We start from the raw sequence: 57,505 nt of genomic DNA, 5'->3' as shown, positions 1-57,505 counted from the left end.
TCGACTCCCGCACCGGCTACCTCGCGGACGTCGCGGCGATCCGGGACGTGATCGGCGACCGGATGCTCGTCCTCGACGCGATCCAGGGCTTCGGCGTCGTCGACGCGCCCTACGAGCTGGCGGACGTGGTCGTCACCGGCGGCCAGAAGTGGCTCCGCGCCGGCTGGGGGACGGGCTTCCTCGCGCTCAGCGAGCGGGCGCTGTCGCGGCTGACCCCGGTGCTCTCCGGCTGGACGGGATCGGAGCAGGCGGAGCCGTGGGACGAGGTGGCTCCGCCGCGCGGCGACGCCCGCGCCTTCAGCATCAGCAACCCGGACCCGATCGCCCAGGCCCGGCTCGCGTCGGCGCTGGAGGAGGTCGCCGCGGTCGGGCAGTCGACGATCGCCGCGCTCGTGGCGGAGCGGGTCAGCGCGATCGTCGACCTCGCGGACGAGTTCGGGCTGGCGGTCGTGGGCTCCCGCGGCGAGCACGAGCGCGCCGGCATCGTGGTCGTCGAGCCGGAGCCGGAGGAACTGGCCCCGCTGGCGGCCTCCCTCGCCGCGCACGGCGTCACCGCGCGCCTGCGTCCGAGCACCGTCCGCTTCAGCGCGCACGCCGGCACCACCGACGCGACCCTCGCGCTGCTCCGCGCCGCCCTGATCTCGTCGGCCACGAGCATCGACTACTAGGCCGGATTCCGCGCGTTCACACACTGGTTACACATTCGTAGCGGTGAGAAGCACACGGATGTCATTCGCCGGGTTAGGTTCGAGTCATCAGGTACAGCGCCTGGTCGAGACGGCCACAGAAGTACGGCTCGACATCGCGCAGACGCCGAAGGGACTCTGCGCGGTGCACGACACGCACCGATGAGGCCGGCTCGAGGACATGAGCCGGGGGCTCCGGCCCCCGGAGTGTGGAGAGTCGTCGTGACAGTTCCCCAGGGCATGGATCCGCAGACCGGGACGCAGGGCGGCGTCCACCGCCGTGTCCAGCACGGCTCCTCGGATCCGGCCGATCAGCTCCTCCGCACCTACGTCCTGGACACCTCGGTGCTGCTGTCGGATCCCTCCTCGATGTTCCGGTTCGCGGAGCACGCCGTCGTGCTGCCGATCGTCGTCATCAGCGAGCTCGAGGGCAAGCGCAACGACCCCGAGATCGGCTACTTCGCCCGGCAGGCCCTGCGCCGCCTCGACGAGCTGCGCGTGCAGCACGAGCGCCTCGACTTCCCCATCGCCGTCGGCCGGGGCGGCACGCTCCGCGTCGAGCTCAACCACTCGAACATGTCGGTGCTGCCGAGCGGGCTCCAGATGGGCGACAACGACGCGAGGATCCTCGCCGTCGCGCTCAACCTGCAGAGCGAGGGCGCCGCGGTCACCGTCGTGTCCAAGGACATGCCGATGCGCGTGAAGGCCGCCTCCATCGGCCTCGCGGCCGAGGAGTACCTGGCCGAGCAGGCCCCCGAGTCCGGTTGGACCGGCATGGACGACGTGACGCTCGGCGGCGACGCGATGAGCGAGCTCTACGACCGCGAGCGGCTCTTCACGGACGTCGTGGCCGACATCCCGGTCAACACCGGACTCGTCGTCCACTCCGACCGCGGCTCCGCTCTCGCGAGGGTCACCGGCAAGCGGCAGATCACGCTGGTCCGCGGCGACAAGGACGTGTTCGGCCTGCACGGGCGGTCGGCGGAGCAGCGGCTCGCGATCGACCTGCTGCTCGACCCGGAGGTCGGCATCGTCTCGCTCGGCGGCCGGGCCGGCACCGGCAAGTCGGCGCTGGCGCTCTGCGCGGGCCTGGAGGCGGTGCTGGAGAAGCGCCAGCACAAGAAGATCATGGTCTTCCGGCCGCTCTACGCGGTGGGCGGCCAGGACCTCGGCTTCCTGCCCGGCGACGCCGCCGAGAAGATGAACCCCTGGGCTCAGGCGGTCTTCGACACGCTCGGGGCGCTGGTGTCGCAGAACGTGCTCGACGAGGTGATCGAGCGCGGGATGCTCGAGGTGCTGCCGCTCACGCACATCCGCGGGCGCTCGCTGCACGACGCGTTCGTGATCGTCGACGAGGCGCAGTCGCTGGAGCGGAACGTCCTGCTCACGGTGCTCTCGCGCGTCGGGCAGAACTCCCGGGTGGTGCTGACCCACGACGTGGCGCAGCGCGACAACCTCCGGGTCGGCCGGCACGACGGGGTCGCCTCCGTGATCGAGACGCTGAAGGGGCACCCGCTGTTCGCGCACGTCACGCTGACCCGCTCCGAGCGCTCGGCGATCGCCGCTCTGGTCACCGAGATGCTGGAGTCGAACGAGCTCGCCTGACGGGCTCGCCGTGTGTCCGACCCGTGGGATCCGAGGATCCCCGGGCCGGGCGCGTCCCTGCAGGGCACCGGGGCGTAGCGTGGACGGGTGAGCATCCTCGACGACGCGCTCCTCGAGCGCTTCCGCACCCGCGCGGCCGACTACGACGAGCGCAACGCGTTCTGCGCGGACGACCTGGAGGAGCTGCGCTCGATCGGCTACCTGGCGCTGCTCGTCCCCGAGGAGCTCGGCGGTGCCGGCCTCGGCCTGGAGCAGGCGGCCGCCGAGCAGACGCGCCTCGCGACGGCCGCGCCCGCGACCGCGCTCGCCGTCAACATGCACCTGGTCTGGACCGGGATCGCGCGACTCCTGCTCGAGCGGGGCGACGACTCCCTCCGCTCGGTCCTCGTCGACGCCGCGGCGGGTCACGTCTTCGCCTTCGGCAACAGCGAGGCGGGCAACGACCTGGTGCTCTCGGACTCGCTGACGCGGGCGGAGCCGCTCGGGGACGGCGGCTACCGCTTCACCGGCACGAAGGTCTTCACCTCCCTCGCGCCCGCTTGGACGCGGCTCGGTGTGTTCGGCCGCGACGACAGCGGGTCGGAGCCGCGGCTCGTGCACGGCTTCGTGCACCGTGAGCGCCCGGACTCGCCGGTCGCCGGGCTCGAGGTCCGCGACGACTGGGACACGCTCGGCATGCGGGCGACCCAGAGCCGCACGACGGTGCTCGACGGCGTCGTCGTCCCGGCCGAGCGGATGATCCGCTCGCTGCCCGTCGGACCGACCGCCGACCCCTTCGTCTTCGCCGTCTTCGCGGCCTTCGAGCTGCTGATCTCCTCGGTCTACCTCGGTGTCGCGCAGCGCGCGCTCGAGCTCGCCGTCGCCTCCGTCCGCCGACGGGCCTCCCTCCGGGCGGGAGGGCGGCCACTGGCGGAGGACCCCGAGGTGCGGCACCGGGTGGCTGAGACCGGGATGCTGCTCGACGGGCTCGAGGCGCCCCTGCGCTCGGCGGCGGCCGACGTGGACGCGCTCGTCGACCGCGGCGCGCGCTGGTTCCCCTCGCTGGTCGGGGTGAAGATCCGCACCACGGAAGGAGCGCTCCGCGTGGTCGAGAGCGCCGTCCGGATCGCGGGCGGCTCGGCGTACCAGCGCCGGTCGGAGCTCGGTCGCCTCTACCGAGACGTGCTCGCCGGGCAGTTCCACCCCTCCGACGACGCGTCGGCTCACGGCGCCTGGGCGTCGCTCCTGCTGGGACCGCTGCCTCCGCGCGACTGAGGCCGGGGAGGGACCCGCCGCCGCCCGAGCACACCTGCGGGCCGCCCTGTGGAGAACTCCGACGCCCCGAGGGCGGTGCCCCCTAGTCTCGGCGGATGCTCCGCGGATCTCTACTCGACCGGGCCGCCCTGCTCCTCGGCGCCCTGGTGCTCCTCCTGATCGGGGCCCCGCACCTGGGTCGGGCGCCCGGCCTCGTCCCGGTGGCGCTCGCGAGCGTGCCGTTGGTGCTGGCGGATGTGCGCGGGCACCGGCTCCCGAACGCGGTCACGCTCCCGCTGCTGTTGGTCGGAGCCGTCCTCGCGCCCACGGCGGGGACGCTTCTCGCCGTCCTCGCGACGGTGCTGTGCCTGGGCGTGCTGCATGCGGCGGGCGGGCTGGGCCTCGGCGACGTGAAGCTCCAGGCGGCCCTCGCACCGCCGCTCGCGGCTCTCGGACCCGAGCAGGTCGTCGCCGCGCCCACTGTCGGCTTCGCGGTGGCGGGGCTGTGGGTGCTCGTGCTGCGCGTCCGCGGACGGGTCGCGTTCGGACCGTTCCTGCTCACGGGGTTCTGGCTGGTGCTCTGACGGCCCGCCTCCGCGCCGAGCGCAGGGACGGGCCGTCGGAGGGCCGGGCTCAGCCGGGGTGGGTCATCGACATGACGTCGAGGGCGCTGTCGAGCTGCTCCTCCGTCACCTCGCCGCGCTCGACGAAGCCGAGGTCCACGACCGACTCTCGGACGGTGATCCCCTTGGCGACCGAGTTCTTCGCGACCTTGGCGGCGGCCTCGTAGCCGATCACCTTGTTGAGCGGGGTGACGATCGAGGGGGAGGACTCGGCGAGGGCGCGGGCGTGCTCGACGTCGGCCTCGAGGCCGTCGACGGTCTTGTCGGCGAGCAGCACGGCGGAGTTCGCGAGCAGGCGGATCGACTCCAGCAGCGCCGTCCCCATGACGGGGATCGCGACGTTGAGCTCGAAGGCGCCCGAGGCGCCCGCCCAGGCGATGGTGGCGTCGTTGCCGATCACGCGCGCGCAGACCATGAGGACGGCCTCCGGGATCACCGGGTTCACCTTGCCGGGCATGATCGAGGATCCGGGCTGGAGGTCGGGGATCCGCAGCTCTCCGAGGCCGGTGTTGGGGCCGGAGCCCATCCAGCGGAGGTCGTTGTTGATCTTGGTCAGGCTCACCGCGAGCACGCGCAGCGCTCCGGAGGCCTCGACCAGCGAGTCCCGCGCGCCCTGGGCCTCGAAGTGGTTGCGGGCCTCGGTGACGGGCAGGCCCGTCTCCTCCGCGAGGCGCGCGATGACCTTCTGCGGGAAGCCGGCGGGGGTGTTGATCCCGGTGCCGACCGCGGTGCCGCCGAGCGGGACCTCGGCGACGCGGGGGAGCGCCGACTGCACGCGCTCGATGCCGAGGCGGATCTGCGCGGCGTAGCCGCCGAACTCCTGGCCGAGCGTGACCGGGGTGGCGTCCATCAGGTGGGTGCGGCCGGCCTTGACGACCTCGGCCCACTGCTCCGCCTTGACCTCGAGCGACTCGGCGAGCTGCTCGAGCGAGGGGATCAGCGACTCGATGAGCGCGCCGGTGACGGCGACGTGGACCGAGGTGGGGAACACGTCGTTGGAGGACTGCGAGGCGTTGACGTGGTCGTTCGGGTGCACGGTGCGGCCGAGGGCCGTGGTCGCCAGCGAGCCCAGCACCTCGTTCATGTTCATGTTCGAGGACGTGCCCGAGCCGGTCTGGTACACGTCGATCGGGAAGTGCGCGTCGTAGCCGCCCCCGACGACGAGGTCGGCCGCGTCGGCGATCGCCGTGGCGATGTCGGCGTCGAGCACGCCCAGCTCGGCGTTGGCCAGCGCCGCCGCCTTCTTGATGCGGGCGAGGGCCGCGATCTGGGCAGGCTCGAGGCCCGCACCGGAGATCGGGAAGTTCTCGACCGCCCGCTGGGTCTGCGCGGCGTAGAGGGCGTCGCGGGGGACCCGCACCTCGCCCATCGTGTCGTGCTCGATGCGGAAGTCGCCGGAGTCGTCGGTCGGGGAGTGATCCACCACGCTGTGTTCGTCCTTGTCTGATCGGTTGGTGCTGTGCTGTCCGGAGCCGCTCACGCGGGATCCGATCCCACCGCGCTCGGAGCGGCGGCGGAGGAGGCCGAGCCGGAGTCGCGCTCCAGCTCGGAGACGTAGGGGCTGAGCTCGGGCGGATCGATGCCGAGCACGACATCGGACATCACGGTGCCGTCCGAGAGCCGGTAGTTGGCGCCCACGAGGGCGAGCCGCCCGGTCGCGACAGCGTCGGCGATCAGCGGGGAGCGCTGGAGCAGCTCGGCGACCGTGTCGCGCAGGTGCTCGCGGCCGACGGCCAGCGCGTCGGTCGCCGACGGGTCGACGAGCACGCGGCCGTCCGGCTGAGCACCCACGAGGCGGCGCACCGCGGGGATGATCGGCTCGATCAGGTGCTCGATGTGCGGGGGGAGCCGCTCGGCGCCGGGCGCCTGCGACTGGATCGCCGCCCGGACCGCTCCGCACTCGTCGTGGCCGAGCACGAGCAGCACCTTCACGCCGAGGACGGCGACGCCGTACTCCAGCGAGCCGATGATGGAGTCCGCGATCACCTGGCCGGCGTTGCGGACGACGAAGAGGTCGCCGAGCCCCAGGTCGAAGATGATCTCGGCCGCGAGGCGGGAGTCGCTGCAGCCGAAGAGCGCAGCGAGCGGGGCCTGCGCGGCGGCGAGCTCGGCGCGGCGCTCGACGTCCTGGCGGGGGTGGCGGGGCTCGCCGGCGACGAAGCGCTGGTTGCCGCGGAGCATCTCCTTCCAGACCCACGCCGGCGGGCGGGACTCGCGGGGGACGGTGCTGCTGGTTCCGAGGCTCATCGGGACTCCTCCTGGCCGATCTGCGGGGTGATGGCGTCCACGACCAGGCGGATCTCGTCCGTCGGGGCCGTGCCGTAGACGAGGTAGGTGCTGGAGCCCTCCGTCGTCTCGAGTGCGTAGGGCGTGTTGCCGGTGTCTTCGCCGGAGTCGCGGTGGTCGTAGACGGTCCAGTCGCGGCCGTCGATCGTCTCGACGCCGGTCGCCGCCCGGCGGTCGAGCTGCGTCGCGACCCAGGCCGCGTCCGCGTCGAGCCCCTGGCTCAGGCCGATGTAGCCCGCCTTCGGGGTGATCAGGCCGACGTACCAGTAGTCGGTGCCGTTCTCGCGGCGGAGCTCGGCCGCGTTGGCCTTCCAGCCCTCGGGCAGGGAGGGCACGGCGAGCGTCTGCTCCTCGCCCAGCTGGACCTGTGCGGCGACGCGGGGGACGTCGACCGAGGAGAGCTCCACGGTGTCGCCGCGGGGGACGAGCAGGACGATGAGCGCTACGGCGCCGACGGTCGCGAGCAGCGAGAAGACGAGGTTGTTGACCGTCTTGCGCTGACGGTAGAGCCGGGAGTTCTCGGCCTTGCGTGCGGCCGTCTCGGCCGCCGTCTCCGGGCGCCCGAGCTCGGCGACGACCCGCGCGGGCTTCGCGCGGCTCATCCGGCGGCCGCCCCTCCGGAGCGGGCCGCGTCCAGCCGGGCGCGTGCTCCGATCAGCCACTCCTCGCAGCGGGCGGCGAGGGCCTCGCCGCGCTCCCACAGGGCGAGCGAGCGCTCGAGGGTGGAGCTGCCCTGCTCGAGCTCGGACACGACGCGGACGAGCTCGTCGCGCGCCTGCTCGTAGGAGAATCCCGAGACGTCGGAGTCGGTCGCCGGGGCGTCGGGGGAGTCGGGCATGGGTCTGATCCTATCGATCGGGGCTGAGGGGGACGGGTTGCGCGGCGGGCTCAGGACCGGCCGGCGGGATCGCCGGTAGGCCCCTCGGAGCGGGCGCCGACGGCCCCCTCCGCGAGCGTGAGGACGAGTGCGCCGCCGGCCGGCGCGTCACCGGGCGCCCGGACGACGTGCCCGGCCGCGTTCTGGACGATCGCGTAGCCGCGGTCGAGGGTGTGCTGGGGGGAGAGGGCGCGCAGGTGGCCGTGCAGGCGCTCGACCTCGAGGTGCGCGCGCTCGAGGCGGCGGTCCACCAGCTCGGCGCCGCGCGCGACCCAGCGGGTCAGCTCCTCGGAGTGCCGGTCGACCAGCACGTGCGGCTGGGCGAGCACCGGCCGCGAGCGCAGCTGCGAGAGCCGGTCGATCTCGTGCGAGACGAGCCCGCTCACGCGGCCGGTCATCCGCAGCCGGGCCTGCTGCACGCGCAGCAGCTCGTCGGAGACGTCGGGAACGACCCTCTTCGCGGCGTCGGTGGGAGTGGAGGCGCGCAGGTCGGCGACGTCGTCGAGCAGCGGGCGGTCGGCCTCGTGGCCGATCGCGCTGACGACCGGAGTGGAGCAGGCGGCGACGGCGCGCACGAGCGCCTCGTCGCTGAAGCCGAGCAGGTTCTGGAAGTCGCCGCCTCCGCGGGCGATCACGATCACGTCGATGCTGTCGTCGGCCTCGAGGGTCCGCAGGGCCGAGAGCACCTCCGGGACCGTCCGGTCGCCCTGCACGGCCGAGTGGACCACCCGGAAGCGCACCGCCGGCCAGCGCAGCTGCGCGTTCCGCAGCACGTCCTTCTCGGCGTCCGAGTCCTTGCCGGTGATGAGGCCCACGCCGTGCGGGAGGAACGGCAGCGGCTTCTTGCGGGAGGCGTCGAACAGCCCCTCCGACGCCAGCTGCCGGCGGAGCCGCTCGAGCTTCTCGAGCAGATCGCCCAGGCCGACGTGGCGCATCTCGAAGACCTGCATCGAGAGCGTGCCGCCCTTGACCCAGTAGTTGGGCTTCACCAGCGCGATGACCCGATCGCCCTGCTTGAGGTCGGCCGGGAGGCGGCTCCGCACCGACGACCAGACGGTGAAGCCGACCGTCGCGTCTCCGGACAGGTCCTTCAGCTTCCCGTAGACGTTGCCGCCGGACGCGCCCCACTGGGTGATCTCGCCCTCGACCCACGCGGTCCCGAGGCGCTCGATCCAGCCCTTGATCTTGCTGGCGAGCAGGCCGACCGGCCAGGGTGCGTCGGCGGTGGGTGGGGCGTCGGTCATCGCTGCCTCTGCTCGGAGGGACGGGGGGGAGCGGGAGTGCCCTCCCGCGACGACAACGGTACGGGACGGGTCCGACACCGGGACGGCCCGGGCACAGGATGCACCACGTAGAATCAGGGGGTGAGCCAAGTCCCGATCAGCCTGCCCATGCCGCGCATGCCCCGCGCCACAGGGCGTCTGCGCGACGTCCCCGTCGAGGGCCGCAAGCGCGTCCTCCTCGCCGCGCCCCGCGGCTACTGCGCCGGAGTCGACCGCGCGGTCGTCGCCGTCGAGAAGGCCATCGAGCACTACGGTGCCCCGGTCTACGTGCGCAAGCAGATCGTGCACAACGTGCACGTCGTCTCCACGCTCGAGAGCCAGGGCGCCATCTTCGTCGACGAGGTCGACGAGGTGCCCGAGGGATCGCACATCGTCTTCAGCGCGCACGGCGTCTCACCGGCGGTCGTCCAGGGCGCGGCAGACCGCAATCTCCAGGCGATCGACGCGACCTGCCCCCTGGTGACGAAGGTGCACCGCGAGGCCGTCCGCTTCGCGCGCGACGACTTCGAGATCCTCCTCATCGGCCACGAGGGCCACGAAGAGGTCGAGGGCACCGCGGGCGAGGCTCCCGATCACGTCACCCTCGTCGGCAGCCCCGACGACGTGCCGAACATCGTCGTGAAGGACCCGGACAAGGTCGTCTGGCTCTCGCAGACGACGCTCTCGGTCGACGAGACGATGGAGACGGTGCGCCGTCTCCGCGAGCGCTTCCCCAACCTGCAGGACCCGCCGAGCGACGACATCTGCTACGCCACGCAGAACCGCCAGGTCGCGATCAAGAAGGTCGCCGCGGGCGCCGAGCTGGTCATCGTCGTCGGCTCCGCGAACTCCTCCAACTCCGTGCGCCTCGTCGAGGTCGCCCTCGAGTACGGCGCGAAGGCCGCCTACCGGGTCGACTACGCGAGCGAGATCAAGCAGGAGTGGCTCGAGGGCATCCGCACCGTCGGCGTCACCAGCGGCGCCTCGGTGCCCGAGGTGCTCGTCCAGGAGGTCCTCGACGACCTCGCCGCCGCCGGGTACGGCGACGTCGAGGAGGTCAAGACCGCGGAGGAGGACCTGATGTTCTCGCTCCCCAAGGAGCTGCGCAAGGACGTCGCCGGCAAGCGCGACGCCCGCGGCGTCGGTGGACGCATCAGCGCGGGAGCGGGCGCCTAGAGCGTTCCGGCCCGGACACGGAAGAGGCCGCCCTCCCTCGGGAGCGGCGGCCTCTTCCGTGTGCGGTGGAACGGGGATCGACGCTAGACGTCGGTGCCGGCGCCGCCCTGCGAGCCCGACATGCGCGTGACGTACTCCGCGAACGTCGGGTCGCCCAGGATGGCGATCGCCGCGACGATCAGGGAGAGCAGCACGGTCGCCGCGATCCCGAGGATCGGGACGAGCACGGCGCGCTTGCCGGCGCGGAGCCGCCGGATCGAGATCCACACCGCGAAGGCGACGATCAGCGACTGCGCGAGCGCCACCACGACGCCGAGGATCCGTGCGAGCTCCGGCGACGCGTAGGTGCCGATGCCCTGGGAGCGGTAGAGCTCCTGGAGGGTCGTCGCGAAACTCGAGGGATCGAGCAGCGTCGGCACGGCGAAGAACACGCCGAGCGCGAGCAGCACGATCGTGAGCAGGCGGTCGACGGGATGCGCGACCGGCTTCGCGGCCGGAGCGGTCGCGGGCCTCGGATCGGTCTCCGACCCCCGCGGGTCGGGGACGACCACGGCGTCCTCCGGCGGCTGCCACGACCAGCCGGGCGGCGCGTACTCGCCGTACTGCGGCTCCGGACGCCTGTCGCCCGGCTGATCGTGTGCGTTCGTCACGGAGCGGTGCCCTACTTCCCGGAGTTCCCGGCCGAGCCGAGCTGACGGGTCGCCTCGGCGACGCGCGCGGCCATCGCGGTCTCGGCGATCTTGCCCCACGAGCGCGGGTCGTAGACCTTCTTGTTGCCGACCTCGCCGTCGACCTTGAGGAAGCCGTCGTAGTTCTTCAGCACGGTGTCCGCGACGGAGCGGCTGAACGCGTACTGCGTGTCGGTGTCGATGTTCATCTTGACGACGCCGTTGCGGACCGCCTCGGCGATCTCCTCGTCGGTCGAGCCCGAGCCGCCGTGGAAGACGAGATCGAGGGGGAGCGCACCGGTGCCGTACTTCGCCTGCAGGCCGTCCTGGATCTCGCGGAGCAGCTCCGGGCGCAGTCGGACGTTGCCCGGCTTGTAGACGCCGTGGACGTTGCCGAAGGTCAGGGCGGCCATGTAGCGGCCCTGCTCGCCGAAGCCGAGGGCCTCGACGGTCGCGATCGCGTCGTCGAGCGTGGTGTAGAGGTGCTCGTTGATGTCGTGCGAGACGCCGTCCTCCTCGCCGCCGACGACGCCGATCTCGACCTCGAGGATGGCGTTGATGTTCTTGACGCGCGGGAGGATCTCCTTCGCGATGGCGAGGTTCTCGTCGAGCGGGATCGCGGAGCCGTCCCACATGTGCGACTGGAAGAGCGGCTCGCGACCGGCCTTGACCTCCTCCTCGGAGGCGGCGATCAGCGGGTAGACGAAGCCCTCGAGCGCGTTCTGCGGGCAGTGGTCGGTGTGGAGCGCGACCGTGACCGGGTAGTTCTTGGCGACCTCGGTCGCGAACCTCGCGAAGGCGATCGCGCCTGCCGCGCGGTTCTTCACGGTGTGGCCGGCGAAGTAGTCCGCGCCTCCGGTGGTGACCTGGATGATGCCGTCCGAGCCCGCCTCGGTGAGGCCCTGGAGGACCGCGTTGATCGTCTGCGACGACGAGACGTTGAACGCCGGGTAGGCGAAGCCGCCCGCCTTCGCCTTGTCGAGCATCTCTGCGTACTGGTCCGGGGTAGCGACGGGCATGGCATCTCCTTTGACGGATGAACGAAGGGGGGGTCGGGCGAGGCCCGCGTCGCGGACGAGTCTAGCGAGGCGCCCCTCCGCGGTCCCTCCGCCCGTGGAGGGCCCTGGACTAGGCTTCGGGCAGGGATGGGGATCCGCTCCGCGGGTCCTGCGACGACGTGCACGAACTCGACGACGAAGGACTCCGCTCTGTGATCGACAACGACTCGCTCTACCTCCACCCCGACCGCAACCTCGGCATGGAGCTCGTCCGCGCCACCGAGGCCGCCGCGATCCGCGCCGTGCCCTTCATCGGCAAGGGCGACAAGAACGCCGCCGACGGCGCAGCGGTCGACGCCATGCGCACCTTCCTCGGGACCGTGAACTTCGACGGAGTCGTCGTGATCGGCGAGGGCGAGAAGGACAACGCGCCCATGCTCTTCAACGGCGAGCACGTCGGCAACGGCTCGGGGCCCGCCGCCGACATCGCCGTCGACCCGATCGACGGCACCTCGCTGACCGCGGCCGGGCGCCAGAACGCGCTCTCGATGATCGCCGTCGCCGACCGCGGCGCGATGTTCGACCCCTCCGCCGTGTTCTACATGGAGAAGATCGTCACCGGGCCCGAGGGCGTCGGGATCATCGACATCCAGCGCCCGATCGGCGAGAACATCCGCGCCCTGGCCCGCGCCAAGCGCAAGCCCGTCGAGGAGATGCGCATCGCGGTGCTGGACCGCCCGCGCCACGCTCAGCTGATCGAGGACATCCGCGCGGCCGGAGCCGGCACGCGCCTCCTGCTCGACGGCGACGTCGCGGGCGGCATCAACGCCGCTCGCCACGACTCCCGACTCGACATGTGCGTCGGCACCGGAGGCACGCCCGAGGGCATCATCACGGCCTGCGCCATCCGCGCGCTCGGGGGAGTCATCCAGGGCATCCTCCGCCCGAAGGACGACGACGAGCGCCAGCGTGCCATCGACGCCGGGCACGACCTCGACCGCGTGCTCCACGCCAACGACCTCGTCCGCAGCGACAACACCTACTTCGTCGCGACCGGAGTGACGAACGGCGGGCTCGTGAAGGGCGTGCGCAAGGAGGGCCACGTCATCACGACGGAGTCCATCGTGCTGCGCTCCCGCTCGGGCACCATCCGCCGCGTGACCGCCCAGCACCTCGCGGAGAAGTGGGTCTAGGCCGTCACGCTCTCTCAGAGACGCCGCACTGCTGCCGAGGCGCCGCACCGCTGACGGCGCACTCGTCGAGTGCGGCGGCGTCTCGGCGTGCAGGACGCGGAAGGACACCGGCCTCGGTCACCGAGGCGAGCGGGCGGGGCCGCGGCGGGTCTCGAGACGCCTCGCGGGCGCTCCTCCGCCGAGCCGCGGAGGCGGAGCGCCGTCGCGAGCTGCGGTCGTCCGGGTGTCGAGCCGGATGGACGGCGCCGCTCGCGCGCGGCCTGCACGCCCGGTGCTCGCTCAGCGGGAACCCGGGGCCCTACGCGCTCCGCTCGGACTCGTCCTCCGCGGCGAGCAGCTCGACGGCGGTGAGGCGGCGCGGCGAGGAGGCGACTCCTCCGACCGGGGCGATGACGCGCGACTCGTCGAGGGAGTCGAACTGGCGCGCGGTGACCAGCACGCGGCTCTCGAGCGAGCCGGCGAAGGCGTTGTAGGAGTCGACCGTCTTCTCGAGCGAGCGGCGCAGGCCCTCGGCGTGGTCGGCGAGGGTGCCGAGACGGGCGTAGAGCGTCTTGCCGAGGTCGAGCAGGCGCTTGGCGTCGTCGGTGAGCACGTCCTGCTGCCAGGTGTAGGCGACGGTCTTCAGCACCGACCACAGGGTCACCGGCGAGGCGAGGGCGACGCGCTTGCGGAACGCGTACTCGAGCAGGCTCGGGTCGGCGTCGAGCGCGCTCGCGAGCAGCGGCTCGCTCGGCACGAACGCGATGACGAACTCGGGGCTCGCCGGGAGGCCGGTCCAGTAGGAGCGGGCGGCCAGCGCGTCCACGTGGCCGCGGAGGGCGCGGACGTGCGCGCGCAGGAGCCCCGCACGCCGCGCCTCCTCCTCTCCGCCGGCGCCCGCGGGGATCGCGCTCGCCTCCAGGTACGCGTCGAACGGCACTTTGGCGTCCACCGCGATCGCCTTGCCGCCGGGCAGGCGGACCACCATGTCGGCGCGGCCGCGGCCCGCCTCGCCCTCGAGGCCGAACTGCACGTCGAAGTCGACCCGCTGGGTGAGCCCGGCGGCCTCGACGACGTTCCGCAGCTGCGTCTCGCCCCAGGCGCCGCGGCTCGTGGTGGAGCGGAGCGCGGACGCGAGGGTCTCGGTCGTCGAGCGCAGCTGCTCGCCCGCCGCCCGCTGTCCCTCGAGCTGCTCGGTGATCGCCCCGAACTGGGCGGCGCGCTCGCGCTCGAGCCGGCCGACCGCCTCCTGCATGCCGCGCAGGCTCTCGGCGACGGGGGAGAGGGTCTGCAGGATGCGCGCGTCGTGCCGCTCGCGCTCAGCGACGACGCGCAGCTGCTCCTGGAGCTCGCGGATCTGGTCGCGGGCGGAGCCGAGGTGCTCGCGGTGCTGCTCGACGACGGCCTCGTGCCGCTCCTCCAGGCCCTCCGCGCGGGCGCGGGCCGTCGCGAGGTCGAGGGCGAGGGCGGCGTCGGGCATGCGGGAGCGGGCGAGGAGGACGGCCACGACCCCCGCGAGGAGCGCGCCGACCACCAGGCCGAGGGCGAAGGAGAGATCCATGCCGCCGATGACACCACGCACCTCCGACATCGATCGATCGACGCGCCACGACCACCGAACGAGGGCCAGGACGCCCTGCGACCGCCTCGTAGACTTCGCGATCATGGGGAATCACCACCGCTCATCGCGCCTGCTCACGGCCGCGCTCGCTCTCGCCGTCGGGCTCGGCACCGCCCTCGTCCCGATCACCTCCGCCTCCGCCGCCGAGGACGCGCCGTCGACCGTCTCGGTCGAGACCGGCGCTCTCGACGCGTCCCTCGACCGCGCCGACCTCGGCGTCCCGGACCAGTCGACGCAGTACAGCGCCGAGGAGACGAAGAGCTTCCGCGCCGGCTTCATCGTCAGCGACGCCCAGTTCTTCGACGGCGACGCGCTGAGCACCGGTCAGGTGCAGTCGCTCCTGAACGAGAAGGGCAGCCGGTGCTCCACCGCCGGCACCGCCCCCTGCCTCAAGAACTTCTCGCAGGCGACGCCGTCGAAGGCGGCGGACGCGATGTGCAGCGCCTACCAGGGCTCCGGCAGCGAGTCGTCGGCCTCGATCTTCACGCGCGTCGGCCTGGCCTGCGGCATCAACCCGCTGGCCCTGGTCGTGCTCGTGCAGAAGGAGCGGAGCCTCGTCACCGACACGACGCCGAGCCCCGAGGACTACGCCAAGGCGACCGGCTACAACTGCCCGGACACCGCGGCGTGCGACCCCGGCTCGGCGGGCTTCTTCACGCAGGTCTACAGCGCGGCGCGCCAGTTCAAGCGCTACGCCAACCCGCCCGGCTCCGGCTCGAACTTCACCACCTACGCTCCGGGCACGACGCCGAACGTCGCCTACTACCCGAGCACCGCGTGCGGCTCCTCGCCGGTCACCATCCGCAACCAGGCCACGGCCGACCTCTACTACTACACGCCGTACCAGCCCAACGACTTCGCGCTCACCGGCTCCGGCAACGCGGCCTGCGCGACCTACGGCAACATCAACTTCTGGTACCTCTTCAGCGACTGGAACCCGAACGGCACCCTGGCCAACGCCGGGATCGCCCCCGCGGGCCGCGTCGACGCCCCGCGCATCTCGGGCAGCACGCTGAGCGTGTCCGGCTGGGCCGTCGACCCGACGACGCAGCAGGCCGCGCTGACCACGACGGTCACGGTGACCGGCCCCGACGGCACCCGCACGGTCCGCACGCAGACCGCGAACGGCGACCGCGGCGACATCCCGGGCGAGTACTCCGTCGCCGGCCGCGCCCACGGCTTCGGCGCCACCACGCCCGTCTCGGCACCCGGCACCTACCAGGTCTGCGTCTCCGCCGACTCCGTCGACTGGAACCGCTGGGTCGGCACGGGCGACTCCCGGGGCCCCGGCCGGAAGGATCTCGGCTGCTCGTCCGTGAGCACGTCCGCCGGGATCGACGTCTCGCGTCTGGCCGGCACCGACCGCCAGGGCACCGCCGTCGAGATCTCGAAGGCCGTCTTCGGCCCCAACGTCCCCGTCGTCTACATCGCGACCGGCGCGAACTTCCCCGACGCGCTGAGCGCCGCCCCGGCCGCGGCCAAGCAGAAGGGTCCGCTGCTCCTGGTCGACCGCGACTCGATGTCGCAGCCCGTTCGCGACGAGCTCAGCCGGCTCAAGCCGGCGAGGATCGTCGTGGTCGGCTCCGCACTGAGCGTCGGCGACGGCCTGCTGAACCAGCTGAGGTCCTACTCGCCGACGGTGGACCGCATCGGAGGGAAGGACCGCTACGACACGTCCAGGCTCATCATCCAGAGCGCGTTCTCGGGCGGCTCGACGCGGGCCTGGCTCGCCACGGGCGAGAAGTTCCCCGACGCGCTCGGCGCGAGCGCCGCGGCCGGCTCCGTCGACGCACCCGTCGTCCTCGTGAACGGCACCGGCAGCACGGCCGACGCCGTGACGAAGGGCATCCTCTCGAAGCTCAAGGTGCAGAACCTCACCATCGCGGGCAGCCCCCTGTCGGTGAGCGAGGGGATCAAGAACTCGCTTCCGGTGCCGACGATCACCCGCATCGGCGGAGTCGACCGCTACGACACCTCGGAGCAGCTGAACCGGGCAGCCTTCTCGAGGGCCAAGACCGTGTTCCTGGCGACGGGCGAGAACTTCCCCGACGCCCTCGCCGGAGCCACGGCGGCGGGCTACTCGAACAGCCCGCTGTTCGCCGTGCCGACGAACTGCGTGCCCCGCGCCGTCCTGACCGACATCGCGAAGTCGGGAGCTCAGCGGGTCGTCCTCCTCGGCGGTCCCACCACCCTCTCGGAGGACGTCGCGCGGCTCACCCCCTGCGGCTGATCGCCCGCGGCCCCGCCACTAGCGTGGAGGGATGACCCCGACCGCACCGTCCCCGACCGGCGTCCGACGCCGGCGGGGCGGTGCGGTCGTCGTCGTCGGGGCGCTGGTGGCGCTCCTGCTGGGAGGCTCCGTCGACGGCACGCGCCTCGCAGCGGTTCCGTCCGAGCCGCAGACCGTCCGGCTGTGGACCTTCCTCCAGCCGGGCCCCGTCGCGGCCGACTTCGACCCGGGCGACCTGATCTCCGACGAGGTCTTCTTCGACGGCGACGCGCTCGGACCGCTCACGGTGCAGGCGTTCCTCGACGCACGCGTCCCCGACTGCGCGGGCGGGCCGGTGCCGTGCCTGCGCGACTACGCCGAGGACACCGCGGCGATCACGGCCGACGAGCAGTGCGACGCGCTGCCCGCCGGACGCGACGTCCCGGCCGCGGAGATCATCACCTCGGTCGCCGGCGCGTGCGGCGTGAATCCGGCCGTCCTCCTGGTGCTGCTGCAGAAGGAGCAGTCGCTCGTGACCGATCCGGAGCCGAGCGAGCGGCAGTTCCGCAGCGCCACGGGCTACGGCTGCCCGGACACCGCGGACTGCGACACGGACTCCTACGGCTTCGCCGCGCAGGTGTACGGAGCGGCGTGGCAGTTCCAGCGCTACCGGAATCCGGACTCGAGCTTCGACTGGTACCCGGTCGGCGCGGCCGGCGACGTCCGCTACTCCCCGGACGAGTCCTGCGGCACCGCCCCGGTGACGATCGCCAACGCGGCCACGGCGGGTCTCTACTACTACACGCCGTACCAGCCGAACGCGGCGGCGCTCGCGAACCTCTACGGCGAGGGCGACGACTGCTCGGCCTACGGGAACCGGAACTTCTGGCGCATCTTCAGCACCTGGTTCGGCGACCCCCGCGGCTGAGCCGATCGTCTCGAGCAGGCTCGGCATGACGGACGTCAGGCGGCGACGGGGGCCTTCGGGCGCAGGCGCTTCACGGAGACGCCGGCCAGCTCGCCGAGCTCGGCCATGCTCGCGGCGCCGTGCCGCCGGGCCGCGTGCACGACGATCGCGGCGCACGCCTCGGCGTCGGCCGACGCGTCGTGGTGGCGGAAGTCCTCGAAGCCCGCGGCCATGGCGACAACGGGGAGGCGGTAGGAGTCGAGCTCGTACGTCTTGCGGGCGAGCTGCAGCGAGCAGAGGTAGTCGTACTCGGGGTGCTCGAGGGAGGTCGCCGCGCAGGCTGCGCGGATGACGCCCATGTCGAAGCCGGCGTTGTGCGCGACGAACACGTCCTCGCCGGCGAAGGCCGCCAGGTCGGCGAACTGGTCGACCCAGGAGGCGGCGGCGTGCACGTCGTGCTTGCGGATGCCGTGGATCCGCGTGTTCCACTCGAGGAAGTCGTCGTACCCCAACGGCGGGCGGATGAGCCAGCCGGCGCGGTCGACGACGCGGCCGTCGCGGACCTTGACGAGCCCGACGGAGCAGGCGGAGGCCCCGTGCGAGTTGGCGGTCTCGAAGTCGATGGCGGTGAAGTCGATGGGCACGCTCCAGCCTCTCACGCACCTCCGACGCCGCCGGGAGCGCCGCGCGCGCGTCGCCCCGAGCGGCCGGGAGCACCCGCCGGCCGCGGGCCGGGCGCCTCCCGTTCCTCTCCGCCCGCCCGCCCGGCCCTTCCGCCGCCACGCCGTAGGATGATTACCCGTGGCTCTCACTATCGCAATCGTCGGTCTCCCCAACGTCGGCAAGTCGACGCTCTTCAACGCACTGACCAAGAACACGGTGCTCGCGGCGAACTACCCGTTCGCGACGATCGAGCCGAACGTGGGTGTAGTGAACCTGCCCGACTCCCGCCTCGAGGTGCTCGCCGGGATCTTCGGCTCCGAGCGCATCCTCCCGGCGCCCGTCTCCTTCGTCGACATCGCCGGCATCGTGCGCGGCGCGTCCGAGGGCGAGGGCCTGGGCAACAAGTTCCTCGCGAACATCCGCGAGGCCGACGCGATCGCGCAGGTCATCCGCGGCTTCGAGGACTCCGACGTCGTCCACGTCGACGGCAAGGTCGACGCCGCCAGCGACATGGAGACGATCAACACCGAGCTGGTCCTCGCCGATCTCCAGACCCTCGAGAAGGCCGAGGCCCGCTACGAGAAGGAGCTCAAGGGGAGGAAGATCGAGCCGATCGTGGTCGAGACCGCGAAGAAGGCGCGCGAGTTCCTCGACCAGGGCAAGCCGCTGTCGGCCTCCTCGATCGATCTGGAGCCGATCCGCGAGCTGGGCCTGCTGACCGCCAAGCCGTTCATCTACGTCTTCAACGTCGACGAGGCCGTGCTGACCGACGACGCCCGGAAGGCCGAGCTCGCGGCCCTGGTCGCGCCGGCGAAGGCGATCTTCCTCGACGCGAAGATCGAGTCCGAGCTGATCGACCTCGACGAGGCCGACGCCGCCGAGATGCTCGAGTCGACCGGCCAGACGGAGTCGGGCCTCAACCAGCTCGCGACCATCGGCTTCGACACCCTGGGCCTCCAGACGTACCTCACGGCCGGCCCGAAGGAGACGCGCGCCTGGACCATCGGGAAGGGCTGGACCGCGCCCCAGGCCGCCGGTGTCATCCACACCGACTTCCAGAAGGGCTTCATCAAGGCCGAGATCATCTCGTTCGACGACCTCGTCGAGACCGGCTCGATCGCCGAGGCCCGCGCGAAGGGCAAGGCCCGCATCGAGGGCAAGGACTACGTCATGCAGGACGGCGACGTCGTGGAGTTCCGCTTCAACGTGTAGGACGGCCGCGCTCGGCTCGAGGCGCCCGTTCCGCTCGGATCTGCGGATCCGCGAGCCGGGCGCTTCCTCGTGGTGGTGCGGGACCGCCGATTGCGGGAATCTGACGCGGTGTCGAACACGTCGCCGGTCGTCAGCCCCGCCTGCTCAGTTCAGCACATCCCCGATCAGCCAGCTCGACAGCCCGACGAGGGTGCAGACGCCGACGACCACCCAGGCGACGGTCCGGCGGACCGAGCGGGAGACCGCCTCCGAGCTGCGGGGAGTGGGACGCAGCGGCGCCGTGTACGCGGGCGGGACGGTGTATGTCCGGGCCGGCGGGAGGAGTCGGGGAAGAGTGACCGGACGGCCGTCGACCCACTCGGCGGGCAGCTCCGCGGCCTTCGCGGCCTGCAGCGTGAGCTCGACCTTCAGCGGGGATCCGCGGAGGGAGGCGTAGGCGGCGGCGGTGAGGCCGAGGCTCGCGAGGTGGCGGAGGGTCGGGGCGAAATCCGCCGAGAGGGTCGGGGAGAGCTCGCCCACCCGCTCGCCGTCGAGACGGAGCTCGACGAGGTCGCCCGCCGGGTGCAGGGTCACCAGCAGCAGGCCGCGGCCGCTCGCCGGAACGACCGACGAGAGGCGGGCGAAGTGCTCGTCCTCGCGCAGGACCGGCAGGCCCCGCGACCAGGGGAGGATCGAGTGGCGCTCGACGGGCGGCTCGTTGAGCGGCACGAGCAGCTCGGGGGCGACCAGGGCGACGCGGAGGACGGCCCGCAGGCCCTCCTCGCCGCGCTCGAGCCGGAGGCGCGCGGTCGTGACCGGGACGGCTCCGCTCGCCACGACCCGGTCGAGAGCGGCCCGGTGGGCGGAGGCGTTCGGCAGGTAGCCGAGGACACGGCCGCCGGCCCGGACCGAGACGGCGTCGAGGCCGGTGGGGTGGTCGGGCTCGGGGATCAGGTCGACCTCGAGGGTCCGCTCGTCGATCTCGCCCTGCTCGAGCGTGCGTCCGATCAGATCGGCGATCTCCTCGATCCGCTCGGCCTCGGCGAGGGCGTCCACGCTCGGGGCGCCGTCGGCGTTCGGGAGGCGGTAGACGACGCGCTCCGTGACGGGGGTGACGGGTGCGTCCCGCACCACCGCGGCGCTGTCCTGCGCGGAGCGGCGCGCCCCGGTGAACCGCCTGCCGTCCCACCAGCGCATCTCGGCCGCATCGGCCTCGTCGCGGTACCAGCCCGCCGGCGCACCCTCGTCCATCGACCCCCCGTTCCTCCGGCGAACGAGTCTACGAGGAGGGCGGGAGCGTCAGAGACCCGGGTCCGTGGCGGCGGGATCCTCGGGGGCGAGCGCGGCCGCGGGCTCTCCCGAAGCGGGGCCGCTCCACGCACCGGACTCGTGCGCTCGAGGGCCGGCGATCCACTCCAGAGCCTCGCGGACGAGCATCCGGACGTGACGCGCGTGGCCGATGGTGACGGGGGCGGGATCCTCGAGAACCTCGAGCAGGCGGTGCAGCACGGCACGGCTCTGCAGACGTGTCATGGGACTCACGGTAGGGGCCCCGTCGCTCGGACGGTAGTGCCGATCCGCGCCAGCGCACCCGTCTAGGCTCGCCACATGACTCGTCTCGACGGTGCCGTCGTCCTCGTCCTCGGAGCCTCGGGCGGCCTCGGCCGCCTCCTGGCCGATTCGCTGGAGGCGCGCGGTGCCGTCGCGGTGCGGTCGGGGCGCGACTCCGCGGCGCTCGGCGAGGCACCCCTGGTCGCCGACCTGCGCGGGGAGGACGAGCCCCGGCGCGTGGTCGCCGAGGTGCTCGAGCGGCACGGGCGCCTCGACGGCGTCGTCGTGGCCGCGGGCGTCGTGGCCTTCGGGCCCTCCGCCGAGCTCGATCCGGCCGTTCTGGAGGAGCTCGTCGAGGTGAACGCGCTGGCGCCGATCCGGGTGCTGACCGCCGCGCTGCCGTCGCTCGTCGCGTCGGCGGGCGAGGGGCGAGAGCCGTTCGCGCTGACCATCAGCGGCGTGGTGGCGGAGGCTCCGACCGCGGGCCTCGCCGCGTACTCCGCCTCGAAGGCGGCACTGCACTCCTTCGTGAAGGCCTCGGCCCGCGAGTACAAGCGGGCGGGCGTCCTCCTGCTCGACGCGCGCCCCGGCCACACCGAGACCGAGCTGTCCCGGCACCCGCTCGCGGGAGACGCGCCCCGCTTCGGCGCGGGTCTGGCGCCGCAGGACGTGGTCGACCGGCTGCTCGACGCGGTCGAGGGCGGCGAGACCGACCTGCCTCCTGCGGCGTTCACCGGCTGACGCCGTCCCGAGACGAGGCGGAGCCGGTCGATCCTCGCGGGAACGCCCCGGATCGAGCACTGCAGCCTCGGCTGCGTACAGCCGTCGTGATCAGCCCGTGCATCCGGCGGCCGGGTCCGCGATCGGCGCGGCAGCCCGTCCGACCGTCCTCCCCGCAGACGCGGGGATACCCGCCGTTCACCGGAGCGTTGCACGGCCGCACTAGCGTCCCTCCGTGCCCGACACCGCCGATGACGCCCTCCGTCCCACTCCCGAGCTGCTCCGCACGCTCACACCCGCCGACGCGCGGGACCTCGTCGTGCTGGACGAGGACGACGACGATCCGGTGCTCCTGCGCCGCGACGGCACGCAGGTCGACACCTGGCGCGAGGGCTACCCCTACGACGAGCGGATGTCGCGCGAGGAGTACGAGGCGGGCAAGCGCCTCCTCCAGATCGAGCTGCTGAAGCTGCAGAACTGGATCAAGAAGCACGGGCGCCGGCTCGTGGTCGTCTTCGAGGGGCGCGACGCCGCGGGCAAGGGCGGCACCATCAAGCGCTTCACCGAGCACCTCAACCCGCGCGGAGCCCGCGTGGTCGCGCTCGAGAAGCCGACCGAGCGCGAGGCCGGTCAGTGGTACTTCCAGCGCTACGTCTCGCACCTGCCGGCCGCCGGCGAGATCGTCCTCTTCGACCGCTCCTGGTACAACCGGGCCGGCGTGGAGCGCGTGATGGGCTTCTGCACGCCGGCGCAGTACGACGAGTTCATCCGCCAGACGCCGCTGTTCGAGCGGATGCTCGTCGGCGACGGCATCGACCTGGTGAAGCTGTGGTTCTCGGTCTCGGCGGAGGAGCAGCGCACCCGGTTCACGATCCGCATGATCGACCCCGTGCGCCAGTGGAAGCTCTCGCCGATGGACCTCGCCTCGCTCGACAAGTGGGGCGACTACACCGCGGCCAAGGAGGCGATGATGGCGGCGACCGACACCGCCGACGCTCCCTGGACCATCGTGAAGAGCAACGACAAGAAGCGCGCCCGGCTCGAGGCCATGCGCTACGTCCTGAGCCTCTACGACTACGACGGACGCGACGAGGAGGTCGTGGGCCCGCTGGGTCCGGACCCGCTGATCGTCGGATCGGCCGCGGACGTGTACGAGCGCGGCGAGCACGCCGCGACGAGCTGACCGGGGGGACGGACATGGGGGAGTCGGGGATCGGCGCGGAGCTGCCGGGGGTGCACCTGCGCTGGCTGGCGCTCGACGAGCAGACGCTGGACGCCGAGCGGCTGCTGCCGCTGCTGAGCGACGAGGAGCGCGAGCGCTACGCCGGCACGGTCGCCGCGTCGGCGGCCGAGCGCTTCGTCTTCGGGCGGGTGCTCCTGCGGATGCTCGCGGCCGAGCTCACGGGGACGCGCGCGTCGGAGGTCCGGGTCGTCGCGTGCTGCCCGCGCTGCGGGGGCGCGCACGGCCGGCCGCGGCTGGAGGGACGCGGGATCGCGCTCGAGCTGCTGTCGGTGAGCATCGCGCACTGCGCGGGCGCCGTCGTGGTCGCGGCGAGCAGCGCCGGTGCGGTCGGCGTCGATGTGGAGCCGACGCTGGGCACGCCCGAGCGCGGGGAGCGGATCACGCGCATCGCCGGGGCGCCCTTCGCCACGGGCGGGATGCGCCCCGCCGACCCCGTCCTGCACTGGACCCGGATCGAGGCCGCGCTGAAGGCGGACGGCCGCGGGCTCGAGCTCGACCCGCGCCGGGTGCACGTGCACGAGTCGCACCACGCGGCGGAGGCGCGGATCGACGGCGTCCGCTTCCGGCTAGCCGAGCCGCAGCTGGACCCCGCGCTGCGGGTCAGCGTCGCCCTCGGGCCGATGGGGGACGCGGGCGCCGGGCCCATCATCGGCTGGCGGCGCGAGCACGGCGACGCGCTCGCGGACTCGCTGGTGTCAGCGCCGGGACGGTAGCGGCGGCAGCTCCTCGTCGAGGAGCCAGGCGTCGAGCAGGTCGTCCACGCCCTCGCCGAGGACCTCGGTGCAGAGCTCGCGGAACTCCTCGTCGGTGACGGCGGCGGAGGCGTAGCGGGACGTCCACTCCCGCAGCAGCCGGAGGAAGGGCTCGTCGCCGACGGTGAGCCGCAGCGCGTGCAGGGTGAGCGCGCCGCGCTTGTAGACGCGGTCGTCGAAGAGCGCGACCGGCCCCGGATCGGCGAGCACGAGATCCTGCGCCGCAGCCCGCAGCACCGCGTGGTGGCGGCGGGCGCAGGCGTCGGCGGTGGCGCGGCCCGACTCCTCCGACCACAGCCACTCCGCGTAGCAGGCGAACCCCTCGTTGAGCCAAATGTGGCGCCACCGGGCGATGCCCACGCTGTTGCCGAACCACTGGTGCGCGAGCTCGTGCGCGATGAGGCGCTCCGAGCCGCCGCGGCCGTCGGCGTGGTTGGCGCCGAACACCGCCATCGCCTGCGCCTCGAGCGGGATCTCCAGCTCGTCCGCCGTGACGACGATGCAGTAGCGGGCGAAGGGGTAGGGCCCGAACAGCCGCGTGAACAGGGCGAGCATGCGCTCGAGCGGAGTGAAGTCGTGCGCGACCCGAGCGGCCAGGGCGGCGGGGCGGGCGAGGGTCACCGCGACCCCGGCGAGCACGCGCTCCTCGATCGCGTAGCGGCCGATCTGCACCGAGGCGAGGTACGCGGCGCTGGGCTCGCGCTGCTCGTAGAGCCAGGTGCGGCGGCCGGAGCGGGCGCTCGAGTCGACGAGCACCCCGTTCGCGAGCACGGCGTAGCCCTCCTCGGCGGTGACGCGCAGGCGGTACGGAGCCTTCTCGGCGACGTCGTCGTTGCAGGGGAACCAGGTGGAGGAGCCGGAGGGCTGCGAGGCGACGAGCACCCCGTCCTCCAGCTCCTCCCAGCCGAGCTCGCCCCAGTGGCTGGCGCGGGGGGCGGGGTGGCCGCTGTACTCGATCTCGACGTCGACGCTCTCGCCGGCGGCCAGCGGCTCGGCGGGGGACACCCGCAGCTTGTGCGGCGCCTGCTCGTGGCGGGCGCGGCGTCCGTCGATCCGGACGCGGGCCACGCGGAGCCGGGAGAGGTCGAGGGAGAACCGCCGGAGCGGCTGCAGCGCGACGATCCGCAGCACGGCCCGGCCGGCCAGGCGGTTCGAGGCGACGCGGTAGTCGAGGTCGAGGTCGTAGGACTCGACGCGGTAGCCGGTGTTCCCGATGCCGGGGACGTAGGGGTCGCCGGCGGTCTCGAGCCCGGTCAGCGCGGGGCTCACGCGACGGGCGCGTGGTAGTCGGCGACGCGCACCTCGCGCCACGGGCCGATCGGGTTGCCGCTCCAGCGGCTGCCCGCGGGCACGAGCTCCCCCCGCATGACGAGCGAGGCCGGGCCGACCGTGCCGTGCTCGGCGATCCGCGCGGCGGGGAGGATCACGCTGTGCGGGCCCAGGGTGGCGCCGGCGTCGAGGCTCACGAGATCCATGCTCATGATTCGATCATGGAACAGGTGCGTCTGCACGACGCAGCCCCGGTTCACGGTCGCTCCGTCGCCGAGCGAGATCAGATCGGCCTCGGGGAGCCAGTAGCTCTCGCACCAGACGCCGCGTCCGATCCGGGCGCCGAGGCTCCGCAGCCACCAGACCAGCGCCGGAGTGCCCGCGGCGGCGTGGGCGAACCAGGGCGCGGCGACCATCTCGGTGAAGGCGTCGGCCAGCTCGCTCCGCCAGACGAACGAGGACCACAGCGGCTGCTCGCTCGGCTCGACCCGCTGGATCAGGATCCACTTCGCGGCGGTGGAGACGGCCGCGGCGACCGCCCCGGCGGCCAGCAGCACGACGCCTCCCACGAGCGCGGCGAGCACCGCCCCGAGCGTCTGGATCAGCGCCAGCAGTCCGGCGACCACACCGAGGCCGATCGCGACCGAGACGACCACCGGGACGAAGCGGCCGAGCTCCCACGCGATGCGGGCCGCGCGGAGTCGGCGGGCGGGGCGGAAGGTGCGCGCCGACTCCGCCTCGACGACGGTGCGCCGCAGCCGCACGGGCGGTGAGCCGAGCCACGACGAGCCCGCCTTCGACTTCCGGGGCGCGGAGGAGAGGACGGCGACGAGTCCGCCGGCGGGCACGGTGTGACCGGGAGCGGCCATGCCGGAGTTGCCGAGGAACGCGCGCTCGCCGATCTCCGCGCGGGCGAGCCGCATCCAGCCGCCGCCGAGCGCGTAGGAGGCGACGAGCGTGTCGTCGGCGAGGAACGCGCCGTCGCGGATGGTCGTCATCGCGGGCAGGAGCAGCACCGTCGAGGCCTCGACGTCGCGTCCGACCTTCGCGCCGAGGAGCCGCAGCCAGACCGGGGTGAACAGGCCCGAGTAGAGCGGGAAGAGCAGGACCCGCGCGGAGTCGAGCAGCCGTTCCGTCGACCAGACCTGCCAGCCGATCCGACCGCGCACGGGGTGGGTGCCCGGCTCGACGCCCCGGCCGAGCAGGCGCACCAGGACGACAACGAGAGCGGCGAGGACGACTCCGGAGACGGCGACGGCGGGCACGAGGGCGGCGAGAGCGGGCCCGAGCGCGGCGCCGAGGCCGGCCGAGCCGCGCACGGCGGCGGCCACGACGGCGAGCCCGGCCGCGAGGGCGAGGACCGGGACCGCCGCGAGGCCGACCGCGGACGCTCCGTACGCCCAGACCCAGCCCGGGCGGCGCGCCGGGCGCTCCGAGGGGAACCCGGCGTTCGCCCTGCCGAGCCGCTGGGCGGGGGATCCTCCCCAGCGCTGCCCGGCCGGCACCCGCCCGAAGACGGCCGATCCCGGCTCGATCTGCGCGTGCTTGCCGATCCGGGCGCCGGGGAGGAGCGTGCTGCGCGCGCCCACCGTGCTGCCGGCGCCGACCCGGACGGCACCGACGCGCAGGACGTCGCCGTCGATCCAGTAGCCGGAGAGGTCGACCTCCGGCTCGATCGCGGCGCCGCGCCCGAGCGTGAGCATCCCGGTCAGCGGAGGGAGGGAGTGCAGGTCGACGTCGTCGGCGATGCGGGCGCCGAGCGCGCGGGCGTAGTAGGCGACCCAGGGCGCGCCCGCGAGGCTCACGGCCTTGAGCTGGAACGCGATCTGCTCGGCCAGCCAGAGCCGGAGGTGCACGCTCCCGCCGCGCGGGTGGTCTCCGGCTCGGATCCCGCGCAGCAGGGTGCGCGCGGCGAGGACGGTGAGCCCCATCCGCCCGAACGGCGTGAGGAAGAGCGCGAACGCGGGGATCAGCGCGGCGAGCGGAGCGGTGGGCAGCCAGCCGAACCCCGGCACCAGGTCGAGCACCGCGGTGACGGTGAGGATCGCAGTGACCCAGCGGGCGCTGCCGAGCACGAGTAGCGGTGCGCCGAGGAGGGTCTGCAGCACGCGCATCCTGAGGGGGACCGGCGCGATGCGGTGAGCGGACACCTCCGCAGTGCCGGTCGAGCGGCTCTGGATCTCGGCGGCCATCGCCGCGAGACGCGGGTGGGCGTAGACGTCGGCGACCGTGAACTCGGGGTCGCGCTCGCGGATCCGCGCGACCAGCTGGGCGGCGGCGAGGGAGCCGCCGCCGAGGTCGAAGAAGTTCGCCCGCTCGTCGACCGGCACGCCGAGCACGTCGCGCCAAAGGGCGGCGAGCCACGCCTCCTCGGGGTCGAGGGAGGCGTCCTCGGTCGTGCCCACGGCGAGCGGCCAGGGGAGTGCGGCGCGGTCGACCTTGCCGGAGACGCGGGTCGGCAGCTCCTCGACCACGGCCAGCAGCGGCACGAGGGATGCGGGCAGCTCCTCACGCAGGCGGGCGAGCGCCGCGTCGCGGTCGAGCTCCCGGCCGCCGGCGAGGGCCAGGTAGCCGACGAGGACCTGGTTGCCGGCCGCCGTGGTGCGGACCGCGGCCGCCGCCCCCGAGACTCCGGGGAGCGCCTGCAGCGCCGCCTCGACCTCGCCGAGCTCGATCCGCCGACCGCCGAGCTTCACCTGGTCGTCCGCGCGCCCCTGGAAGACCAGGCCGGCGCTCTCGAAGCGCACCAGGTCGCCGGAGCGGTAGGCCCGCTCCCAGCCCAGGAGCGGTGCCGGCGCGTACTTCTCGGCGTCCTTGACCGGGTCGAGGTAGCGCGCGAGCCCGACCCCGCCGATGACCAGCTCGCCGACGTCGCCCTCGCCGACCCGCTGCCCGTCCGCATCCACGACGGCGAGCCGCCAGCCGTCCAGCGGCAGCCCGATGCGCACCGGGGGAGGCCCGCCGAGGGGCGCGGCGCAGGCGACGACGGTGGCCTCGGTCGGCCCGTAGGTGTTCCAGACCTCGCGGCCCTCGACGGCCAGGCGCTCGCCGAGCTCCGGCGGGCACGCCTCGCCGCCGAAGATCAGCAGGCGGACGTTCTCGAGCGACTCCGCGGGCCAGAGCGCCGCGAGGGTCGGCACGGTCGAGACCACGGTGATGCCGTGCGTGGTCAGCCAGGGGCCGAGGTCCATGCCGCTGCGGACCAGCGAGCGGGGAGCGGGGACGAGGCAGGCGCCGTGCCGCCAGGCGAGCCACATCTCCTCGCAGGACGCGTCGAACGCGACGGAGAGACCGGCCAGCACGCGGTCCCCGGGGCCGAGCGGCTCCGCCTGGAGGAACAGGCGCGCCTCGGCGTCGACGAAGGCGGCGGCGGAGCGGTGGCTGACCGCCACTCCCTTGGGGGTTCCGGTGGAGCCGGAGGTGAAGATGATCCAGGCGTCGTCCTCGAGCGAGGGCGGCTGCAGCAGCGGGATCGACGCCGTGCTCGGGTGCGGCGCGCTCGCGGTGAACAGGCGCGCGGCCGGCTCGTCGGCGCCGGTGCGCTCGAAGCGGCCGGAGCCGGTGATCACGCCGCGGACGGCGGCCTCGCCGAAGACGAGGCGCGCCCGCTCCTCGGGGTCGTCCGCGTCCACCGGGACGTACGCGGCTCCCGCGGCGAGGACGGCCAGGATCGCGAGGTAGAGCTCGCGGGAGCCGCTGGGCATGCGGATCCCGACGCGGTCGCCGCGTCGGACCCCTGCGGTGGTGAGCTCGCCCGCGAGCTGCACCGTGCGGGCCAGCAGCTCCCGGTAGCTGAGCGCTCCGGCCGGGTCCTCCAGCGCGGAGGCGTCCGGGTGGCGCTCCGCGGTGTCGCGGAGGACGTCGACCAGCGTGCGGGGAGGCGGGGTGGCCGCTCCGGCGTCGAGCACGTCCTGGGGGCCGGCCGTCTCGGTCACGTCTCGTCTCCGTCCCGGCCGCGCGATCGGGAGCGCGGCGGCCGGGGCGACACCGTAGGGAGGCGGGGTGACGCGGAGGTGAACAGGCGGGGTCGGCCCGCCCGGCTCAGTGCGCCATCGGGAGCGGCGCGTCCGACTCCGCCGGGCGGCGGACGAAGAACGCGGCCACGATCGCGACCGTCGCGATCGACGCGCCCCACAGGAACGCGGAGTGGATGCCGCCGGCGTAGGAGGCGACCTCGTCGGCGCCGCCCTGCGCGAGCTCCGCCGACCGGATCGAGAGGACGGTGACGAACAGCGCCGTGCCGGCCGCGCCGCCCAGCTGCTGCACGGTGCCGATGATGGCGCTGCCGTGGGAGTAGAGCGAGGGGCGCACCGAGCCGAGGCCGGCGGTGAACAGCGGCGTGAAGACGAAGGCGAGGCCCAGGCTGAGGGTGACGTGCAGCGAGAGGACGAACCAGGGCGACGAGTCCGCCGCGAGCAGGGTGTACCCCCACAGTGCGCCGGCGACGACGATCGAGCCGGGCACGAGCAGCACGCGCGGGCCGAAGCGGTCGTAGCCGCGGCCGACGAACGGCGCGAGCAGGCCCATCAGCAGGCCGCCGGGGAGCAGGAGCAGCCCGGTCTCCAGCGGAGTGAGGCCCAGCACGTTCTGCGTGTAGAGGGGCAGCAGGATCAGGGTGCCGAAGAGCGCCGACATGCTGACCGCCATCATCGCGATGACGATGGTGAAGTTCGCGGAGGAGAAGGTCCGGAGGTCCAGCAGGGCCCGGTCGGTGCGCTGCAGCAGCAGCTGGCGCGCGATGAAGCCCGCGAGGCCGAGACCCGCGACGACGAACGGGATCCACGGCGCGACGACCGCGGCTCCGCCCTCGCCGAGGCTCGACAGGCCGTAGACGAGGCCGCCGAAGCCGAAGACCGAGAGGACGACCGAGAGCGAGTCGATCGGGATGGAGCGGGGCTCGGTGACGTTCTCGACCTTGCGCAGGCCCAGGAGCAGCGCGCCGATCGCGATCGGCAGCACGATCCAGAACATCCAGCGCCAGCCGAGGAAGTTGAGGATGACGCCCGAGATCGTCGGTCCGACGGCCGGAGCCACCGAGATGACGATCGAGATGTTGCCCATCATCCGGCCGCGGATCGCCGGGGGCACCAGCGTCATCACGGTCGTCATCAGCAGCGGCATCATGATGGCCGTGCCGCCGGCCTGCACCACGCGGGCCGCCAGGAGGACCGCGAAGGTCGGGGCGAGCGCGGCGGTGAGCGTGCCGAGGCTGAAGAGGATCATCGCGGCGGCGAAGAGCGTGCGGGTGTGCAGCCGCTGGATCAGGTAGCCCGTGATCGGGATGACGACGGCCATCGTGAGCATGAAGGCGGTCGAGAGCCACTGGCCCACGTGCGCCTCGACGTCGAAGTCGCGCATGAGGTCGGGCAGCGCCACGCTCATGATCGTCTCGTTGAGGATCACGACGAACGCCGACACCAGCAGGAGGCTGATGACCAGGCGGCTGCGCGGTTCGAGGGTCGTGGCGGCGGCGGGTGCGGCGGGCCGCGCGGCGGGAAGGGTGCTGCGCTCGGTCACAGGTGTTCTCCGGTCGTGAGGGGGATCGGTGTGAAGGGCGCATCGACGGCTCGACTCGCGGGCGCGGATGCGGGGTACGGAGGGAGAACAGCGGCGGACGCCCCGGACATTCCCGATCGACGGGGATCCGCTGCGAGCGGTCTCAGGCGAGGACCGCGCAGAGCGCGGAGGACGCGGCGTCGGCCTCCTCGAGCGTGGCGCCCTCGCCGAAGCTGAACCGCACGGCGGTCCGGGCGACGTCGGGGTCGAGGCCGAGGGCCAGCAGCGCGGGCGAGGGCTCGTCGCGCCCGGCGGCGCACGCCGAGCCGCTCGAGACGACGACGCCGCGCTCCTCCAGCTCGAGGAGCGTCGACTCGCCGCTGCGCCCGGGGACGGCGTAGGCGGCGATCGAGGGGAGCCGGTGCGCCGCGGAGCCCAGCGGCACGGCCCGGGGCGCCAGGGCCGCGACCCGCTCGGCGAACGCGTCCCGGACGGCTCCGACCCGCGCCGCGCGGTCCGGGTCGAGCAGGCGCACCGCGGTGCCGAGCGCGACCGCGAAGGCCACGTTCTCGGTGCCCGAGCGCCGCTCCCGCTCCTGGCCGCCGCCGTGCAGCAGTGGCTCGAACGGGAGCCGGCTGCGCAGCAGCAGCGCCCCCACGCCCTTCGGCGCCCCGAGCTTGTGCCCCGAGACCGAGACCGCGTCGGCGCCCCAGCCCGCGACGTCCAGCCAGCCGGCGGCCTGGACGGCGTCCACGTGCAGCGGCACGCCCCGCGATCGGCAGAGCGCCGCGATCGCCGGAACGTCCTGCACCGTCCCGATCTCGTTGCTCGCCGCGATCACCGAGACCAGCGCGGTGTCCGGCCGGACCAGCGCGGCGAGCGCGTCGAGGTCGAGCAGGCCGGTCGCGTCGACGGGGGCCGTCGACACCTCGAAGCCGTGCAGGCGCCGGAGGTGGTCGGCCGACTCGACGGTCGCCTCGTGCTCGAGCGCTGAGATCACCAGGTGCCGTCCGCGCGGCGATCCCAGCGCGAGGCCCTTGACCGCCGTGTTGATCGACTCCGTGCCGCCGGAGGTGAAGAGCGTCTCGGAGGCGCGGCCGCCGAGGAAGCGGGCCACGTGAGCGCGCGCCGCCTCCAGCGCGCGCGCCGCGGCGTCGCCGAGCGAGTGGCTGCTCGACGGATTGCCGTACTCGGCGGTGAGGAACGGCCACATGGCCTCCAGCACCTCGCGGCGCACGGGCGAGGTCGCGGCGTGGTCGAGGTAGATCACTCGACTGCGATGTCCAGGCCGAGGTCGAGCGAGCGGACGCTGTGGGTGAGCGCGCCGACGGAGATCACGTCGACTCCCGCCTCCGCGATCGCGCGCACGGTCGTGAGGTCGACGCCGCCGCTCGCCTCGACCACGGCCCGCCCGCCGATGAGGGCGACGCCCTGGCGGAGCAGCTCGGGGGTGAAGTTGTCGAGCATGATCGTGTCCGCGCCTCCCGCCAGCGCGGGCTCGATCTGGTCGAGCCGGTCGACCTCGACCTCTAGGTGCGCCGTGTGCGGGATCGAGGCGCGCGCGGCCCGCAGGGCCGCGGTCAGGTCGATCCCGCGCGCGGCGAGCACCGCGAGGTGGTTGTCTTTAGCCAGCACCGCGTCCGAGAGCGAGAAGCGGTGGTTGCGGCCGCCGCCGCTGCGGACGGCGTGCCTCTCGAGCGCACGCAGACCCGGCGTGGTCTTGCGGGTGTCGACGATGCGGGCGCGCGTTCCCTCCACCGCGGCGACGTACTGCGCCGTCAGGGTGGCGATGCCGCTCATCCGCTGCACGAGGTTGAGCGCGACGCGCTCGCCGCGGAGCACGCCGCCCGCGGGGCCCTCGATCCGGGCGAGGGTCTGCCCGGCCTCGAAGACCGCGCCGTCCTCCACGAGCACAGAGCAGCGGATCCGGGAGTCGGCCTGCCGCATCGTGCCGACGAGGACGGCGCCGCCGCTGAAGACGCCGGGCTCGCGGGCCACGAGGGCTGCGCTCGCGGTGGCGTCCGCGGGGAGGAGGGTGTCGGAGGTCAGGTCGCCCCAGGGCGCGTCCTCCTCGAGGGCGAGGGTGACGACGCGGTCGATGCTCTGGCGGGTCAGCACGGAAGGGCCGCCTCTCTGGTGGGGGCGGCGGCGCTCGCCGTCGCGGGGTCGGGGGAGTCGGTGCGGTGGTGGGCGCCGACGGAGTGCGTGCGCGCGGTCGCGGCGTCGATGAGAGCGAGGGCGCAGGTCAGCAGGTTCGCGTCCTCGAGCGTCCTCAGTCCGAGCGGAGCGGGCGAGGCGGAGGCGACGAGCGCGTCGCGCGCCGCTGTGAGCCCCGCCGCGTCCCGGGAGAGGCCGGCTCCCGCCCACATCGCGTCCTGGAGAGCGGTGCGGTCGAGCGTCATCGGGACGACGGCGCGGGGAGGCGCGACCGGGCCGCCGCTCCAGGAGAGGGAGTCGAGGGCGAGCGCCGCGCGGCGCGCGAACACGACGCCCTCGAGCAGGCTGTTGGAGGCGAGGCGGTTCGCACCGTGGACGCCGGTGCGGGCGACCTCGCCCACTGCGAGCAGCCCGGGGAGGCTGGTGCGCCCGTCCAGGTCGGTCGCGATCCCGCCCATCCAGTAGTGCGCGGCCGGAGTCACGGGCAGCAGGTCGTCGGCGAGCGAGAGCCCGTTCTCGCGGCAGGCCGCCGAGATCGTCGGGAACCTCTTCGCCAGCACCTCGGGGTCGATCGCCCGGGCGTCCAGGTGCACGGGCAGCCCGCCCTGCAGCCGCATCCGCTCCGCGATCGCGCGCGCCACGACGTCGCGCGGCGCCAGCTCGGCCTCGGGGTGCACCCCGACCAGGAACCGCTCGCCCGCGGCGTCGCGCAGCACCGCGCCCTCGCCGCGCACCGCCTCCGAGACGAGGAAGCCGCCCGGCAGCGCGAGCGTGGTCGGGTGGAACTGGTAGAACTCCAGGTCCGCCGTCTCCGCTCCCGCCCGCAGTGCGGCGGCCAGCCCGTCCCCGGTCGCGACGGACGGATTGGTGGTGTGCCGGTAGAGCTGCCCGGCGCCTCCCGTGGCCAGCACGACCGCGTCGGCCGTCAGGCGCTCGAGCACGCCGTCGTGCAGGACGTCGGCGCCCGTGACCGAGCCGCCCTCCCGCACCAGGTCGACCAGGGCGGCGTGCTCGCGCACCTCGACCGACGAGGCCCGCACCGCCGCCACGAGCGCGGCCTCGATCGCGGCGCCCGTCGCGTCGCCGCCGGCGTGCAGGATCCGCGGACGCGAGTGGGCGCCCTCGAGTCCCCGCGCCAGCTCGCCGCCCTCGCGGTCGAAGCCGACGCCCCACTCCTGCAGCACCGCGACCGCCTCCGGCCCCTCGGCGCAGAGCACCTCGACCGCCGAGCGCACGGCGAGGCCCGCACCGGCGGTGAGCGTGTCCTCCACGTGCAGCGCGACGGAGTCGCCCGGCGCCGTGACCGCGGCGATCCCGCCCTGCGCGGCGCGCGTCGACGACTCCGCCAGCGCGCCCTTGGTGACGAGCAGCACCTCGTGGCGGCGCTGCGCCGTCAGCGCGGCGACCAGCCCGGCGATGCCGCTGCCGACGACGACGACCCGCGCCATGTCAGACCGCCGCCGGCCCGGCGGGCGGAACGGCCGCGAGCATCCGCTCGAGGGCGATGCGCGCCTCGGCCTGCACCGACTCCGCGACCTCGATCCGGTTGAGCACCGTCCCCGCGACCAGTCCCTCGAGCACCCAGGCGAGGTAGCCGGGGTGGATGCGGTACATGGTCGAGCAGGGGCAGACCACGTCGTCGAGGCAGAAGATCGTGTGCTGCGGGTACTGGACGGCGAGGCGCTGCACCAGGTTGATCTCGGTGCCGATCGCGAAGGTCGATCCCGCGGGTGCCGCCTGGATCGCCTTCACGATGTAGTCGGTCGAGCCGTACTCGTCGGCCGCGTCGACGACCGCCATCGGGCACTCCGGGTGCACGATCACGCGCACGCCCGGGTGCTCGGCGCGCGCCTTCGCGATCTGGGCCGTCGTGAAGCGCTTGTGCACCGAGCAGAATCCGTGCCAGAGGATCACCTGCGCGTCCAGGAGCGTCGCGGTGTCGGAGCCGCCCTGCGGCTTCCGCGGGTTCCACATCGGCATCCGCTCCAGCGGCACGCCCATCGCCTTGGCGGTGTTGCGGCCGAGGTGCTGGTCGGGGAAGAACAGCACCCGCTGCCCGCGCGCGAACGCGTCCTCGAGCACGGTCGCCGCGTTCGAGGAGGTGCAGACCACGCCTCCGTTGCGGCCGCAGAACGCCTTCAGCGCGGCGGAGGAGTTCATGTACGTGACCGGGACGAGCGGCACGCGGCCGTCGGCGTCCGGCTCGGTGCCGTAGAGCTCGGTGAGCTCGGCCCACGCGTCCTCGACGGAGTCGATGTCGGCCATGTCCGCCATCGAGCAGCCGGCCGCCAGGTTCGGGAGGATCACGGCCTGCTCCGGACCGGAGAGGATGTCGGCCGTCTCCGCCATGAAGTGCACGCCGCAGAAGACGATCGCCTCGGCGTCGGGCCGGCTCGTCGCCGCCTTCGCCAGCTGGAACGAGTCGCCCACGTAGTCGGCGTACTGCACCACCTCGTCCCGCTGGTAGAAGTGCCCGAGCACGACGACCCGCTCGCCGAGCGTCTCCTTCGCCGCGAGGATGCGGTGGTGCAGCTCGTCGGCGCTCGCCGTCGTGTACTCCTCCGGCAGACGTCCCTGGACCGGGGCGTCGGCCGGGATCGGGTCGGCCTGGGAGGCGCCGGGCCCGTAGGCGGGCAAGCCGAGGTCGAACGACCAGGGGGCCTCCGCGAGCTCGGGCGCGCAGGTGGCGCCGGGCGCGGAGCCGCCCTCGATGAGCCGGATGGTGCTGTCGACGGATGTCACGGTGTTCTCCTCGTGAGGCGGGTGGGGGAGTCGGGCGGCGCGCTCAGACGGGCAGCGGGCCGTTGTCGACGAGCGCCGCCGACTCGTCGTAGCGGTAGAGGCGCGGGGGACGGTGGCGGGTGCCCGTCAGGCGCTCCCCGGTGGGCACCACGGTGCCGGAGCTCTCGATCGTCCGGCGGAAGTTGGCCGGGTCGAGAGGCTTCTGCAGGACGGCCTCGTGGACCTCCCGCAGCTGGGACAGGGTGAAGGCGCCGCCGAGGAAGGCCTGCGCGATGCGGGAGTACTCCATCTTGTTGCGCAGGCGCCAGAGGGCGTAGTCGACGATCAGTCCGTGGTCGAAGGCGAGCTCGAGCGGCAGATCGGTGCAGAGCCAGGCGACGTTCTCTCCCACGATGGCCTCGTCGGCCTCGGCGGAGCGCACGAGCGCCCAGTAGACGATCGACACGACGCGGTCCTCACCGGGGGAGCGGTCGGTGCCGCCGACGGCGTAGAGCTGCTCGAGGTAGCGCGGAGCCAGGCCCGTGGTCTCGCGGAGAGTGCGGCGGGCCGACTCGGCGAGGTCCTCGTCCGGATGCAGCGGTCCGCCGGGCAGTGCCCAGAGTCCCTCGAACGGCTCGCGGATGCGCCGGACGACGGGGATCCAGACGGTGCTCGCTCCGGTCTCCGGGTGCGGCCGCAGGGCGAAGATCACCGTCGACACGGCGAGCTGCACGTCCGGCATCCGATGTCCCTACTAAGAGTCGCACCGACTGTAAGTGCTGGGATCACCTTAGTGTCACGAACACCTGAACGCCTAGCGGAAGAGGCGACACGCCGCGCAGGGTCCGCCCTCACCGCTAGGCTGACCGCACAACCGAATACCGGGCCGCAATACGCGACGCGGGAGAGCCGACTCCGGTCGGCACCGAAGGAGCAAGCCTCCCCGCCAATCTCTCAGGTCTTGTACCGCGTCGAACTGGCCACTCTGGAAAGCGATCCGCTCGGATCCGCCCATGGTGAAAGCGCTCGACCCCTCGGGGCGTCGCGAATCTCTCAGGCTCCACGACAGAGGGGGAGTTCCCACGGCACTGCTGTGCTCTGCCGCGAACGCGGCGCGAGTCCAGCACTGCGACGAAATGGAGAACTCATGTCCGAGACCCCGACGACCAGCCCCGAAGCCCGCTACTCGCCCCTGCACGAGGTGCACGTCGCCGCCGGCGCGTCCTTCACCGACTTCGCCGGGTGGCAGATGCCGGTCCGCTACTCCGGCGATCTCGCCGAGCACCACGCCGTGCGCACCGCCGCCGGCCTCTTCGACCTCTCGCACATGGCCGAGATCCTCGTCGTCGGCCCCGAGGCGGTCGACGCCCTCGACTACGCGCTGGCGAGCGACATCTCGGCCGTCGCCGCCGGCCGCGCGAAGTACACCCTTCTCCTGGAGCGCACGGGCGGCGTGATCGACGACCTCGTCGTCTACCGCACGGGCGAGGACCGCTTCATGGTCGTCGCGAACGCGGCCAACCGGCACATCGTCGTCGAGACGCTCCGCGACCGCACCGCGATGTTCGAGTGCGAGCTGTTCGACGAGAGCGACGACGTCGCCCTCATCGCGCTGCAGGGCCCGCGCTCGCTCGAGATCCTGCAGAACGTCCAGGGCCTCGCCGTCGAGACCGAGCGGGGAGCGGAGTCGGTGCTCGACACGGACGACGCCGCCCGCCTGCTCGCGGAGCTGCGCTACTACCGCGCCGTGCCCGCGACCTTCGAGGCGCACCCGATCCTGATCGCGCGCACCGGGTACACAGGCGAGGACGGCTTCGAGATCTACGTCTCGCCCGACTCCGCTCCCACGCTCTGGCAGGCTCTCGCCGAGACCGGCGCCGGAGCGGGCCTCGTCCCCGCCGGCCTCGCCGCCCGCGACACCCTCCGCCTCGAGGCGGGCATGCCGCTCTACGGCCACGAACTCTCCCGCGACGTCTTCCCCGCACAGGCCGGCCTCGGCCGCGTCGTCGCCTTCGGGAAGCCGATCGACTTCGTCGGCCGCGCGGCCAGCGAGGAGGGTCCCTCCGGAGACGCTCCCGTGCTCGTCGGGCTCGTCGGCGAGGGCCGCCGCGCCGCCCGTGCCGACTACACCGTCCTCTCCGGCGACGACGAGGTCGGAGTGGTCACCAGCGGCGTCCTCTCGCCGACCCTGGGCGTCCCGATCGCGATGGCCTACGTCGCCCCCGCCTCCGCGCAGCCCGGGACGGCGCTCGCCGTCGACATCCGCGGCACGCGCCTCCCGATGACCGTCACCGAGCTCCCCTTCTACTCGAGAAAGAAGAACTGACATGGCCGTGCGCACCGAGCTGCAGTACACCTCCGACCACGAGTGGATCCGGGTCGACGGAGAGGTCGCGACCGTCGGCATCACCGCCTACGCCGCGGACAAGCTGGGCGACGTCGTCTTCGTCGAGCTCCCCGAGGCGGGAGCCCGCGTCGAGGGCGGCAGCGTCGTCGGCGAGATCGAGTCGACCAAGTCGGTGGGCGAGCTGTTCGCCCCCGTCGACGGCGAGGTCCTCGAGACCAACACGGCCGTCGTCGACAGCCCCGAGCTCGTCAACTCCGACCCGTTCGGCGAGGGGTGGCTGATCCGGGTCCGCTTCGACGCCCTGCCCGACGGCCTCCTCGACTCCGCCGCCTACACCGAGCTGGTCGGCGAGTAGATGGCGGCCACCAGGACCCCCGGCGCCTTCGAGTCCCGCCACATCGGGACCGACGCCGACGCGCAGCGCACCATGCTCGCGGCTCTCGGGTACGACTCCGTGGAGGAGCTCGTCACCGCCGCCGTCCCCGAGTCGATCCACGTCCGCGACCTCCCGCAGGTGCTGCCCGCTCCGGCCACCGAGACGGAGGCGCTCGCCGAGCTGCGCGCCCTCGCCGCGAGGAACACGGTGCGTCGGCCGATGATCGGCCTCGGCTACTACGGCACGCACACCCCCGCCGTGATCAAGCGCAACGTGCTCGAGAACCCCAGCTGGTACACGGCCTACACCCCGTACCAGCCCGAGATCTCGCAGGGGCGCCTGGAGGCGCTGATCGACTTCCAGACGATGGTCTCCGACCTCACCGGCCTCGACACGGCCGGCGCGTCGATGCTCGACGAGGGCACGGCCGTCGTCGAGGCGATGCTGCTCGCGCGCCGCGCCTCGAAGGCGCGCACCGACGTCTTCGTCGTCGACTCCGACGCTCTCCCGCAGACCCTCGCGCTGCTGCGCGGCCGCGCGGAGGCCGTCGGCATCCGCATCGTCGAGCTCCCGCTCTCGCGCACCGCCGCGGAGGAGGTGCCGGAGTGCTTCGGCGCCCTCGTGCAGTACCCCGGCGCGTCCGGGCACCTCTGGGACCCGTCGGCGGTGCTCGCCGCGGCGAAGGCCCACGGAGGCTTGGCGGTCGTCGCCGCCGACCTGCTCGCGCTGACCCTGGTGCGCTCGCCGGGCGAGCTCGGCGCGGACGTCGCGGTCGGCACCACGCAGCGCTTCGGCGTCCCGCTGGGCTTCGGAGGGCCGCACGCCGGCTACCTCGCCGTCCGCAAGGGACTCGAGCGCCAGCTGCCCGGCCGCCTCGTCGGCGTCAGCCAGGACGCGGACGGCCACCCCGCCTACCGCCTGTCCCTCCAGGCCCGCGAGCAGCACATCCGCCGTGAGAAGGCGACCTCGAACATCTGCACCGCGCAGGTCCTCCTGGCGGTCATGGCGGCGATGTACGCGGTCTACCACGGGCCGGACGGGCTCGCCGCGATCGCCGAGCGCGTGCACGGCCGGGCCGCGCTCCTCGCGCGCCTCCTCCTCGACCGGGGCCACTCCCTCCGGCACGCCGACTTCTTCGACACCGTCTCGGTCGTCGTGCCCGGCGGCGCGGAGGCGGCGGTCGCCCGCGCCCGCCAGGCCGGCTTCGACGTGCGCCTGGTCGACGCAGACACGGTCTCGGTGTCGATCGACGAGACGGTCACCGACCTCGAGGTGATCGCCGTCGCGACCGCCGTCGGGCAGCTGGACTCGTCGTTCGGCTTCCTCAGCGGCTCCGCGCGGAGCATCCCCGCCGAGCTCGACCGCCGCACGCCGTTCCTCGTGCACCCGGTCTTCAGCAGCCACCACAGCGAGACCTCGATGATGCGCTACCTCAAGCGCCTCGCCGACTCGGACTACGCGCTGGACCGCGGCATGATCCCGCTCGGCTCCTGCACCATGAAGCTCAACGCCGCCACCGAGATGGAGGCGGTCAGCTGGCCCGAGTTCGCGGACCTGCACCCGTTCGCCCCCGAGGCGGACGTGCAGGGCTCGCTGGCGCTGATCGACCAGCTGGAGGGGTGGCTCGCCCACCTCACGGGCTACGACTCCGTGTCGCTCCAGCCCAACGCCGGCTCGCAGGGCGAGCTCGCGGGCCTGCTGGCGATCCGCGGCTGGCACCGGTCGAACGGCGACGAGGACCGCACGGTCTGCCTGATCCCCTCGAGCGCCCACGGCACCAACGCCGCGAGCGCGGTCCTCGCCGGCATGCGCGTCGTCGTCGTGGCCTGCGACGAGCTCGGCAACGTCGACCTGGACGACCTCCGGGCGAAGATCGCCGAGCACGCGGGCTCCCTCGCCGCGCTGATGATCACCTACCCGTCGACCCACGGCGTCTACGAGCACGAGGTCGCCGAGATCTGCCGCCTCGTCCACGAGGCCGGCGGACAGGTGTACGTGGACGGCGCGAACCTCAACGCGCTCCTCGGCTTCGCCCGCTTCGGAGACTTCGGCGGCGACGTCTCGCACCTCAACCTGCACAAGACGTTCTGCATCCCGCACGGCGGAGGCGGTCCCGGCGTCGGTCCCGTCGCCGCGAAGGCGCACCTCGCGCCGTTCCTGCCCGGCCACCCGCTCGCGCAGCGGCTCGAGCACGGCGTGGGCACGCAGGGCGAGCGGATCGTCCACGGCGGCGCACCGGTGTCGGCAGCTCCCTACGGCAGCCCCGGCATCCTGCCGATCTCGTGGGCGTACGCCCGGATGATGGGCGAGGAGGGCCTGCGTGCCGCGACCGGGGCGGCCGTCCTCTCGGCCAACTACGTCGCCGCGCGCCTCCGCGAGCACTACCCGGTGCTCTACACGGGGGACAACGGGCTCGTCGCCCACGAGTGCATCCTCGACATCCGCCCGCTGACGGCGGCGACAGGAGTGACCGTGGACGACGTCGCCAAGCGCCTCGTCGACTACGGCTTCCACGCCCCGACCATGAGCTTCCCCGTCGCCGGGACCCTGATGGTCGAGCCGACGGAGAGCGAGGACCTCGCCGAGATCGACCGCTTCATCGACGCGATGATCGGGATCCGGGCCGAGGCCGACCGCGTCGGCGCGGGGGAGTGGCCGGTGGACGACAACCCGCTGCGCGGCGCCCCGCACACCGCGGAGTGCCTGACGGCCGAGGAGTGGACGCACCCCTACAGCCGCGAGCAGGCCGTCTACCCGGTCCGCTCGCTGGTGCGCGGCAAGTACTGGCCGCCGGTCCGCCGGATCGACCAGGCCTACGGCGACCGCAACCTCGTCTGCGCCTGCCCGCCCATCGAGGCCTTCGCCTGATCCGCCCGCACGCGCTCGTCCGCAACCGAGGGTGAGAGAGCAGGAACGGAGCCTCGAGCCCGTCCTGTCATCTCCCACCCTCGGCTGCGGACACCGTCGGTCCCGCACAGGCGCGGAGTGGGGCGCAGTTCTCCCGATCCGGGGGGAACGGCGCACGGCGACTCCGATGCACGAGGGAGCCCGACCGTGGGGAACGCGTGGTGGAGGTGCTGGCAGGCAGGGCTCGACGGAGTAGCGACGAGCGAGCGGCTCCACCGTGCGGGCGTCATGCCGCGGCAGTGGAGAGCCGCGGCGCGGTCCTGCGGCTCCTCGGATGGGATCGGTCCGACGTCACGTCCGCGGAGCCGGCGGCGCGAACAGCTCGGGCCAGAGGGCGACGGCCAGCGGGTAGCCGACGAACGAGACGATGTCGATGATCGAGTGGGCGATCACCAGGGGCAGGGTGCGGCCGAAGCGCTGGTAGAACAGTCCGAACACCAGGCCCATGACCACGTTCCCGATGAAGGGCCCGATGCCCTGGTACAGGTGGTAGCTGCCCCGGAGCAGCGCACTGGTCACCAGGATCCGCCATCGCCCCCAGCCCAGATCGCCCAGGCGGGCGAAGAGGTACCCGATCACGACGACCTCCTCCTGCACTCCCGCCCGGATCGCGGAGAGCACGAGCACCGGCACCGTCCACCAGTACGCGTCCAGCGGCGAGGCCACCACCGCCACGGTGATGCCCAGCGCGCGTCCGACGGCGTACAGCGCGATGCCCGGCGCGCCGATCGCCACCGCGAGGACGGTCCCGGTCCCCAGGTCCGCGAACGGCCGGCGCAGGTCGAGCCCCAGGCGCCCGAGCGGACGGCCCGAGCTCTGCCAGAGCAGGAACGCGCAGAGCGCCACCGGCACCAGGTCGAAGAAGAGCGCGAGCAGCTGGTAGACGAGGTCGAAGCCCGGGCGGTCGCTGAGGGCGCCGTTGATCGTCGCGGTCTGGTCGGCCAGTGCGGTCGAGCGGGTGAGCCGGTTGGCGATGGAGACCACCGAGTAGACCGCGGAGGCGCCCAGCGAGAGCCCGAGGACCAGCAGGATCTCGATGCGGATCCGGCGCCGTCCGGGCGCGGATCCTGACAGGTCGGTGGACACTCCGTGCGTCTCCTCTGAAGTCGATGTGTTGCGCGACGGCCGCCCGGTACGCACGTTTCGTGCAGAACAGCGCAAGGATTCCACCTCCCGGTTACCGCTGTGTAACGGTTGCCACATGCTTTTGTGCAGATAGCGGGCGAATACATAGTCTCGTTGAAGGCATCCGCGCGACGGCCACCAGTCTCGTGCGCCGCCGCCGTCGCCACGCGCACGGCACTCCACGCGTCAGGGAAACCACTTCTCGCGCGCCCCCACATCACTGGAGGAATAGTGAACATCAGACGTTACGGATTCGGGGCTCTGGCGCTCGTCGCCGCGAGCACGCTGGTCCTGGCCGGCTGCAGCAGCTCGAACGACTCGGGCGGAGGTGCATCGGGAGGCGACGCCGCCGCGATCATCTCCACGAACGGCTCCGAGCCGCAGAACCCGCTGATCCCGACGAACACCAACGAGGTGGGCGGCGGCAAGATCCTCGACGAGATCTTCGCGGGCCTGGTCTACTACGACGCCAAGGGCGCCCCCGAGAACGACGTCGCCGAGTCCATCGAGTCGGACGACGCGCAGAACTACACGATCACGATCAAGTCGGGCCTGACCTTCACGAACGGCGACCCGGTCACCTCCAGCTCGTTCATCGACGCCTGGAACTACGGCGCCAAGCTGTCGAACAACCAGCTCAGCGCGTCGTTCTTCTCGAACTTCGAGGGCTTCAGCGACACCGAGGACAGCGAGCTCACCGGCCTCAAGGCCGTGGACGACACCACCTTCACCGTCGCGCTCAAGTCCCCGCAGTCGGACTTCCCGATCAGCCTCGGCTACTCGGCGTACTACCCGCTGCCCGCCGCCGCGTTCGACGACATGGCCGCCTTCGGTGAGAACCCGATCGGCAACGGCCCGTACAAGCTCGACGGCGACGACGCGTGGCAGCACGACGTCCAGATCGAGCTCGTCAAGAACGACGAGTACACCGGCCCCCGCGAGGCCCAGAACGGCGGCCTGAAGATCGTCTTCTACGCCACCCAGGACGCCTCCTACGCCGACCTCCTCGGCGGCAACGTCGACGTGATCGACCAGATCCCGGACTCCGCCTTCGGCACCTTCGAGAGCGACCTCGGCGACCGCGCCGTGAACCAGCCCTCGGCCGTGTTCCAGTCCTTCACCATCCCGGGCCGTCTCCCGCACTTCGACGGCGAGGAGGGCCAGCTCCGCCGCCAGGCGATCTCGATGTCCTTCGACCGCAAGGAGATCACCGACGTGATCTTCGAGGGCACCCGCACCCCGGCCTCCGACTTCACCTCCCCGGTGATCGACGGCTACAGCGACGCCCTCTCCGGCGCCGACGTGCTCGAGTACAACCCCGACGAGGCCAAGGCGCTGTGGGCTCAGGCCGACGCGATCAGCCCCTGGGACGGCACCTTCAAGATCGCCTACAACGCCGACGGCGGCCACCAGGGCTGGGTCGACGCGGTGACCAACTCGATCAAGAACACGCTGGGCATCGACGCCGAGGGCGACGCGTACCCGACCTTCGCCGAGGCGCGCACCAAGATCGTCGACCGCTCGATCGAGACCGCGTTCCGCACCGGATGGCAGGCCGACTACCCGAGCCTCTACAACTTCCTCGGACCGCTCTACGTGACCGGCGCCTCGTCCAACGACGGCGACTACTCGAACCCCGAGTTCGACACCCTCCTCCAGCAGGGCCTGTCGGACGCCGACGCCGACGCTGCGAACAAGACGTTCCAGCAGGCCCAGGAGATCCTCCTGAAGGACCTCCCGTCGCTGCCCCTGTGGTACGCGAACGTGACCGGCGGCTACGGCGAGGGCGTGTCGAACGTCGAGTTCGGCTGGAACTCGGTGCCGCTCTACTACGAGATCACCAAGAACTAAGCTCGAACCACTGGGGCGCTTCGCCCGTGCCGTCGGCCACCAGGTCACGGCACGGGCGGAGCGCCCTGTTTCGGTCACAATCGAATGAGGTCCCCATCCATGCGACTCCGGAACCGGCTGGGCTGACATGCTCGCCTACATCGTCCGACGCATCCTGCAAGCCGTCCCCGTGCTCATCGGCACCACGTTCCTCATCTACTTCATGGTCTTCTCCATGCCGGGGAACCCGCTTCTGTCGCTCTTCGGCGACAAGACGCCGAGCCCCGCACTCCTCGCCCGCCTCGAGGAGCAGTACCACCTGAACGAGCCCTTCTTCGTCCAGTACTTGTACTACCTGGGAGGCGTCGTCCGCGGCGACTTCGGCATCTCGTTCTCCGGCCAGTCCGTCAACGAGATCCTCGCCCGCACCTTCCCGGTCACCCTGACGCTCGCCATGATGGCGATCGTCATCGAGATCGTCGTCGCGCTGACCATCGGTCTCATCAGCGGTCTGCGCAAGGGCAGCTTCTTCGACGCGAGCGCGCTGGTCGTCAGCCTCCTGCTCGTGTCGGTGCCGATCTTCGTGCTCTGCTTCATCGCGCAGTCCTTCTTCGCGATCCAGCTGGGATGGTTCCCTCCGACCGTCGGAGCCGACGCGTCGTTCCAGAGGCTGCTGCTGCCCGCGATCGTGCTCGCCCTCTTCGTGGTCGCCTCGGCCATCCGCCTCACGCGCGGCTCGGTCATCGAGACGGCCGGCTCGGACTTCGTCCGCACCGCGTACAGCAAGGGGCTCTCGCGACGCCGCGTCATCCCCGTGCACGTCCTGCGCAACTCGCTCATCCCGGTCACGACGCAGTTCGGAGCCGACTTCGGCCTCCTGATCGTCGGCGCGACCGTGACCGAGGGCATCTTCAACGTTCCCGGAGTCGGGAACACGCTCTATCAGGCGATCATCCGAGGTGAGCGGCCGACCGTCGTCTCCTTCGTCACGGTCATGGTGCTGTTCTACCTCGTGGTGAACATCCTCGTCGACCTGCTCTACGCCGTACTCGACCCGAGGATCCGCTATGCCAAATGAGTCCACCGGCGGCGCGCAGAAGGCCCGCCGCATCGACCACTTCGTGGCCCCGCTCGAGGAGACGCCGATCGCGTCGGTCGACGCCGTCAGCCTCGACGAGAAGCCCAGCAACCTCTGGACCGACGCGTGGCGCGACCTGCGCAAGCGGCCCATGTTCTGGATCTCGGGCGTCCTGATCCTCGTCATCATCGCCGTCGCGCTGTTCCCGGGCCTGTTCACCTCGGTGGACCCCCGCCAGTGCGCGCTCTCGTTCAGCAACCAGGGCCCCGGCGACGGCAGCCTGCTCGGCTACACCAAGCAGGGGTGCGACGTCTTCTCGCGGATCATCCACGGCACGTCCACGTCGCTGACCGTCGGCCTCATCGTGATCGTGATCACGACGGTCTCCGGCGTCATCGGCGGCGCTCTGGCCGGCTTCTTCGGCGGCTGGGTCGACACCGTGATCATGCGCCTCGGCGACATCTTCTTCTCGATCCCCTACATCCTCGCCGCGGTCGTCATCATGTCCGTCTTCTCGGCCTACCGGAACGTGTTCGTCATCGCCCTGGCGATCGGCGCGTTCGCCTGGCCGACGACGGCGCGCGTCCTGCGCTCCGAGGTCCTCCGCGTGAAGCAGGCCGACTTCGTCGGCGCCGCCACCGCGACCGGCCTCTCGCGCATGGCGATCCTGTTCCGGCACGTGCTGCCGAACTCGATCGCCCCCGTCATCGTCGTCACGACGATCTCGCTCGGCGCGGCCATCACCGCGGAGGCGACGCTGTCGTTCCTCGGCGTCGGCCTGCCCGGCTCGGTCATGTCGTGGGGCAACGACATCAGCCAGGCCCAGCGCGATCTGCGCACCAACCCGCAGACGCTGATCTACCCGTCGATCGCCCTGACGGTCACGGTGCTGAGCTTCATCCTCCTCGGCGAGTCGCTCCGCGACGCGCTCGACCCGAAGGCGAGGGCCCTCCGATGACCGCCACGACACCGAACGCACCGCAGGGGCCGCTGCTCGAGGTCACCGACCTCGAGGTCGGCTTCCAGACCGGCAGCGGACTGGTCCCCGCCCTCCGCGGCGTGAGCCTCACGATCGAGCACGGCCAGACCGTCGCGATCGTGGGGGAGTCGGGCTCCGGCAAGTCGACGACCGCCGCCGCGATCATCGGCCTGCTCCCCGGCACCGGCCAGGTCACCGCCGGCTCCGTGCTGTTCGACGGCAAGGACCTCGCGAAGGCGACGAGGGCCGAGCTCGAGGACATCCGCGGCCGCCGGATCGGCTACGTCCCGCAGGACCCGATGTCGAACCTGAACCCCGTGTGGTCGGTCGGCTTCCAGGTCGAGGAGACCATCAAGGCCAACGGCCTCGCGACCGGTCGCAAGGAGGTGCGCGCCAAGGCGATCGAGGTCCTGCAGAACGCGGGCCTCGCCGACGCGGAGAAGCGCCTCAAGCAGTTCCCGCACCAGTTCTCGGGCGGCATGCGCCAGCGCGTGCTGATCGGCATCGGCCTGGCCGCGGCTCCCCAGCTGCTGATCGCCGACGAGCCCACCTCGGCGCTCGACGTCACGGTCCAGCGCCGGATCCTCGACCACCTCGAGACGCTGACGAAGACCGACGGCACCGCGCTGCTCTTCATCACGCACGACCTGGGCCTCGCGGCCGAGCGCGCCGAGAAGCTCATCGTCATGTACAAGGGCCGCATCGTCGAGTCCGGCGCCTCGGTGGAGGTGCTGCAGAACCCGCAGCACCCCTACACGCAGCGCCTGATCGCGGCGGCGCCCAGCCTCGCGTCGCGCCGCATCCAGTCGACGGCCGGCCGGGCCGTGGAGTCGGTCCCCGGCGAGTCGGAGGCCGTGCGCGAGGTCGACCTGGTCGGCGCGGGCGCCGCGCACCACGCCGGCGCGGTCGCCTCGGGCGCCCCGATGATCGAGGTCGACGGCCTCACGAAGGTCTTCAAGATCCGCCGCGGCGGCCTGAAGGCCGAGGACTTCACCGCCGTCGACAACGTGTCGTTCTCGATCCCGAAGGGCACCACCACGGCGCTCGTGGGCGAGTCCGGATCGGGCAAGTCGACGATCGCCCGCCTGGTGCTGGGCCTCGAGACGGCGACGTCCGGCGCGATCTCGATCGCCGGCCGACGGACCGAGAAGCTCAAGGGCCGCGACATGCTGGCGCTCCGGCGCTCCATGCAGCCGGTGTTCCAGGACCCGTACGGCTCGCTCGACCCGCTGCACAACATCGGCAACACCATCTCGGAGCCGCTGCGGGTGCACAAGGTCGGCGACCGGACGTCGCAGCGCGAGCGCGTCCTCGAGCTGCTCGACCAGGTGTCCCTCCCGCGCGTGATCGCGAGCCGGTACCCGAACGAGCTCTCCGGCGGCCAGCGCCAGCGCGTGGCGATCGCCCGCGCGCTCGCGCTGAAGCCGGAGATCGTGGTGCTCGACGAGGCCGTGTCGGCTCTGGACGTCCTCGTCCAGGCGCAGATCCTCCGCCTCCTCGCCGACCTGCAGGCCGAGCTCGGGCTGACCTACCTGTTCATCACGCACGACCTGGCGGTGGTCCGCGTGATCGCCGACGACGTCTGCGTGATGCAGAAGGGCAGGATCGTCGAGCACGCCCCGACGGACACCGTGTTCGACTCGCCGCAGCAGGAGTACACCCGCGAGCTGCTCGACGCCATCCCCGGCGCCGGCATCGAGTTCGCGGTCTGACCGACCGTCACCTGGGCCCCGGCCCCGCCTGGAGCGCTCCTCGGAGCCCTCCGGAGCGGGGATCCGGGGCCCTTCGCCGTGCGGACGCCTCGCTGCGGTACGATGGATGGTCCCCCTTTTGCACGAGAACACGAGACGAGTCCGTATCCATGGCAAGTGCCACCCGCTCCGACCTGCGCAACGTCGCGATCGTCGCCCACGTCGACCATGGCAAGACCACGCTGGTCGACGCCATGCTCAAGCAGACGAACTCCTTCGACGCGCACGCCCACGTGGACGAGCGCGCGATGGACTCCAACGAGCTCGAGCGCGAGAAGGGCATCACGATCCTCGCGAAGAACACCGCTGTCTCGTACAGCGGCAAGCACGCGAGCGACGGTCCCATCACCATCAACGTCATCGACACCCCGGGCCACGCCGACTTCGGCGGCGAGGTCGAGCGCGGCCTGTCGATGGTCGACGGCGTCTGCCTCCTCGTCGACGCGTCCGAGGGCCCGCTGCCCCAGACCCGCTTCGTGCTGCGCAAGGCGCTCGAGGCGAAGCTCCCCGTCATCCTCCTGGTCAACAAGACCGACCGCCCCGACGCGCGCATCGACGAGGTCGTCGCCGAGAGCCAGGACCTGCTCCTCGGCCTCGCCTCGGACATGGCCGACGACGTGCCGGACCTCGACCTCGACGCGATCCTCGACGTCCCCGTGGTCTACGCCTCCGGCAAGGCCGGCCGCGCCTCGGCGAACAAGCCCGAGGACGGCACGCTGCCGGACGCCGAGGACCTGGAGCCGCTGTTCGAGGCGATCCTCAAGCACATCCCCGCGCCGACCTACGACGACGACGCGCCCCTCCAGGCCCACGTCACCAACCTCGACGCGTCGCCGTTCCTCGGCCGCCTCGCCCTCCTCCGCGTCTTCAACGGCACGATCAAGAAGGGGCAGACGGTCGCCTGGGTCCACCACGACGGCACCCACACCAACGCGCGCATCACCGAGCTGCTGATCACCAAGGCGCTCGACCGCTACCCGGCCGAGTCCGCGGGCCCCGGCGACATCGTCGCGATCGCGGGCTTCCCCGAGATCACCATCGGCGAGACCATCGCCGACCCCGAGGACATCCGCCCGCTGCCGGCCATCACGGTCGACGACCCGGCGATCTCGATGACGATCGGCACCAACACCTCGCCGCTCGTCGGCAAGGTGAAGGGCCACAAGCTCACGGCGCGCATGGTCAAGGACCGCCTCGACCGCGAGCTCATCGGAAACGTGTCGCTCAAGATCGTCGACATCGGACGCCCCGACTCGTGGGAGGTCCAGGGCCGCGGCGAGCTCGCGCTGGCCATCCTCGTCGAGCAGATGCGCCGCGAGGGCTACGAGCTGACCGTCGGCAAGCCCCAGGTGGTCACCCGCCAGGTCGACGGCAAGACGCACGAGCCCTTCGAGCACCTCACGATCGACGCCCCGGAGGAGTACCTCGGTGCGATCACGCAGCTCCTCGCCGCCCGCAAGGGCCGCATGGACGGCATGTCGAACCACGGCACCGGCTGGGTCCGCATGGAGTTCATCGTTCCGTCGCGCGGCCTGATCGGCTTCCGCACCGAGTTCCTCACCACCACGCGCGGCACCGGCATCGCGAACGCGATCCTGCACGGCTACGAGCCGTGGGCCGGCGCGATCGTCACCCGCAACAACGGGTCGATCGTCGCGGACCGCAACGGCGTCGTGACCCCGTTCGCCATCATCGCGCTCCAGGAGCGGATGACCTTCTTCGTGAACCCCACCGAGGAGGTCTACGAGGGCATGGTGATCGGCGAGAACTCGCGCAACGACGACATGGACGTGAACATCACCAAGGAGAAGAAGCTGACCAACATGCGTCAGTCCACCTCCGACACCTTCGAGTCGATGACGCCGTCGCGTCAGCTGACGCTCGAGGAGTGCCTCGAGTTCGCCCGCGAGGACGAGTGCGTCGAGGTCACCCCCGAGGTCGTCCGCATCCGCAAGGTGGAGCTCGATGCGAACGCCCGCGCGCGCATGACGAGCCGCCTCAAGAAGCAGGGCTGAGCCCCGGGCGCCTCGGCGCCCGCCCACGACGAGACCGGCCGGAGCGATGCTCCGGCCGGTCTCGTCGTCTCCGCCCGGTGCTGCAGTGTGCAGCGCCGATCCCGTCCCTCGCGGTCCGGATCAGCCCGCCGGACTCGGAGAGGGAGAGGGGGTCGAGGGCTCCGCCTCGAGCGTCGAGGTGACGAAGGAGACGAACGCCGCCGCGTCGTCCGGCTTCCCCGTGTACTGCTCGCCGTTCACCAGCACGGTGGGCGTCGACTCGAGCTTCGGCAGCGAGGAGTTCGCGAGGGGGAGCGAGGTGGCCCGCTCGGTCGCGGCCTTCACCCAGGGCCGGAACTCGCCCCCGGTCATGCAGGCGAGGACGTCGTCGTCGGTGACGCCCGCTCCGGTCACCAGCGCCCGCAGAGCGTCGTCGTCGAGGCCCGTCGTCCCCTCCGCCGGCTGCTGCGCGAAGAGCGCCGCGTTCACGGCGAGGAAGCGGTCCGGATCCTCGTCGGCGACGCACGCGGCGGCGTTCGCGGCCCGGCTGGAGTACTCGGAGCCGGCCGAGGAGGAGTCGAGGATCGCCACCGGGTGGATCTCGAGCGTGATCGCCCCCTTCGTCAGCCACGACTGCAGCTGCTCGGCGTTCGCCTTCTCGAACTGCCCGCAGTACGGGCAGAGGTAGTCGACGTAGAGGTCGACGGCGACGACTCCGCCCGCCCGTGTGGCGCTCTCGTCGGTCGGGACGGGGGAGGCTCCCGGAGCGATCGCCGCGCTCGTCGTCGCCGTCACGGCCGAGCCGTCGCCCGCGAGGACGATGCCGTCGCTGAGCATGTTCGCCGGGCCGGCGCTCGCGACCTCCTGCTGCGACCAGACGTTCCAGCAGACCAGGGCCACGACCGCGAGGAGCCCGACGACCGCTCCGCCCTGCCCGAGCAGCCGGTTCCGGCGCCGCCGGCGCCTCTCGGCTTCGCGGCGCTCCCGCGCCTGCGCTCGGGCGAGCTCCTGGCGCTCGCGCTTGGTCAGGCCGCTTCTCGCACTGTTCCCGGACATCGCCGACGACGCTACGGGCGCAGGCTTCGGCGCGCCGTGGAGTGCGCCCGCCGGATCCTGGGACGGAGTGCGGGTCCTCTCAGGGATCAGGCGAAGAGGCCGGAGCCGAGGAAGTCGGTCTCGTCGCGGGCACCGGGCGGCACCGCGAACACGGCCGATCCGACGTGCTTCACGTACTCGTTCAGCGCGTCCGTCGCGAGGTTCCGCTGCACGGTGACGAACTGCTCCGGGGAGCGCTGGAACGAGAGGAAGAACAGCCCCGCGTTCAGGCGTCCGAGCTCGTCGTTGCCGTCGACGAAGTTGTAGCCGCGGCGCAGGAGCCGCACCCCGTTGTTCACGCTCGGATGCGCGAGGCGCACGTGCGACTCCTGATCGATCAGCGGGGCCCCGGTGGCGCCGGCCGCTGCGAAGTCCGGCTCGGTGGACTCCGTGCCGCCCGAGAGCGGCGCTCCGGACCCCTTGCTGCGGCCGATGACCCGCTCCTGCTCGCCCAGCTGGCTGCGGTCCCACGTCTCGATGATCATCCGGATCTTCCGCGCGACCAGGTAGCTGCCGCCGACCATCCACGCGGGGCCGTCGGAGGAGGGGACCCAGACGTGCTCCTGGACGGCGTCGGCCTCCTCGGACTTCACGTTCGCCGTGCCGTCCTTGAAGCCGAAGAGGTTGCGCGGAGTCGCCTGGGCGGTGGACGTCGAGGAGGTGCGGCCGAAGCCGAGCTGAGACCAGCGGAGCGAGGCCCGGCCGAACGCGATCCGGCTCAGGTTGCGGATGGCGTGCACGGCGACCTGCGGATCGTCGGCGCAGGCCTGGATGCACAGGTCGCCGCCGCCGGCCGAGGGGACGAGCGCGTCGCCGCGGAAGCGGGGCAGGGCCTGCAGCTCAGGAGGCCGGCGGTCGGCGAGGCCGAAGCGGTCGGCGCCGGCCTCGTCCGTGAAGAGGGTGGGTCCGAAGCCGACCGTGACGGTGAGGGACGCGGCGTCGAGCCCGAGCGCCTCTCCGGTGTCCTCCGGGGGAGCCGTGTCCGGCCCGTCCACCGCGCCGTTCTCGCCGACCTCGAGGCCCTGGGTCATCCGGGAGGCGGCGAGCGTCCAGTCCTTCAGGAGCTCGACGAGGTCCTCGCGCGTGGTGCCCGCGGCGAGGTCGAACGCGGCGAAGTGCAGCCGGTCCTGCGCGGCGGTGGTGATGCCCGCCTGGTTCGCGCCGAAGAACGGCACGGTGCGCGGGTCGGAGGAGGCCGTCGCGCTCGCGGACGATGTGACGGCCACCGTGCCGCCCACTCCGGCGGCCAGCCCGGCCGTCCCCGCCGAGACGAGGCCGAGCAGCCCGCGCCGCGAGAGGCGGCGGGGTTCGTCGGCGGGCTGCTCGGACTCCGTCGGCCGGGCTCCCTCGTGCTGCTCGGCGTCCACTATGCGGTCGGCTCCTCGACGCCCAGCACCGTGTGGGTCAGCTGCGAGAGCGGCTCGGAGAGAGCGTTGACCGCGTCCGAGAGCTCCTTCTTCTGCTCCGCGGTGACGGTGGAGTACGCGGCGAAGCCGGAGTCGATCGAGCCGTACTGCGCGAGCAGGGCGTCGAGCTCGGAGAACCGCTGCGTGATCCGTCCGGTGAGGTCGGCGCCCTCGTCGCCGCTGGCGGTCGCGATCGGCTCGACGTTGCCGAACGCCACCTCCGCGCCCTGGACGTTCGCGGCGAAGTCGGTGAGGTCGGTGCTCGACCACCAGTCCTCCTCGCCCGTGATCTTGCCGGCCGCGACCTCGTCGAGCAGGCCGATGGCGCCGTTGGAGATGTCGCCCACCGAGACGGTGAAGCCGGGCGCGTTCACGAGGTCGGCCAGGCTCTGCACGTCGTCGACGAGGCCCTGGCCGAACTGCGCGCGCTGCTCGGGGGTGGAGGGCGCCCAGTCGAGGAGCGCGCTCGTGCCGTCGGAGTTGAGCGCACCCTCCGCGGGGGCCCACAGGTCCTTCTCGATGCGGTGGAAGCCGGTCCAGTCCAGGCCCTCGGCGACGGCGTCGACCTCGCGGTAGTCGATGCGCGGGTCGAGGTCGCCGAACGCCTCCGCGGTCGGCTCGATCCGCTCGTAGAAGACGCGGGTCGACGCGAAGAGGCCGCGCGCCTTCTCGTCGTCGCCGGCCTCGTAGGCCTGGGCGAATTCGGCCACCGCGGGGAGCAGCTCGCCCACCTGCGACTTCACGTACGCCACGTAGTTGGTGACCGCCGCCTCCGTCGCCGCCTTCTCGTCCGCCGACTGCGCGGTGGCCTCACCGGTCACGGTGAACTCGCTCAGCCCGACCGGGGCGCCGACCTGCTGGAACTTGCAGGCGGTGTAGTAGGTGCCCGGCTCGAGCTGAGCGACGTAGGAGACGCTCTGGCCCGGGGTCACGTTCTCCTTCTCGCCCACGATCCGCAGCTTGTCCTCGGCCAGGATCTCGAACTCGTTGACGTCCGATCCGCCGTTGGTCAGTGAGAACGTCACCGCTCCCGCCTCGGCGGTCGCCGTCGACACCTCGCAGGCGTCGTCCCTCATCGCGACGTCGAGCGCGACGGAGGAGGAGGACGCGGGGGTGTTCGGCACGCAGCCCGTGAGGATCAGCGCCAGGGCGCCGGCGCCGGCGAGGCCGAGGGTGACGCGGGGGAGGGTGGGACGAGCGCGCGAGGACATGCTTCTCCTGGATCGGGGCGAGTGCGCCGGCGGTGCCGGAGCGGGTCAGACGGAGGTGGGAGCGGGAGCGGCGACCGGGGCCGCGCTGCCCCGTCGCGGACCGCGCAGGCGGACCTGGCGGACGAACAGGGCACCGACGACGACGAGGTAGAGCAGCCAGGCGGCGAACTGCAGAGCGGTCGGCTCGGGCGTGTAGTTGAAGAGGCCGCCGACCACGGCGGTCACGGGCGGCGGGAGGATCGGGCCGAGCGAGAACAGCGGGGTGCCCCAGCCGGGCAGGAGCGACGCCTCCTGCAGGTCGCCGACGCCGTAGGAGAGGACGCCGGCCGCGACGAGGATGAGGAAGCCACCCGTCCAGGTGAAGAAGCGCCCGAGGTCGATCCGGACGAAGCCCCGGAAGATCAGGTACGCGATGACGACCGAGCTGAGGATGCCCAGCAGCGCGCCGACCGTGCCGACCCACGCGCTGGATCCCGACCCCGCACTGCTCGAGGACACGCTCGCCCAGACGAAGAGCGCCGTCTCGATGCCCTCGCGGCCGACGCTGATGAAGCCGAGGACCACGATGCCGAGGGCCGAACCCGCGACGGCGCCGTCGAGCCGGGACTCGAGGTCGCCCTTCATGCTGCGGGCGTTCGCGCCCATCCAGAAGATCATCCAGGTGACCAGGCCGACCGCGAGGATCGAGAGGCCGCCGCCGATGAGCTCCTGAGCCTGGAACGACAGGGTCGAGGGGCCCCAGGTGAGGATCGCACCGGTGACGAGCGAGATCGCGATCGCGGCGGCGATGCCGGTCCAGAGCCGCGGCAGCACGTCGCGCCGGCCGAGCTTGGTCAGGTAGGCCACGAGGATGCCGACCACGAGGCCGGCTTCGAGGCCTTCGCGGAGGCCGATGAGGTAGTTTGCGAGCACGCGTGTTCTCTTGGTCGATGGTGGACGAGGAGGGGGCGACTCCCGCCCCGAGTCGATCCGGTCGGCGGGGCTCCGTTGTTCGGTAAGCCTTGCCTAACCCGGGTCGACTGTAGTCCGCTGCCCGGTCGCTGTCCAGAAGCACCCGCAGCGGAGGACGCGCAGGACGAGAGGCGGAGAGTGGACGCGGGCCGGGACGCAGCAGCGGAGCGGGTGGTGGCGGTGCACGCCCACCCCGACGACGAGACGATCACCATGGGCGGGACCCTGGCGCGGCTGGTGGCGCAGGGCGCCTCCGTCACCGTCGTCACCGCCACGCGGGGCGAGTGCGGCGAGGTCATCCCCGAGGACCTCGCTCCGCTCGAGGGCTCGGCCGAGCTGGCCGCGCACCGGACGACCGAGCTCGTCGTCGCCCTGACGGCCCTCGGCGTCGCCGACCACCGCTTCCTCGGCGAGGGGGGCGCCCGCGCACCCGGCCTCGCTCCGCGCGTCTACCGGGACTCCGGCATGCAGTGGGGGCCCGGCCGCGTCCCGGTGCCGCTCGAGCCGGTGCATCCCGCGTCCTTCACCGCCGCGCCCGAGGACGAGGAGGTGGCGGATCTCGTCGCCGTCCTCCGGCAGGTCGACGCGGGCGTCGTGCTGTCGTACGACGCGGGCGGCGGCTACGGCCACCCGGACCACGTCCGCACCGCCCGGGTCGCCGAGCGCGCCGCCGAGCGCCTGGGCCTGCGCTTCCTCGCCGTTCTCCCCGACGCGGCCCCGCCCCTCCCCGGGGACGTCGTGATCGAGCTGTCCGCCGAGGACCACGCCCGCAAGCGCGCGGCCCTCGAGGCGCACGCGACGCAGCTGGTGGTCGAGGGCGACGAGGCCCGCCTCTCGAGCGGTCCGCCGTTCCCCATCGGCCGCATCGAGCGCTTCCGCCCGGTCGCGCAGGCGGGCCGTCCGGCGCCGCTGCCGGAGGAGCGTCCGACGCTGGGATCGCGCGTGCTGTCGGGCGTCGCCGGAGTCCTGGTCGGCGCGGTGGTCGGAGCGATCACGACGGTCGCCCATCAGAGCACCGTGTCGGTCGGCGGAGTCGTCCTCCCGGTCGGCCTGGCCGCATCCCTCGCCGGCGTGCTGCTGCTCCTGCTCGGGCTGCGCCTCGTGCTCATCGACCGGTTCGTCGCGTTCTGCACTGCAATGGGCCTGCTCGGGATGATCGGGCTGCTCGCCCTGCGCAGCACCGGCGGATCCGTCCTCGTCCCGGCGAACGGCCTCGGCGTGGCCTGGACCTTCCTCCCCGCCCTCATCGCCCTCGTCGTGATCGCCTGGCCGCGGCTGCGGGCGGCCGCTCCCGCCGCCGCCCCGCGGCCCGCGGACGCCGACGCCCCGTCGGCCCCCGTACGATAGAGACACTGTTCGAAGGGACCTGGAGCACCGTGACCTACGTGATCGCACTTCCGTGCGTCGATGTCAAAGACCGCGCCTGCATCGACGAGTGCCCGGTCGACTGCATCTACGAAGGCGAGCGCTCGCTCTACATCCACCCGGACGAGTGCGTGGACTGCGGTGCCTGCGAGCCGGTCTGCCCCGTCGAGGCGATCTACTACGAGGACGACCTCCCCGAGGAGTGGTCCGACTACTACAAGGCCAACGTCGAGTTCTTCGACGAGATCGGCTCCCCGGGTGGAGCCGCCAAGGTCGGCGTGATCGCGAAGGACCACCCGGTCATCGCGGCGCTGCCTCCGCAGAGCCACTGAGGCCGCTCCCGTGGCCCTCGGCGCGCTGCCCGACTACCCCTGGGACCTGATGGCGCCCTTCGCCCGCACGGCGGCGGAGCACCCCGGCGGGATCGTCGACCTGTCGATCGGCTCGCCGGTGGACCCGACGCCCGCCCCGATCCGCGACGCGCTCGCCCGCGCGACGGACTCGCACGCGTACCCCACGACCGTGGGCACCCCCGCTCTGCGCGAGGCGATCGCCGCCTGGTACGCGCGGCGGCGCGGAGTCGAGGGCCTCGGGATCGACGAGGTCCTGCCGACGATCGGCTCCAAGGAGCTCGTCGCCTGGCTGCCCTTCCTCCTCGGACTCGGGGAGGGGGACGTGGTCGTGCATCCGCGCGCCGCCTACCCGACGTACGCGATGGGCGCGGCGATCGCCGGCGCCGAGGCGCTCGCCTCCGACGACCCGGCCGAATGGCCCGCGACGACCCGCCTGGTCTGGCTCAACTCTCCCGGCAACCCCGATGGCGCCGTGCTCGACGTGCCCGCCCTGCAGCGCGCCGTCGCGCGTGCCCGTGAGCTGGGCGCTGTGATCGCGGGGGACGAGTGCTACGCCGAGCTCGGCTGGGACGGCCGCTGGGCCGACGAGCCGATCCCGAGCGTCCTCGACCCGCGCGTGGTGGGGGAGGACCGCACCGGGGTCCTCGGCGTCTACTCGCTGAGCAAGCAGTCGAACCTCGCCGGCTACCGCGCCGCCTTCGTCGCCGGGGACGCGGCCCTGGTCGCGCGCCTGGTGACCGTCCGCAAGCACGCGGGCATGATCGTGCCCGGTCCGCTGCAGGAGGCGATGATCGTCGCCCTCGCCGACGACGAGCACGTCGCCGCGCAGAAGGATCGCTACCGCTCCCGCCGCGACCGCCTCCGGCCCGCCCTCGAGTCCGCGGGCTTCCGGATCGACCGCAGCGAGGCCGGCCTCTACCTGTGGGCGACCGAGGGCCGCCCGGCCTGGGAGTCCATCGACCGGCTCGCCCGCCTCGGCGTCCTCGCGGGCCCCGGCGTCTTCTACGGGGAGGGCTTCCCCGAGCACGTGCGCCTCTCGCTGACGGCCTCCGACGAGCGGATCGACGCGGCCGTGGAGCGCCTGTCCGGCGGCCTCTGAGGCGTTCGACCCGGCCGATCCTGGCGGGTTCCGACAAGGCCCCGGCCCCAGCGCTGGGCGATGTCACAGTGCCCCCGCTTTGCCCATAGGCTGTATGTGGTTCGGTCGACGGCGCCTCGCGAGGCCCCGGCTGCACCACGATCCAGACCCGGCGCCGCCCGCTCCGCGCGAGCGCTTCCGGGGTGCGACCGCGACGACCTGGGAGGCGTTGTGACCGAATCCGGCACGCAGAGCGACGGAACCGCGACGGTGGGCTCCACGGAGCCCGCGACCGGGAGCGCCACGACGCCGCCTCCCGCGCCGGCGGAGCAGGAGCTCCCCGAGAAGGTCACGCTCACCTTCGGCGACCGCACCGCGGACTTCCCGGTCCTGCGCAGCGTCGACGGCTCCTCGAGCATCGACTTCTCGACCCTGTCGAAGCAGACCGGCTTCATGTCGCTCGACTACGGCTTCGTGAACACGGCGGCGACCAAGTCGCAGATCACCTACATCGACGGCGACCAGGGGATCCTCCGCTACCGCGGCTACCCGATCGAGGAGGTGGCCACCAAC

48 protein-coding genes and 1 riboswitch (2 of these 49 running past the window's edge) are annotated in these 57,505 nt (G+C 72.6%); of the genes, 24 read left to right on the top strand and 24 right to left on the bottom strand.

Annotated elements, in window-relative coordinates:
• The 4 genes from C5C29_RS01025 to C5C29_RS01010 form a co-directional block, all read left to right on the top strand.
• Positions 1 to 668, top strand: partial view of an aminotransferase class V-fold PLP-dependent enzyme gene (locus tag C5C29_RS01025; protein WP_104224424.1) — the 3' portion only. 475 nt of this gene lie to the left of the window's left edge; the window shows 668 of its 1,143 coding nt (coding positions 476–1,143); its start codon lies off the left edge, out of view; the stop codon is at positions 666 to 668.
• A 258-nt stretch (positions 669 to 926) separates the two neighbouring features.
• Entirely contained in the window at positions 927 to 2,291 is a 1,365-nt protein-coding gene (locus tag C5C29_RS01020) for a PhoH family protein (protein WP_104224423.1), read from the top strand.
• A gap of 87 nt (positions 2,292 to 2,378) precedes the next feature.
• Positions 2,379 to 3,545, top strand: a complete 1,167-nt coding sequence (locus C5C29_RS01015; protein WP_104224422.1) for an acyl-CoA dehydrogenase family protein — start codon at positions 2,379 to 2,381, stop codon at positions 3,543 to 3,545.
• Between the two features lie 95 nt (positions 3,546 to 3,640).
• A complete protein-coding gene (locus tag C5C29_RS01010; protein WP_104224421.1) occupies positions 3,641 to 4,108 on the top strand; it encodes a prepilin peptidase in 468 nt (155 codons plus the stop codon).
• Positions 4,109 to 4,157: 49 nt separating this feature from the next.
• Here the strand turns inward: C5C29_RS01010 and C5C29_RS01005 are convergent, their stop codons facing one another.
• From C5C29_RS01005 to xseA, 5 genes are read right to left on the bottom strand one after another with little or no spacing between them, the layout of a single operon-like run.
• The gene (locus C5C29_RS01005) at positions 4,158 to 5,573 is read right to left on the bottom strand and encodes an aspartate ammonia-lyase (RefSeq protein ID WP_104224420.1); all 1,416 of its coding nucleotides are present in this window, start codon (positions 5,571 to 5,573) and stop codon (positions 4,158 to 4,160) included.
• Between the two features lie 50 nt (positions 5,574 to 5,623).
• The gene (locus C5C29_RS01000; RefSeq protein WP_208543312.1) at positions 5,624 to 6,394 is read right to left on the bottom strand and encodes a carbonic anhydrase; all 771 of its coding nucleotides are present in this window, start codon (positions 6,392 to 6,394) and stop codon (positions 5,624 to 5,626) included.
• Complete coding sequence (locus tag C5C29_RS00995) at positions 6,391 to 7,035, bottom strand: DUF4245 domain-containing protein (RefSeq protein WP_104224419.1); 645 nt, start codon at positions 7,033 to 7,035, stop codon at positions 6,391 to 6,393. The genes C5C29_RS01000 and C5C29_RS00995 overlap by 4 nt, the downstream gene beginning before the upstream one ends.
• On the bottom strand, positions 7,032 to 7,271 hold the full coding sequence (locus C5C29_RS00990) for an exodeoxyribonuclease VII small subunit (RefSeq protein ID WP_104224418.1): 240 nt from the start codon (positions 7,269 to 7,271) through the stop codon (positions 7,032 to 7,034). The genes C5C29_RS00995 and C5C29_RS00990 overlap by 4 nt, the downstream gene beginning before the upstream one ends.
• A gap of 50 nt (positions 7,272 to 7,321) precedes the next feature.
• Positions 7,322 to 8,554 (bottom strand): exodeoxyribonuclease VII large subunit, encoded by a 1,233-nt coding sequence (gene xseA / locus C5C29_RS00985; RefSeq protein WP_104224417.1) that lies wholly within the window; start codon positions 8,552 to 8,554, stop codon positions 7,322 to 7,324.
• A 147-nt stretch (positions 8,555 to 8,701) separates the two neighbouring features.
• On the opposite strand from xseA, the gene C5C29_RS00980 reads away from it, so the two are divergent.
• The gene (locus C5C29_RS00980; protein ID WP_104224416.1) at positions 8,702 to 9,748 is read left to right on the top strand and encodes a 4-hydroxy-3-methylbut-2-enyl diphosphate reductase; all 1,047 of its coding nucleotides are present in this window, start codon (positions 8,702 to 8,704) and stop codon (positions 9,746 to 9,748) included.
• Between the two features lie 83 nt (positions 9,749 to 9,831).
• Here the strand turns inward: C5C29_RS00980 and C5C29_RS00975 are convergent, their stop codons facing one another.
• Both C5C29_RS00975 and fbaA read right to left on the bottom strand, forming a co-directional pair.
• Complete coding sequence (locus tag C5C29_RS00975; protein WP_104224415.1) at positions 9,832 to 10,398, bottom strand: DUF6264 family protein; 567 nt, start codon at positions 10,396 to 10,398, stop codon at positions 9,832 to 9,834.
• Positions 10,399 to 10,409: 11 nt separating this feature from the next.
• Positions 10,410 to 11,435: a class II fructose-bisphosphate aldolase gene (fbaA, locus tag C5C29_RS00970; protein WP_104224414.1), complete on the bottom strand. Its 1,026-nt coding sequence runs from the start codon at positions 11,433 to 11,435 to the stop codon at positions 10,410 to 10,412.
• Between the two features lie 239 nt (positions 11,436 to 11,674).
• On the opposite strand from fbaA, the gene glpX reads away from it, so the two are divergent.
• Positions 11,675 to 12,607: a class II fructose-bisphosphatase gene (glpX, locus tag C5C29_RS00965; RefSeq protein ID WP_097165697.1), complete on the top strand. Its 933-nt coding sequence runs from the start codon at positions 11,675 to 11,677 to the stop codon at positions 12,605 to 12,607.
• 298 nt (positions 12,608 to 12,905) lie between these two features.
• On the opposite strand, the gene C5C29_RS00960 is transcribed toward glpX, so the two are convergent.
• A complete protein-coding gene (locus C5C29_RS00960; RefSeq protein ID WP_219812941.1) occupies positions 12,906 to 14,147 on the bottom strand; it encodes a DNA recombination protein RmuC in 1,242 nt (413 codons plus the stop codon).
• A 103-nt stretch (positions 14,148 to 14,250) separates the two neighbouring features.
• Here C5C29_RS00960 and C5C29_RS00955 point away from each other — a divergent pair, with 103 nt between their 5' ends.
• On the top strand, positions 14,251 to 16,437 hold the full coding sequence (locus C5C29_RS00955; RefSeq protein ID WP_104224412.1) for a cell wall-binding repeat-containing protein: 2,187 nt from the start codon (positions 14,251 to 14,253) through the stop codon (positions 16,435 to 16,437).
• 31 nt (positions 16,438 to 16,468) lie between these two features.
• On the top strand, positions 16,469 to 17,344 hold the full coding sequence (locus tag C5C29_RS00950; RefSeq protein ID WP_104224411.1) for a hemagglutinin: 876 nt from the start codon (positions 16,469 to 16,471) through the stop codon (positions 17,342 to 17,344).
• 35 nt (positions 17,345 to 17,379) lie between these two features.
• Here the strand turns inward: C5C29_RS00950 and C5C29_RS00945 are convergent, their stop codons facing one another.
• Complete coding sequence (locus tag C5C29_RS00945) at positions 17,380 to 17,967, bottom strand: exonuclease domain-containing protein (protein ID WP_104224410.1); 588 nt, start codon at positions 17,965 to 17,967, stop codon at positions 17,380 to 17,382.
• Positions 17,968 to 18,124: 157 nt separating this feature from the next.
• On the opposite strand from C5C29_RS00945, the gene ychF reads away from it, so the two are divergent.
• Positions 18,125 to 19,198 (top strand): redox-regulated ATPase YchF, encoded by a 1,074-nt coding sequence (ychF, locus tag C5C29_RS00940; RefSeq protein WP_104222958.1) that lies wholly within the window; start codon positions 18,125 to 18,127, stop codon positions 19,196 to 19,198.
• Positions 19,199 to 19,342: 144 nt separating this feature from the next.
• On the opposite strand, the gene C5C29_RS00935 is transcribed toward ychF, so the two are convergent.
• A complete protein-coding gene (locus C5C29_RS00935) occupies positions 19,343 to 20,428 on the bottom strand; it encodes a DUF2510 domain-containing protein (RefSeq protein WP_104222959.1) in 1,086 nt (361 codons plus the stop codon).
• Positions 20,429 to 20,476: 48 nt separating this feature from the next.
• A complete protein-coding gene (locus tag C5C29_RS00930; protein ID WP_104222960.1) occupies positions 20,477 to 20,710 on the bottom strand; it encodes a hypothetical protein in 234 nt (77 codons plus the stop codon).
• Positions 20,711 to 20,785: 75 nt separating this feature from the next.
• Here C5C29_RS00930 and C5C29_RS00925 point away from each other — a divergent pair, with 75 nt between their 5' ends.
• The 3 genes from C5C29_RS00925 (at position 20,786) to C5C29_RS00915 (ending at position 23,404) form a co-directional block, all read left to right on the top strand.
• Positions 20,786 to 21,469: an SDR family oxidoreductase gene (locus C5C29_RS00925; protein WP_104222961.1), complete on the top strand. Its 684-nt coding sequence runs from the start codon at positions 20,786 to 20,788 to the stop codon at positions 21,467 to 21,469.
• Positions 21,470 to 21,770: 301 nt separating this feature from the next.
• Positions 21,771 to 22,631 (top strand): polyphosphate kinase 2, encoded by an 861-nt coding sequence (gene ppk2 / locus C5C29_RS00920; RefSeq protein ID WP_244230712.1) that lies wholly within the window; start codon positions 21,771 to 21,773, stop codon positions 22,629 to 22,631.
• Between the two features lie 14 nt (positions 22,632 to 22,645).
• The gene (locus tag C5C29_RS00915; RefSeq protein ID WP_104222962.1) at positions 22,646 to 23,404 is read left to right on the top strand and encodes a 4'-phosphopantetheinyl transferase superfamily protein; all 759 of its coding nucleotides are present in this window, start codon (positions 22,646 to 22,648) and stop codon (positions 23,402 to 23,404) included.
• Here the strand turns inward: C5C29_RS00915 and C5C29_RS00910 are convergent.
• The 8 genes from C5C29_RS00910 to C5C29_RS00875 all read right to left on the bottom strand — a co-directional run bounded on the left by C5C29_RS00910 (position 23,387) and on the right by C5C29_RS00875 (position 35,828).
• Positions 23,387 to 24,712, bottom strand: coding sequence for a M1 family metallopeptidase (locus C5C29_RS00910; RefSeq protein ID WP_258062213.1), 1,326 nt, complete (start codon positions 24,710 to 24,712; stop codon positions 23,387 to 23,389). The two genes, C5C29_RS00915 and C5C29_RS00910, sit on opposite strands and share 18 nt — an antisense overlap.
• Complete coding sequence (locus tag C5C29_RS00905; protein WP_181065440.1) at positions 24,709 to 28,647, bottom strand: Pls/PosA family non-ribosomal peptide synthetase; 3,939 nt, start codon at positions 28,645 to 28,647, stop codon at positions 24,709 to 24,711. The genes C5C29_RS00910 and C5C29_RS00905 overlap by 4 nt, the downstream gene beginning before the upstream one ends.
• Before the next feature lie 106 nt (positions 28,648 to 28,753).
• Positions 28,754 to 30,229: a DHA2 family efflux MFS transporter permease subunit gene (locus C5C29_RS00900; RefSeq protein WP_104222964.1), complete on the bottom strand. Its 1,476-nt coding sequence runs from the start codon at positions 30,227 to 30,229 to the stop codon at positions 28,754 to 28,756.
• Positions 30,230 to 30,371: 142 nt separating this feature from the next.
• Positions 30,372 to 31,478: a cysteine desulfurase family protein gene (locus C5C29_RS00895; RefSeq protein ID WP_104222965.1), complete on the bottom strand. Its 1,107-nt coding sequence runs from the start codon at positions 31,476 to 31,478 to the stop codon at positions 30,372 to 30,374.
• The gene (nadC, locus tag C5C29_RS00890; RefSeq protein ID WP_104222966.1) at positions 31,475 to 32,326 is read right to left on the bottom strand and encodes a carboxylating nicotinate-nucleotide diphosphorylase; all 852 of its coding nucleotides are present in this window, start codon (positions 32,324 to 32,326) and stop codon (positions 31,475 to 31,477) included. Before nadC ends, C5C29_RS00895 begins: the two co-directional genes overlap by 4 nt.
• Complete coding sequence (gene nadB, locus C5C29_RS00885) at positions 32,320 to 33,813, bottom strand: L-aspartate oxidase (protein WP_104222967.1); 1,494 nt, start codon at positions 33,811 to 33,813, stop codon at positions 32,320 to 32,322. The genes nadC and nadB overlap by 7 nt, the downstream gene beginning before the upstream one ends.
• Position 33,814: 1 nt before the next feature.
• Complete coding sequence (nadA, locus tag C5C29_RS00880; protein WP_104222968.1) at positions 33,815 to 35,107, bottom strand: quinolinate synthase NadA; 1,293 nt, start codon at positions 35,105 to 35,107, stop codon at positions 33,815 to 33,817.
• Between the two features lie 43 nt (positions 35,108 to 35,150).
• On the bottom strand, positions 35,151 to 35,828 hold the full coding sequence (locus C5C29_RS00875) for an NUDIX domain-containing protein (protein WP_104222969.1): 678 nt from the start codon (positions 35,826 to 35,828) through the stop codon (positions 35,151 to 35,153).
• A 149-nt stretch (positions 35,829 to 35,977) separates the two neighbouring features.
• Positions 35,978 to 36,065, top strand: a riboswitch (glycine riboswitch).
• Between the two features lie 168 nt (positions 36,066 to 36,233).
• On the opposite strand from C5C29_RS00875, the gene gcvT reads away from it, so the two are divergent.
• The 3 genes from gcvT to gcvP are packed head-to-tail and all read left to right on the top strand — an operon-like array spanning position 36,234 to position 40,677.
• Entirely contained in the window at positions 36,234 to 37,412 is a 1,179-nt protein-coding gene (gene gcvT, locus C5C29_RS00870) for a glycine cleavage system aminomethyltransferase GcvT (protein WP_104222970.1), read from the top strand.
• Between the two features lies 1 nt (position 37,413).
• On the top strand, positions 37,414 to 37,788 hold the full coding sequence (gene gcvH, locus C5C29_RS00865) for a glycine cleavage system protein GcvH (RefSeq protein WP_104222971.1): 375 nt from the start codon (positions 37,414 to 37,416) through the stop codon (positions 37,786 to 37,788).
• Complete coding sequence (gene gcvP / locus C5C29_RS00860; RefSeq protein WP_104222972.1) at positions 37,789 to 40,677, top strand: aminomethyl-transferring glycine dehydrogenase; 2,889 nt, start codon at positions 37,789 to 37,791, stop codon at positions 40,675 to 40,677.
• Positions 40,678 to 41,007: 330 nt separating this feature from the next.
• Here the strand turns inward: gcvP and C5C29_RS00855 are convergent, their stop codons facing one another.
• On the bottom strand, positions 41,008 to 41,802 hold the full coding sequence (locus tag C5C29_RS00855; protein WP_258059269.1) for a CPBP family intramembrane glutamic endopeptidase: 795 nt from the start codon (positions 41,800 to 41,802) through the stop codon (positions 41,008 to 41,010).
• A 270-nt stretch (positions 41,803 to 42,072) separates the two neighbouring features.
• Here C5C29_RS00855 and C5C29_RS00850 point away from each other — a divergent pair, with 270 nt between their 5' ends.
• The 5 genes from C5C29_RS00850 (at position 42,073) to typA (ending at position 49,494) form a co-directional block, all read left to right on the top strand.
• On the top strand, positions 42,073 to 43,692 hold the full coding sequence (locus tag C5C29_RS00850) for an ABC transporter substrate-binding protein (RefSeq protein WP_104222974.1): 1,620 nt from the start codon (positions 42,073 to 42,075) through the stop codon (positions 43,690 to 43,692).
• A 127-nt stretch (positions 43,693 to 43,819) separates the two neighbouring features.
• Positions 43,820 to 44,749 (top strand): ABC transporter permease, encoded by a 930-nt coding sequence (locus C5C29_RS00845; RefSeq protein WP_104222975.1) that lies wholly within the window; start codon positions 43,820 to 43,822, stop codon positions 44,747 to 44,749.
• A complete protein-coding gene (locus tag C5C29_RS00840) occupies positions 44,739 to 45,707 on the top strand; it encodes an ABC transporter permease (protein WP_104222976.1) in 969 nt (322 codons plus the stop codon). The genes C5C29_RS00845 and C5C29_RS00840 overlap by 11 nt, the downstream gene beginning before the upstream one ends.
• Positions 45,704 to 47,440, top strand: coding sequence for an ABC transporter ATP-binding protein (locus tag C5C29_RS00835; protein ID WP_104222977.1), 1,737 nt, complete (start codon positions 45,704 to 45,706; stop codon positions 47,438 to 47,440). Before C5C29_RS00840 ends, C5C29_RS00835 begins: the two co-directional genes overlap by 4 nt.
• A gap of 149 nt (positions 47,441 to 47,589) precedes the next feature.
• Positions 47,590 to 49,494 carry a translational GTPase TypA gene (typA, locus tag C5C29_RS00830; RefSeq protein WP_104222978.1) on the top strand — a complete coding sequence of 635 codons (1,905 nt, stop codon included), beginning with the start codon at positions 47,590 to 47,592 and terminating at the stop codon, positions 49,492 to 49,494.
• A 120-nt stretch (positions 49,495 to 49,614) separates the two neighbouring features.
• Here typA and C5C29_RS00825 read toward each other — a convergent pair whose 3' ends face one another.
• The 4 genes from C5C29_RS00825 to efeU form a co-directional block, all read right to left on the bottom strand.
• A complete protein-coding gene (locus C5C29_RS00825) occupies positions 49,615 to 50,529 on the bottom strand; it encodes a thioredoxin domain-containing protein (protein WP_104307905.1) in 915 nt (304 codons plus the stop codon).
• A gap of 86 nt (positions 50,530 to 50,615) precedes the next feature.
• The gene (efeB, locus tag C5C29_RS00820) at positions 50,616 to 51,935 is read right to left on the bottom strand and encodes an iron uptake transporter deferrochelatase/peroxidase subunit (protein ID WP_104222980.1); all 1,320 of its coding nucleotides are present in this window, start codon (positions 51,933 to 51,935) and stop codon (positions 50,616 to 50,618) included.
• Positions 51,935 to 53,185: an iron uptake system protein EfeO gene (efeO, locus tag C5C29_RS00815; protein ID WP_104307904.1), complete on the bottom strand. Its 1,251-nt coding sequence runs from the start codon at positions 53,183 to 53,185 to the stop codon at positions 51,935 to 51,937. The genes efeB and efeO overlap by 1 nt, the downstream gene beginning before the upstream one ends.
• 45 nt (positions 53,186 to 53,230) lie before the next feature.
• Positions 53,231 to 54,097: an iron uptake transporter permease EfeU gene (gene efeU, locus C5C29_RS00810; protein WP_104222982.1), complete on the bottom strand. Its 867-nt coding sequence runs from the start codon at positions 54,095 to 54,097 to the stop codon at positions 53,231 to 53,233.
• Positions 54,098 to 54,274: 177 nt separating this feature from the next.
• On the opposite strand from efeU, the gene C5C29_RS00805 reads away from it, so the two are divergent.
• The 4 genes from C5C29_RS00805 to C5C29_RS00790 all read left to right on the top strand — a co-directional run.
• A complete protein-coding gene (locus tag C5C29_RS00805; RefSeq protein WP_104309065.1) occupies positions 54,275 to 55,483 on the top strand; it encodes a PIG-L family deacetylase in 1,209 nt (402 codons plus the stop codon).
• Positions 55,484 to 55,512: 29 nt separating this feature from the next.
• A complete protein-coding gene (fdxA, locus tag C5C29_RS00800) occupies positions 55,513 to 55,833 on the top strand; it encodes a ferredoxin (protein ID WP_104222984.1) in 321 nt (106 codons plus the stop codon).
• A 10-nt stretch (positions 55,834 to 55,843) separates the two neighbouring features.
• Entirely contained in the window at positions 55,844 to 56,953 is a 1,110-nt protein-coding gene (gene dapC / locus C5C29_RS00795; protein ID WP_104222985.1) for a succinyldiaminopimelate transaminase, read from the top strand.
• A gap of 210 nt (positions 56,954 to 57,163) precedes the next feature.
• Positions 57,164 to 57,505, top strand: the start of a protein-coding gene (locus C5C29_RS00790; RefSeq protein ID WP_244229452.1) for a citrate synthase. 1,044 nt of this gene lie beyond the right edge of the window; the window shows 342 of its 1,386 coding nt (coding positions 1–342); its start codon is at positions 57,164 to 57,166; the stop codon falls past the right edge of the window.

Source organism: Rathayibacter sp. AY1H2 (assembly GCF_002931985.1).
Classification (GTDB): Bacteria; Actinomycetota; Actinomycetes; order Actinomycetales; family Microbacteriaceae; genus Rathayibacter.
This window is presented reverse-complemented; position numbering and strand designations above follow the sequence as displayed.

What these genes read in the sequence shown, in the direction of transcription:
- gcvP (WP_104222972.1), top strand. Translation starts at nt 37,789, where the DNA reads ATGGCGGCCACCAGGACCCCCGGCGCCTTCGAGTCCCGCCACATCGGG.
- C5C29_RS00950 (WP_104224411.1), top strand. Translation starts at nt 16,469, where the DNA reads ATGACCCCGACCGCACCGTCCCCGACCGGCGTCCGACGCCGGCGGGGC.
- nadB (WP_104222967.1), bottom strand. Translation starts at nt 33,813, where the DNA reads ATGGCGCGGGTCGTCGTCGTCGGCAGCGGCATCGCCGGGCTGGTCGCC.
- C5C29_RS00840 (WP_104222976.1), top strand. Translation starts at nt 44,739, where the DNA reads ATGCCAAATGAGTCCACCGGCGGCGCGCAGAAGGCCCGCCGCATCGAC.
- C5C29_RS00935 (WP_104222959.1), bottom strand. Translation starts at nt 20,428, where the DNA reads ATGGACGAGGGTGCGCCGGCGGGCTGGTACCGCGACGAGGCCGATGCG.
- C5C29_RS00915 (WP_104222962.1), top strand. Translation starts at nt 22,646, where the DNA reads ATGGGGGAGTCGGGGATCGGCGCGGAGCTGCCGGGGGTGCACCTGCGC.
- xseA (WP_104224417.1), bottom strand. Translation starts at nt 8,554, where the DNA reads ATGACCGACGCCCCACCCACCGCCGACGCACCCTGGCCGGTCGGCCTG.
- C5C29_RS00955 (WP_104224412.1), top strand. Translation starts at nt 14,251, where the DNA reads ATGGGGAATCACCACCGCTCATCGCGCCTGCTCACGGCCGCGCTCGCT.
- C5C29_RS00980 (WP_104224416.1), top strand. Translation starts at nt 8,702, where the DNA reads ATGCCGCGCATGCCCCGCGCCACAGGGCGTCTGCGCGACGTCCCCGTC.
- C5C29_RS00995 (WP_104224419.1), bottom strand. Translation starts at nt 7,035, where the DNA reads ATGAGCCGCGCGAAGCCCGCGCGGGTCGTCGCCGAGCTCGGGCGCCCG.
- C5C29_RS00825 (WP_104307905.1), bottom strand. Translation starts at nt 50,529, where the DNA reads ATGTCCGGGAACAGTGCGAGAAGCGGCCTGACCAAGCGCGAGCGCCAG.
- C5C29_RS00875 (WP_104222969.1), bottom strand. Translation starts at nt 35,828, where the DNA reads ATGCCGGACGTGCAGCTCGCCGTGTCGACGGTGATCTTCGCCCTGCGG.
- C5C29_RS00835 (WP_104222977.1), top strand. Translation starts at nt 45,704, where the DNA reads ATGACCGCCACGACACCGAACGCACCGCAGGGGCCGCTGCTCGAGGTC.
- typA (WP_104222978.1), top strand. Translation starts at nt 47,590, where the DNA reads ATGGCAAGTGCCACCCGCTCCGACCTGCGCAACGTCGCGATCGTCGCC.
- fbaA (WP_104224414.1), bottom strand. Translation starts at nt 11,435, where the DNA reads ATGCCCGTCGCTACCCCGGACCAGTACGCAGAGATGCTCGACAAGGCG.
- efeO (WP_104307904.1), bottom strand. Translation starts at nt 53,185, where the DNA reads ATGTCCTCGCGCGCTCGTCCCACCCTCCCCCGCGTCACCCTCGGCCTC.
- C5C29_RS01010 (WP_104224421.1), top strand. Translation starts at nt 3,641, where the DNA reads ATGCTCCGCGGATCTCTACTCGACCGGGCCGCCCTGCTCCTCGGCGCC.
- C5C29_RS00925 (WP_104222961.1), top strand. Translation starts at nt 20,786, where the DNA reads ATGACTCGTCTCGACGGTGCCGTCGTCCTCGTCCTCGGAGCCTCGGGC.
- gcvT (WP_104222970.1), top strand. Translation starts at nt 36,234, where the DNA reads ATGTCCGAGACCCCGACGACCAGCCCCGAAGCCCGCTACTCGCCCCTG.
- C5C29_RS00960 (WP_219812941.1), bottom strand. Translation starts at nt 14,147, where the DNA reads ATGGATCTCTCCTTCGCCCTCGGCCTGGTGGTCGGCGCGCTCCTCGCG.
- C5C29_RS00845 (WP_104222975.1), top strand. Translation starts at nt 43,820, where the DNA reads ATGCTCGCCTACATCGTCCGACGCATCCTGCAAGCCGTCCCCGTGCTC.
- C5C29_RS00930 (WP_104222960.1), bottom strand. Translation starts at nt 20,710, where the DNA reads ATGACACGTCTGCAGAGCCGTGCCGTGCTGCACCGCCTGCTCGAGGTT.
- C5C29_RS01020 (WP_104224423.1), top strand. Translation starts at nt 927, where the DNA reads ATGGATCCGCAGACCGGGACGCAGGGCGGCGTCCACCGCCGTGTCCAG.
- C5C29_RS01000 (WP_208543312.1), bottom strand. Translation starts at nt 6,394, where the DNA reads ATGAGCCTCGGAACCAGCAGCACCGTCCCCCGCGAGTCCCGCCCGCCG.
- glpX (WP_097165697.1), top strand. Translation starts at nt 11,675, where the DNA reads ATGGAGCTCGTCCGCGCCACCGAGGCCGCCGCGATCCGCGCCGTGCCC.
- C5C29_RS00990 (WP_104224418.1), bottom strand. Translation starts at nt 7,271, where the DNA reads ATGCCCGACTCCCCCGACGCCCCGGCGACCGACTCCGACGTCTCGGGA.
- gcvH (WP_104222971.1), top strand. Translation starts at nt 37,414, where the DNA reads ATGGCCGTGCGCACCGAGCTGCAGTACACCTCCGACCACGAGTGGATC.